This window comes from Stenotrophomonas sp. 22385, from assembly GCF_052045085.1.
In the GTDB taxonomy this organism is placed as follows: Bacteria; Pseudomonadota; Gammaproteobacteria; order Xanthomonadales; family Xanthomonadaceae; genus Stenotrophomonas.
The window spans coordinates 581,250-638,920 of the sequence record NZ_JBQEOG010000001.1; the positions used below are offsets into that span (position 1 = coordinate 581,250).

45 protein-coding genes (2 of these 45 cut by a window edge) are annotated in these 57,671 nt (G+C 67.0%); 34 read left to right on the forward strand and 11 right to left on the reverse strand.

From position 1 onward, the window contains the following. The 5 genes from mrdA to ACTJI4_RS02520 all read left to right on the forward strand — a co-directional run. Positions 1-598: the end of a penicillin-binding protein 2 gene (gene mrdA / locus ACTJI4_RS02500; RefSeq protein WP_392918378.1), read on the forward strand. 1,466 nt of this gene lie to the left of the window's left edge; 598 of the gene's 2,064 nt are visible here — the last part of the coding sequence; the start codon falls outside the window, past its left edge; it ends in the stop codon at positions 596-598. Beyond that, positions 595-1,707, forward strand: coding sequence for a rod shape-determining protein RodA (gene rodA, locus ACTJI4_RS02505; RefSeq protein WP_392918374.1), 1,113 nt, complete (start codon positions 595-597; stop codon positions 1,705-1,707). Before mrdA ends, rodA begins: the two co-directional genes overlap by 4 nt. Before the next feature lie 610 nt (positions 1,708-2,317). After that, positions 2,318-3,463 (forward strand): lytic murein transglycosylase B, encoded by a 1,146-nt coding sequence (gene mltB / locus ACTJI4_RS02510; RefSeq protein ID WP_440868415.1) that lies wholly within the window; start codon positions 2,318-2,320, stop codon positions 3,461-3,463. Beyond that, on the forward strand, positions 3,460-4,704 hold the full coding sequence (locus ACTJI4_RS02515; protein ID WP_440868416.1) for a septal ring lytic transglycosylase RlpA family protein: 1,245 nt from the start codon (positions 3,460-3,462) through the stop codon (positions 4,702-4,704). Before mltB ends, ACTJI4_RS02515 begins: the two co-directional genes overlap by 4 nt. A 97-nt stretch (positions 4,705-4,801) precedes the next feature. Further along, complete coding sequence (locus ACTJI4_RS02520) at positions 4,802-6,019, forward strand: D-alanyl-D-alanine carboxypeptidase family protein (RefSeq protein WP_392918365.1); 1,218 nt, start codon at positions 4,802-4,804, stop codon at positions 6,017-6,019. A 103-nt stretch (positions 6,020-6,122) separates the two neighbouring features. Here the strand turns inward: ACTJI4_RS02520 and ACTJI4_RS02525 are convergent, their stop codons facing one another. Continuing rightward, a complete protein-coding gene (locus ACTJI4_RS02525; RefSeq protein WP_392918362.1) occupies positions 6,123-7,184 on the reverse strand; it encodes a lipid A deacylase LpxR family protein in 1,062 nt (353 codons plus the stop codon). A gap of 192 nt (positions 7,185-7,376) precedes the next feature. Between ACTJI4_RS02525 and ACTJI4_RS02530 the strand changes: the two genes are divergently transcribed. The 8 genes from ACTJI4_RS02530 to gnd all read left to right on the forward strand — a co-directional run bounded on the left by ACTJI4_RS02530 (position 7,377) and on the right by gnd (position 15,213). Then, entirely contained in the window at positions 7,377-7,655 is a 279-nt protein-coding gene (locus tag ACTJI4_RS02530; protein ID WP_392918359.1) for a DUF493 family protein, read from the forward strand. Next, positions 7,643-8,350, forward strand: a complete 708-nt coding sequence (gene lipB, locus ACTJI4_RS02535; RefSeq protein ID WP_392918356.1) for a lipoyl(octanoyl) transferase LipB — start codon at positions 7,643-7,645, stop codon at positions 8,348-8,350. Before ACTJI4_RS02530 ends, lipB begins: the two co-directional genes overlap by 13 nt. 18 nt (positions 8,351-8,368) lie before the next feature. Further along, entirely contained in the window at positions 8,369-9,379 is a 1,011-nt protein-coding gene (lipA, locus tag ACTJI4_RS02540) for a lipoyl synthase (RefSeq protein WP_392918353.1), read from the forward strand. 249 nt (positions 9,380-9,628) lie between these two features. Beyond that, a complete protein-coding gene (locus tag ACTJI4_RS02545) occupies positions 9,629-9,778 on the forward strand; it encodes a hypothetical protein (protein WP_440868417.1) in 150 nt (49 codons plus the stop codon). A 113-nt stretch (positions 9,779-9,891) separates the two neighbouring features. Continuing rightward, positions 9,892-12,069 carry a carboxy terminal-processing peptidase gene (locus ACTJI4_RS02550; protein ID WP_392918345.1) on the forward strand — a complete coding sequence of 726 codons (2,178 nt, stop codon included), beginning with the start codon at positions 9,892-9,894 and terminating at the stop codon, positions 12,067-12,069. A 248-nt stretch (positions 12,070-12,317) separates the two neighbouring features. Next, positions 12,318-13,004, forward strand: a complete 687-nt coding sequence (locus ACTJI4_RS02555; RefSeq protein ID WP_392918342.1) for a DUF2242 domain-containing protein — start codon at positions 12,318-12,320, stop codon at positions 13,002-13,004. A 79-nt stretch (positions 13,005-13,083) separates the two neighbouring features. Continuing rightward, entirely contained in the window at positions 13,084-14,304 is a 1,221-nt protein-coding gene (locus ACTJI4_RS02560; protein WP_440868623.1) for a hypothetical protein, read from the forward strand. Between the two features lie 3 nt (positions 14,305-14,307). Then, positions 14,308-15,213: a phosphogluconate dehydrogenase (NAD(+)-dependent, decarboxylating) gene (gene gnd / locus ACTJI4_RS02565; RefSeq protein WP_440868418.1), complete on the forward strand. Its 906-nt coding sequence runs from the start codon at positions 14,308-14,310 to the stop codon at positions 15,211-15,213. 2 nt (positions 15,214-15,215) lie between these two features. Here gnd and ACTJI4_RS02570 read toward each other — a convergent pair whose 3' ends face one another. Beyond that, entirely contained in the window at positions 15,216-16,259 is a 1,044-nt protein-coding gene (locus tag ACTJI4_RS02570) for an oxidoreductase (protein ID WP_392918333.1), read from the reverse strand. Positions 16,260-16,432: 173 nt separating this feature from the next. Here ACTJI4_RS02570 and ACTJI4_RS02575 point away from each other — a divergent pair, with 173 nt between their 5' ends. From ACTJI4_RS02575 to ACTJI4_RS02590, 4 genes are all read left to right on the forward strand, one after another. Then, positions 16,433-16,810 (forward strand): BON domain-containing protein, encoded by a 378-nt coding sequence (locus ACTJI4_RS02575; protein WP_392918330.1) that lies wholly within the window; start codon positions 16,433-16,435, stop codon positions 16,808-16,810. Between the two features lie 189 nt (positions 16,811-16,999). Further along, positions 17,000-18,820 carry a sensor histidine kinase gene (locus ACTJI4_RS02580; RefSeq protein WP_440868419.1) on the forward strand — a complete coding sequence of 607 codons (1,821 nt, stop codon included), beginning with the start codon at positions 17,000-17,002 and terminating at the stop codon, positions 18,818-18,820. Continuing rightward, complete coding sequence (locus tag ACTJI4_RS02585) at positions 18,817-19,257, forward strand: response regulator (protein ID WP_392918323.1); 441 nt, start codon at positions 18,817-18,819, stop codon at positions 19,255-19,257. Before ACTJI4_RS02580 ends, ACTJI4_RS02585 begins: the two co-directional genes overlap by 4 nt. A gap of 3 nt (positions 19,258-19,260) precedes the next feature. Then, positions 19,261-20,781 (forward strand): ATP-binding protein, encoded by a 1,521-nt coding sequence (locus ACTJI4_RS02590; RefSeq protein ID WP_440868420.1) that lies wholly within the window; start codon positions 19,261-19,263, stop codon positions 20,779-20,781. Between the two features lie 50 nt (positions 20,782-20,831). On the opposite strand, the gene ACTJI4_RS02595 is transcribed toward ACTJI4_RS02590, so the two are convergent. Then, complete coding sequence (locus ACTJI4_RS02595; RefSeq protein WP_392918317.1) at positions 20,832-21,569, reverse strand: 20S proteasome subunit A/B; 738 nt, start codon at positions 21,567-21,569, stop codon at positions 20,832-20,834. An 84-nt stretch (positions 21,570-21,653) separates the two neighbouring features. Here ACTJI4_RS02595 and folK point away from each other — a divergent pair, with 84 nt between their 5' ends. Continuing rightward, the gene (folK, locus tag ACTJI4_RS02600) at positions 21,654-22,136 is read left to right on the forward strand and encodes a 2-amino-4-hydroxy-6-hydroxymethyldihydropteridine diphosphokinase (RefSeq protein WP_440868421.1); all 483 of its coding nucleotides are present in this window, start codon (positions 21,654-21,656) and stop codon (positions 22,134-22,136) included. 102 nt (positions 22,137-22,238) lie between these two features. On the opposite strand, the gene ACTJI4_RS02605 is transcribed toward folK, so the two are convergent. Next, a complete protein-coding gene (locus ACTJI4_RS02605) occupies positions 22,239-22,976 on the reverse strand; it encodes a pteridine reductase (protein WP_392918311.1) in 738 nt (245 codons plus the stop codon). 55 nt (positions 22,977-23,031) lie between these two features. Between ACTJI4_RS02605 and ACTJI4_RS02610 the strand changes: the two genes are divergently transcribed. Together ACTJI4_RS02610 and ACTJI4_RS02615 are read left to right on the forward strand one after the other, a co-directional pair. After that, entirely contained in the window at positions 23,032-24,216 is a 1,185-nt protein-coding gene (locus ACTJI4_RS02610) for a class I SAM-dependent methyltransferase (RefSeq protein WP_392918308.1), read from the forward strand. 1 nt (position 24,217) lies between these two features. Next, positions 24,218-24,607 (forward strand): VanZ family protein, encoded by a 390-nt coding sequence (locus ACTJI4_RS02615; protein ID WP_440868422.1) that lies wholly within the window; start codon positions 24,218-24,220, stop codon positions 24,605-24,607. 200 nt (positions 24,608-24,807) lie between these two features. Here ACTJI4_RS02615 and ACTJI4_RS02620 read toward each other — a convergent pair whose 3' ends face one another. From ACTJI4_RS02620 to ACTJI4_RS02630, 3 genes are all read right to left on the reverse strand, one after another. Beyond that, positions 24,808-27,144: a family 20 glycosylhydrolase gene (locus ACTJI4_RS02620; RefSeq protein WP_440868423.1), complete on the reverse strand. Its 2,337-nt coding sequence runs from the start codon at positions 27,142-27,144 to the stop codon at positions 24,808-24,810. A gap of 90 nt (positions 27,145-27,234) precedes the next feature. After that, entirely contained in the window at positions 27,235-29,898 is a 2,664-nt protein-coding gene (locus ACTJI4_RS02625; protein WP_392918300.1) for a TonB-dependent receptor, read from the reverse strand. Positions 29,899-29,960: 62 nt separating this feature from the next. Continuing rightward, complete coding sequence (locus ACTJI4_RS02630) at positions 29,961-30,932, reverse strand: glucokinase family protein (RefSeq protein WP_440868624.1); 972 nt, start codon at positions 30,930-30,932, stop codon at positions 29,961-29,963. A gap of 414 nt (positions 30,933-31,346) precedes the next feature. Between ACTJI4_RS02630 and ACTJI4_RS02635 the strand changes: the two genes are divergently transcribed. The 8 genes from ACTJI4_RS02635 (at position 31,347) to ACTJI4_RS02670 (ending at position 42,295) form a co-directional block, all read left to right on the forward strand. Then, on the forward strand, positions 31,347-32,639 hold the full coding sequence (locus ACTJI4_RS02635) for a sugar MFS transporter (protein WP_392918298.1): 1,293 nt from the start codon (positions 31,347-31,349) through the stop codon (positions 32,637-32,639). A gap of 42 nt (positions 32,640-32,681) precedes the next feature. Further along, positions 32,682-33,749, forward strand: a complete 1,068-nt coding sequence (locus ACTJI4_RS02640) for a LacI family DNA-binding transcriptional regulator (protein WP_392918296.1) — start codon at positions 32,682-32,684, stop codon at positions 33,747-33,749. A 7-nt stretch (positions 33,750-33,756) separates the two neighbouring features. Continuing rightward, a complete protein-coding gene (locus ACTJI4_RS02645; protein ID WP_440868424.1) occupies positions 33,757-34,785 on the forward strand; it encodes an SIS domain-containing protein in 1,029 nt (342 codons plus the stop codon). After that, entirely contained in the window at positions 34,785-35,933 is a 1,149-nt protein-coding gene (gene nagA, locus ACTJI4_RS02650) for an N-acetylglucosamine-6-phosphate deacetylase (protein WP_392918291.1), read from the forward strand. Before ACTJI4_RS02645 ends, nagA begins: the two co-directional genes overlap by 1 nt. Next, positions 35,930-36,997 carry an acyltransferase family protein gene (locus tag ACTJI4_RS02655; RefSeq protein ID WP_440868425.1) on the forward strand — a complete coding sequence of 356 codons (1,068 nt, stop codon included), beginning with the start codon at positions 35,930-35,932 and terminating at the stop codon, positions 36,995-36,997. The genes nagA and ACTJI4_RS02655 overlap by 4 nt, the downstream gene beginning before the upstream one ends. 131 nt (positions 36,998-37,128) lie before the next feature. Beyond that, entirely contained in the window at positions 37,129-40,101 is a 2,973-nt protein-coding gene (locus ACTJI4_RS02660) for an autotransporter family protein (RefSeq protein WP_440868426.1), read from the forward strand. A gap of 63 nt (positions 40,102-40,164) precedes the next feature. Further along, entirely contained in the window at positions 40,165-40,884 is a 720-nt protein-coding gene (locus ACTJI4_RS02665) for an IclR family transcriptional regulator (protein WP_392918281.1), read from the forward strand. Between the two features lie 97 nt (positions 40,885-40,981). Continuing rightward, positions 40,982-42,295 carry an MFS transporter gene (locus ACTJI4_RS02670; protein WP_392918278.1) on the forward strand — a complete coding sequence of 438 codons (1,314 nt, stop codon included), beginning with the start codon at positions 40,982-40,984 and terminating at the stop codon, positions 42,293-42,295. 242 nt (positions 42,296-42,537) lie between these two features. Here the strand turns inward: ACTJI4_RS02670 and ACTJI4_RS02675 are convergent, their stop codons facing one another. Both ACTJI4_RS02675 and ACTJI4_RS02680 read right to left on the reverse strand, forming a co-directional pair. Next, complete coding sequence (locus ACTJI4_RS02675) at positions 42,538-43,707, reverse strand: mandelate racemase/muconate lactonizing enzyme family protein (protein WP_440868427.1); 1,170 nt, start codon at positions 43,705-43,707, stop codon at positions 42,538-42,540. Beyond that, on the reverse strand, positions 43,704-44,636 hold the full coding sequence (locus tag ACTJI4_RS02680) for a dihydrodipicolinate synthase family protein (RefSeq protein ID WP_440868428.1): 933 nt from the start codon (positions 44,634-44,636) through the stop codon (positions 43,704-43,706). Before ACTJI4_RS02680 ends, ACTJI4_RS02675 begins: the two co-directional genes overlap by 4 nt. A 245-nt stretch (positions 44,637-44,881) precedes the next feature. On the opposite strand from ACTJI4_RS02680, the gene ACTJI4_RS02685 reads away from it, so the two are divergent. Genes ACTJI4_RS02685 through ACTJI4_RS02700 form a run of 4 tightly spaced genes read left to right on the forward strand, consistent with a single transcriptional unit; the run spans position 44,882 to position 50,712 of the window. Then, the gene (locus tag ACTJI4_RS02685) at positions 44,882-47,554 is read left to right on the forward strand and encodes a TonB-dependent receptor (RefSeq protein WP_392918269.1); all 2,673 of its coding nucleotides are present in this window, start codon (positions 44,882-44,884) and stop codon (positions 47,552-47,554) included. Between the two features lie 31 nt (positions 47,555-47,585). Further along, on the forward strand, positions 47,586-48,323 hold the full coding sequence (locus ACTJI4_RS02690; RefSeq protein WP_440868429.1) for an SDR family NAD(P)-dependent oxidoreductase: 738 nt from the start codon (positions 47,586-47,588) through the stop codon (positions 48,321-48,323). Then, positions 48,320-49,240 (forward strand): 2-dehydro-3-deoxygalactonokinase, encoded by a 921-nt coding sequence (locus ACTJI4_RS02695; protein ID WP_392918263.1) that lies wholly within the window; start codon positions 48,320-48,322, stop codon positions 49,238-49,240. The genes ACTJI4_RS02690 and ACTJI4_RS02695 overlap by 4 nt, the downstream gene beginning before the upstream one ends. Beyond that, positions 49,237-50,712, forward strand: a complete 1,476-nt coding sequence (locus ACTJI4_RS02700) for a 2-dehydro-3-deoxy-6-phosphogalactonate aldolase (protein ID WP_392918260.1) — start codon at positions 49,237-49,239, stop codon at positions 50,710-50,712. The genes ACTJI4_RS02695 and ACTJI4_RS02700 overlap by 4 nt, the downstream gene beginning before the upstream one ends. 192 nt (positions 50,713-50,904) lie before the next feature. Here the strand turns inward: ACTJI4_RS02700 and ACTJI4_RS02705 are convergent, their stop codons facing one another. Together ACTJI4_RS02705 and ACTJI4_RS02710 are read right to left on the reverse strand one after the other, a co-directional pair. After that, on the reverse strand, positions 50,905-52,125 hold the full coding sequence (locus ACTJI4_RS02705; protein ID WP_440868430.1) for a multifunctional CCA addition/repair protein: 1,221 nt from the start codon (positions 52,123-52,125) through the stop codon (positions 50,905-50,907). 3 nt (positions 52,126-52,128) lie between these two features. Further along, positions 52,129-54,108: a transglycosylase SLT domain-containing protein gene (locus tag ACTJI4_RS02710; RefSeq protein ID WP_440868431.1), complete on the reverse strand. Its 1,980-nt coding sequence runs from the start codon at positions 54,106-54,108 to the stop codon at positions 52,129-52,131. 247 nt (positions 54,109-54,355) lie between these two features. Here ACTJI4_RS02710 and ACTJI4_RS02715 point away from each other — a divergent pair, with 247 nt between their 5' ends. Further along, entirely contained in the window at positions 54,356-54,763 is a 408-nt protein-coding gene (locus ACTJI4_RS02715) for an ExbD/TolR family protein (RefSeq protein ID WP_068854013.1), read from the forward strand. A gap of 376 nt (positions 54,764-55,139) precedes the next feature. Beyond that, on the forward strand, positions 55,140-57,671 hold the 5' portion of the coding sequence (locus tag ACTJI4_RS02720) for an RHS repeat-associated core domain-containing protein (protein WP_440868432.1). 2,256 nt of this gene lie beyond the right edge of the window; 2,532 of the gene's 4,788 nt are visible here — the first part of the coding sequence; its start codon is at positions 55,140-55,142; its stop codon lies off the right edge, out of view.

The window sequence follows — 57,671 nt, forward strand, 5'->3', positions numbered from 1 at the left end:
GGTGTCCACCCCTGTCGGCAAGAGCAAGCCGGTGAGCCCCAGTCCCGGCAACCTGCAGGCCGTGCGCGAAGGCATGATGGGCACCATGCGCCCGGGCGGCAGTGGCGCGCGGGCGGCGGCCGGCGCGCCGTACACCATCGCCGGCAAGACCGGCACCGCGCAGGTGATCAGCCGGCGCGGCACCGCGGCGGTGAACCCCAAGAGCCTGCCGATGCACCTGCGCCACCGCTCGCTGTTCGTGGGCTTTGCCCCGGCCGAAAACCCGGTGATCGTGCTGGCCATTGCCGTCGAAGGCGGTGGCTACGGTGGCTCGGCGGCGGCGCCGATCGCGCGCAAGCTGTTCGATGCCTGGCTGCTGGGCAAGATGCCCGAGGGCATGGAGCCGCTGGACAGCCTGCGCGGCACCACCGCGATCGGCATCACCGCCGTTGAGGGCGACAGCGCCGCGCGCGAGGCCGGCGACGCCGCTGCCGCTGCGCTGGAGTCGTTGCCGGTGCTGGTGGGCCTGCCCGAACCCGCCCCCGTGCCTGTCCCCATGCCCGGCACGCCCCTGGTGCCCGCCGCCCAGCCACCCGCCCCGCCGGAGCGCACGCGATGAAGGACTTTCTGCGCTGGGCACGCGACATGGTCGTGCGCTTCTGCAGCACCCTGGACTGGGTCCTGTGCCTGGCACTGGGCGCGCTGATGCTGATCGGCCTGGCCGTACTCAAGAGCGCCGGCGGGGATGGCCTGGTGTTCGCCCAGGGCGCGCGCTTCGTGGTTGGCCTGGGCGCGATGTGGGCGATTTCGCGGATGCCGATCCTGCGCATCCGCTCGGCCACTCCGCTGATCTACGCAATATCCATGATCCCGCTGCTGGCCGTGTTCGTGCTCGGCACCGGCAAGTACGGCCGGCAGTGGCTGGATCTGAAGCTGTTCTACCTGCAGCCGGCCGAGCTGCTCAAGGTGAGCCTGCCGATGATGGTGGCGTGGTACCTGCACCGCATGCCGCTGCCGCCGCGCTTCTCCACGGTGATGGTCAGCGCGGTGATCATCGGGGTGCCGACCGGGCTGGTGATGCTGCAACCGGACTTCGGTACCGGCGTGCTGATCGCCGCCAGCGGCGCGTTCGTGCTGCTGCTGGCCGGACTGCCGTGGTGGTGGGTGGGCGTGGCGGTGGGCGGTGTTGCTGCGGCGGCCCCGGTTGCCTGGATCTGGCTGCTGCGGCCTTACCAGAAGGATCGCATCATGATGTTCCTGGACCCGGAAATGGACGCGCTGGGCGCCGGCTGGAACATCATCCAGTCCAAGATCGCCATCGGTTCCGGTGGTTTCGACGGCAAGGGCTGGGGGCAGGGTTCGCAGTCGCACCTGAATTTCATTCCCGAACAGACCACCGACTTCGCCTTTTCCGTGCTCAGCGAGGAATTCGGCTGGATCGGCGTGGCGCTGGTGCTGTTCCTGTATCTGGTGGTGATCGGGCGCTGCCTCTGGATCGCCTCACAGTCGCGCGATTCCTACTCGCGGCTGTTGGCCGGCGCCACCGGCCTGGCCTTCTTCGTCTACGTACTGGTCAACGGCGGGATGATCTCGGGCCTGCTGCCCGTGGTGGGCGTGCCGATGCCGCTGATCAGCTACGGCGGCACGTCGGCGGTCTCGCTGCTGGCCGGATTCGGGTTGGTCATGGCCGCACGAAGCCACAACCCGGTGCACGGCGGCTATAGCTGAGCGGGGCTCCCCCTGGCGGCATTCTGTCGCGCGGCCGGGAAAACGGATATGTCTAGTCAAAACTTCGGCGGCTGAGCGGCGTAATTCTGCGCAGATTCGTTATTGCAGTGTGATGGATATGCCGAAACCGGCACTCAGGCTGCAGTAAGCGTCAAGTTGCCGTCAAGAAAGTGGGATGAAGCGCACAAATATGAATGCGCTTGATTACGATCAATGGACTTGTCGCAATCGGCCTGCACAATGGCGGCCCGCAAGCAGCTGCGCATCGAGCCAAGCGACGCGCCAGGCACTGCGGGACGTAGTTGACCTAACGGGTACAGGGGGTGCGGCGTTGCGCTGGGGAGTAGCGCGCCGTGCCAGTATCGACCGGGTCGGTAGCCCGGTTGCGCCCATGGGGATGGGGGCGCAACCGGACGACCTTATCCGCCTTAGGCAGATTAGGTCCGGGCATTCTTCCTTCCTGGCCACCCGATCCGGAAGCGCCGGGCGTCCGCCCCCGGGCACGGTAGGTTTACACGTGGTCTTAACGAACTCGCCGTACTTCAGGCAAATCGTTGGGATTCATGGTGTTAGGGGTTTTATTTCATCTTTGACCTGCTAACCTGCGGCGATGATTCGACGCACTTTGGCTTGCATGCTTACGCTCGGTTTGGTTGCCTGCGCGACCCAGCCGCACTCCCCGTCACCGCCGCCACAGGCGTCGGGTGCGCCCAACAAGCCGGGGGTTGCCCACAAGGGGCCCGCCGAAGCCGCGCCGGAAAGCGCCGCCGCCACCGCGCCGCCGGTCGACCTGACCCCGGTACCGTTTGAAGTGGCACGCGCCAATTTCGTGCGCGAGACCGCCGCGCGCTACGGCATCCCTGCTGGACAGATCGAGGCCACGCTGGCCCAGGCGCAGGTGCGTGATCCGATCATTGCCGCCATGTCGCGCCCGGCTGAACGGGTCAAGCCGTGGAACGAATACCGGCCGATGTTCATCAGCCAGGCGCGGATCGAGGGCGGCAGGAAATTCCTTGCCCAGCACCGTGATGAACTGATGCGCGTGCAGGAGCGCACCGGCGTACCGGCCGAAGTGATCGTGGCAATCATCGGCGTTGAAACCAGTTACGGCGCCAACACCGGCAGCTACCGCGTGCTCGATGCGCTGTATACGCTGGCCTTCAACTACCCGCGCAGTGGCGACCCGGCCAAGCTGGAACGCGAAGTGCGCCGCGAGCTGTTCTTCCGCGATGAGCTGGCGCGTCTGTTCGCGCTGAGCCGCGACGAGAAGCTCGACATCCTGTCCATCAAGGGCAGCTATGCCGGCGCGATGGGCATGGGCCAGTTCATGCCGTCCAGCTACCTGGACTTCGCCGTGGACGGCAACGGCGATGGTCGCCGCGACCTGTTCACCAGCTACGACGATGTGTTCTCGTCGATCGCCAATTACTTCGTCAAGAAGGGCGGCTGGGTGCGCGGCGGCCCGGTTGCGGTGCCGGCCACGCTTGCCTCCGGCCGCGCGCCGTTTGACCCCACCGACTGGACCCCGAGCTGGACCCTGCCTGATCTGGCCCAGCGTGGTTATCAGCCCACCGCAGCGGTACCGGCTGGGCTGACCGCCACCCCGATCACGCTGGAAGGCAGCACGGGCAAGCAGTACTGGCTGGGCTTCCAGAACTATTACGCGATCACGCGCTACAACCTGTCCAAGATGTACGCGATGGCCGTGTATCAGTTGTCACAGGCAATCGCCGGCCAGGAGCTGCCGCCGGCATGAACGTACGCGCACGCTGCAGATGGACGCTGCCCGGCCTGCTGATACTGGCATTGGCGGCCTGCAGCAGCGCGCCCAAAAAACCGGCCACTGCCGGCGGCACGACCGGCAAGCCCGGCGGCACGCTGGTACAGGGGCAGGGCAAGGGCAAGGGTGGGCGTCCGGCGCACTGCCCTGAAGGCTCCCCGTACAAGGCCGCCGCCGAGGATCCCAGTACGCGGGGTGATTACCGCGCGGGCGGGCTGTACAAGCCGGGCGTCAATGACAGCACGCCCACCTACATCCCCAACGTGGCCTGCATTCCGGAACCGGACGTGGTGGACCTGCCGCGCTCGGCGATCGGCAACAAATCGCCCTATGTGGTGTTGGGCAAGAGCTATCAGGTGCTGGACCGGCCAAAAGGCTACGCGGAGAAGGGCACCGCGTCCTACTACGGGGCCAAGTTCCATGGGCGGCTCACCTCCAACCGCGAGGTGTATGACATGTACGCCTTCACCGCCGCGCACAAGACGCTGCCGCTGCCGAGCTTCGCGCGGGTGACCAACCTGGACAACGGTGAGTCGGTGATCGTGCGCGTCAACGATCGCGGCCCGTTCCATGATGGCCGGGTGATCGATCTCAGCTACGCCGCCGCCGTGCGCCTGGGCATCACCCAGCGCGGCACCGGCAACGTGGAAGTGCGCGCGCTGACCCCGGGCGAAGACAACCTGCTGGCCGACAAGCCTTCGCGCCGTGAGCGGCGCACGGCTGAAGCGGCCCCGACCGTGGCCGCCACAACGCCACCGGCCGCGGTGCGCCGCGCCAGCGAAATGGACAGACTGGTTGGCGCATTGCCGGCCCCTGCCGCACATCCGGTGGCCGCTGCCCAGCCGGCCACGACCCAGGCGGCGACGCTGGATACGGGCTCCGTCGCGGTGAGCACACTGCCAGCGGCCGCACCCGGGGTAGCCGCTGCGCGCCCCACCGCCGTGCCGGTCCCGCCCGCACCCCGCCCCTCGCTGCAGCAGCAGGTGGGCAATGTGCTGCTGCAGGTGGCCAGCTTCGCCAGCCGCGAAAACGCCACCAAGGCCTTGGGCCAGCTGTCCTCCGCCGGCATCGTCGGCGCCAGCATCAGCGACATCGTCAGCGGTGGCCGTACGCTGTGGCGCCTGCGTGTGCCGGCGGCCGACCATGCCAGCGCCTCGGAACTCGCCGGCCGCATTGTCGGTCTGGGATTCGGGTCGCCGCAGATCGTGAAAGAGTGAATGCGTCCTCCCGGGCGCGTCTGCGTCCCGGCACCCCGTGGGCCTACAATGGCCGTCCCTGTAACCCCCTTGGCGCCCTTCTGGAGCTTGCTGTCCGATGAAATTCCGCTTTGCCGCTGCTGCCATGGCCACGACCCTGTTCGTGGGCATGGTCTCCGCCCAGACCCCCTTGCCGACGCCGGCCCCGGCACCCGCTCCTGCCGCCGCCGCCCCCGTCACCGTGGCCACTCCGCCGGCGCCCAAGCCCAGCGTGGCCAAGGCCTGGATCCTGATGGATTACGCCACCGGGCAGGTGCTGGCCGGCGAGAACGTCCATGAACCGCTGGCGCCGGCCAGCATCACCAAGGTGATGACGTCGTACGTGGTCGCCGCCGAAGTGAAGAACGGCAAAGTCCGCACCGACGATCAGGTGATGATGAGCGAGCGCGCCTGGCGCGAAGGTGGCGCCGGCACTGACGGCAGCTACAGCGGGTTCCCGGTCAACCAGACCGCGCGTCTGGAAGACATGGAAAAGGGCATGGCGATCCAGTCGGGCAACGACGCCGCCATCGCGCTGGCCGAACACGTGGCCGGCAGCGAAGAAGCCTTCGCCTCGCTGATGAACAGCTACGCCGCCAGGATCGGCATGAAGGACTCGCACTTCGTCAACGCCCACGGCCTGAGCGCCGAAGGCCACCGCACCACCGCCTACGACCTGGCGCTGCTGGGCCGTGCGTTCGTGCGCGACTACCCGGAAACCTACGCGTACAACAAGGTGAAGGAATTCACCGTGGGCAATATCACCCAGCCCAACCGCAACCTGCTGCTGTGGCGCGACCAGAGCGTGGACGGCATCAAGACCGGGCACACCTCCGAAGCCGGTTACTGCCTGATGAGCTCGGCCCAGCGCGGCGACCAGCGCCTGATCGCGGTGGTGCTGGGCGGTGCGTCGGAGAAGCAGCGCGCCGATGACAGCCTGGCGCTGCTCAACTGGGGCTTCCGCTTCTTCGAAACGCACCGCATGTACGAGCCGGGCAAGGCCGTGGCCGAACACAAGGTGTGGAAGGGCAAGGCCGATACGCTGCAGCTGGGCGTGGCCCAGCCGCTGCTGGTGAGCGTGCCGCGCGGTCGTTACAACGATCTGAAGCCGAGCATCGACGTGCCCAAGACCCTGGAAGCGCCGTTTACCGCGGGCCAGGCAGTGGGCACGCTGAAGGTGACCCTGGACGGCAAGGTGGTGGCGCAGGCCCCGCTGGTGGCGGTGGCCGCCGTGGAAGAAGCCGGCTTCTTCAAGCGCCTGTGGGACAGCTTCTGGATGTGGTGGGAATCGGAATAACGGTTTCCTGGTTCGTGCTGGAAATGCAGAAAAAAGACCGGCTCGCGCCGGTCTTTTTTCTTTTCGGTGTGCCCGCCAACGGTGGGCACCTACCCGCAGATCGCTATAGCGATCTGCTGATCGTGAAGGACCCGTAGATCGGCGACTGGTCCTGCAGGTCGAACTCGCGGGTGCTGTGGTAGCGGGCGAGGGCGAACTTCCAGCGGTTGTACATCACCGCCAGGCCGTAACCGCCCTGGGCGACCCAGTTGCGCTTGTCCACGCTGTGGCTGTTGCGGAAGGTGTTGCCGTCCAGGGTGATGTCCCGGATCACCCAGGCCGCATCGGTGGTGGCGAACAGGTGGAACGACCAGCCCGTGGGCTTGCCGCCGCGGGTAGGCGCGGTGTTTTCGCCGGCCGGGCGCAGCGGTGTGCTGCCGAAATCATCCGGCAGCTTCCAGCCGAAGCGGACTTCGCCACCGGCGTTAAGGTGGGTGGCGAGGTTGCCGACCGCGCCGCCGTAGTGGCTGATCGCATCCCAGCCCCAGCCGGCCAGGTTGTCCTCGGCATCGCCCCAGCGGTGCATGCGCTCATGGGTCAGCATGAACACCGGCTCGTTGCGCAGCTGGTTGTCCCAGCCCTGGAATTTCTCATCGCCGAGCGCGTCATGCACCGCGTCCTGCACTTCCTTGCCCAGTGCCCACGGCCCGACCACGCCAAGCGCCAGCTGGGTGGTCTGCAGGCGGTCGCCCCTTCGGGCGTTGTATCCGAAGCTGCCGATCAGCACGCCGGCATAGGGCCGGTCGTCCTCGATCACGTCGCGGCGGGTGAAGTCCTTGGGTGTGTAGATCTGCTGCGCGAAGCTGAAGATCATGTTCTGCTGTTCGAACTCGCCGGGGGCGAGGCGTTCGAGATGGCGGTTCACCCAGCGGGCAAGCCGAGGCAGGCAGGGATCGTCGGTGTAATCAACCAGATTGGGCGAAACAAAGGTGATCTGCGCCCCGTTGGTGTAGCCCTGGTCCTGGTCCGCGCCGCCGAAGAGATCGTTGTCGACGCGGAAGTTGACCTGTGGCGGGTGCTCGCGCATGGCGTCGGGCCCGCATTGTTCGGCTGCCTGTACCGCAGGCGCGGCTGCTGCAAGAACACCGGCAAGTGCGGCCGGTACCGCGTATCGCTTCAGAAGCATAAGATCCCCGCTGATGGTTTATTCATTTTTAAGCGGGAGCAGGGTATTCAGGGCGTGATGCCCTGACCAGCGCCGCGCGCGCACTGGTGCGTCTTGTTCGTGAAGACCGATCTTCACGTAATGTTCGGCGCAGCTGTGGGCACGATCGTGCAGCGCTTGGGTTCAGGCGTTTCCATCCCCATAATCGGGGGCATGGAAATCAAGTCTGACAATCCCGAACACGGCTTCCAGTTCCCCGGTCAATTCGAGCTCAGCGCGATGGGCGCTGCGAACATCGGTCTGGAGCACGAACTCCCGCAGCTGCTGCATGTGGCGGGTATCCAGGTGCTCAAAGAGCGCATCACCTGGAAGACCTCGTCCAATGGCAAATACGTTGCCGTGAAGCTGGTCTTCAAGGCCGAAAACCGCGAACAGCTGGACCTGGCCCATGAGGCGCTGCGCAGCCATCCGGAAGTGAAGTGGACGCTGTAACCGGCGGCGATTCGAACGCTGCACCGGGCCAGCGCCCGGCGCAGCCGGCCATCGTGCGCGACCTGGGGCGCCAGCCCTATGCGCCGGTCTGGCATGCAATGCAGCGTTTCACGGATGCGCGCAACGACGACAGCCTGGATGAGCTGTGGGTGGTTGAGCACGACCCGGTATTCACCCTGGGCCAGGCCGGCAAGGACGAACACGTGCTGGCCCCGGGCGATATTCCGGTGCTGCATGTGGACCGTGGTGGCCAGGTGACCTATCACGGTCCGGGCCAGATCGTGGTCTATCCGCTGCTGCAGCTGCGCCGGCTGGGAATCGGGGTGCGCGATTACGTGTGCCGGATCGAGCAGGCGATCATCGATACGCTGGATGAATGGAATATCGGCGCTGAACGGCTGGATGGCGCGCCGGGGGTGTACGTGGGCGGGGCCAAGGTGGCCGCGCTGGGCATCCGGGTCCGCCGCGGCAGCACGTTCCATGGCCTGGCCTTCAATGTGGCCATGGACCTGGAGCCGTTCCACCGCATCAATCCCTGTGGCTACCAAGGGCTGCAGGTAACCTCGGTGGTAGACTTGGGGGGACCGTCCGGCATGGCGGCCGTCAAGCCGGTACTGCTGGGCCATCTGGCCCGGCAGTTTGGGTTGGACCTCCAGCCTGCCACGGACCTGCCCGATCTGACTGACGCGGCCTGAGCGCCGCCGACCAAGGCCATGACTGAAACCACCGCTCGCATCATTCCCCTGCAGGTCGTGCAGGGCGACACGCCGTCCGCCGCGCCGTTGCAGGCCGGGGTCAAACAGCTGGGCGGTGACAAGATCGGCCGCTCGCCGGTGCAGTTCGCCGACGCACCGGTGCTGCGCAAGCCCTCGTGGATCCGGGTCCGGATTCCATCGGGCAACGCGGTACAGACGCTGAAGGCCAAGCTGCGCGAGAACCGCCTGGTGACGGTCTGCGAAGAAGCCAGCTGCCCCAACATCCATGAGTGCTTCAGCCATGGCACCGCGACATTCATGATCCTCGGCGAGGTCTGCACGCGGCGCTGCTCGTTCTGCGACGTGGCCCACGGCCGACCGAAGCCGCCGGACGCGAATGAGCCGGCCAGCCTGGCGCAGACCGTGGCGGACATGGGCCTGAAGTACGTGGTGGTGACCAGCGTGGACCGCGACGACCTGCGCGACGGCGGTGCCCAGCACTTCGCCGACTGCATCGGGGCGATCCGGGCCAGGTCGCCGAACACGCGCATCGAGGTGCTCACGCCGGACTTCCGCGGCAAGGGCCGCATGGAGCGGGCGCTGGACATCCTGGCGACCAACCCGCCGGATGTGTTCAACCACAACATCGAAACCGTGCCGGACCTGTACCGCAACGTACGCCCGGGCGCGGATTACCAGTGGTCGCTGACGCTGCTGAAGAACTTCAAGGCACAGCACCCGTCGATCGCGACCAAGTCCGGCATCATGCTGGGCCTGGGCGAGGACATGGACCAGGTGCGGGCGACCATGCGCGACCTGCGTGCCCACGACGTGGACATGATCACCATCGGCCAGTACCTGCAGCCGACGGCGCACCACCACCCGGTGCTGCGTTACTGGACGCCCGAGGAATACAAGGAACTGGAGGTCTACGGCTACGAGCTGGGCTTCAGCCACGTAGCCTCCGGCCCGATGGTGCGCTCTTCGTACCACGCGGATGTGCAGGCCAAGGGCGCTGGCGTCGCCTGAGTCCCCCGGCGTCGGCCAGAGGCCGACACCTCCTCCTTTACTTCGCCTCCAAGGGTATGCCGCCCCGGCACTCGACCCACCGGCGTTGCACCCCGCCTTCTGCTTTTCCATCGCTAACCGCAAGCCTTGCCCCGTCGCGGCCGGCAGGGTCCTGGCAAAGTAAAGGAGGAGGCCGTCGCCGCAGGGCGACCGCCGGGGGACATTTGCACAGGGGCCTGCCGGCTGCGGCGGGGGCCCTGAACGCTCGCGATGAACCTGATCGAAGACCGTCAAAGCTTCCCGGCGCCTGAATGCCTGCCGACCGCCGAATGGTTCAGGCCGCCGCGCGGTTTCGCCCCTGAACCCCTTTCCACGCGGCAATTCCGCGTCATTCACAATTTGATACAGGCCGCCGTTTAGGCTGGAAATCCGCGTTCTGGCGCGGTGGATGACAAACCCCGCAACTTTCGGCACTGTCGTGTGGTCTGATCCGCACGCAGTCTCCCCGTTGGCAAGGTGCCATGAGCAAGTCGATGAAATTCAAAGCCCCCGCATTCCTGATGGCCCTGGCGCTGACCGCGCCGCTGGCGCTGGCTGCCTATGCCGATTCGCCGGCGCTGCCGTCGGCGGCCACGGCCGACCAGGTGACGACCTCCAAGCTGGTGTACGGGCTGCTCTCGGACAGCCGCTATGCGTACCGGCCGCGCGCGCTGGATGCGGCGACCTCCAAGGACGTGTTCAAGCGTTACCTGGAATCGCTGGACGGCAGCAAGCAGTTCTTCACCCAGGCCGACATCACCAAGTTCGCACCGTTCGAGTCGAACATTTCGTCGGCCATCCGCGGCGGTGAGCTGGAGCCGGCGTTCCAGGTGTTCGCGGTGTACAAGCAGCGGGTTGGCGAGCGCGTGGGTTACGCGCGCAAGCTGCTCAAGCAGGATTTCGATTTCAGCAGCGATGAGCGCTTCGAGTACGACCGCAAGGACGTGCCGTGGGCGGCCAGCAGCGCCGAGCTCGACGACCTGTGGCGCAAGTCGGTCAAGAACGATTGGCTGCGCCTGAAGCTGGCCGGCAAGCAGCCGGCCGAGATCCGCAAGACGCTGGACAAGCGCTACGCGCAGCTGGAGAAGTCAGTCAACGAACTGAAGGGGGAGGACGTGTTCCAGTTCTTCCTCAATGCCTATACCAGCGCGGTCGATCCGCACACCGATTACTTCACCCCGCGCACGGCCGAGAATTTCAACCAGGCCATGTCGCTGTCGCTGGAAGGGATCGGCGCGCAGCTGCAGCGCCAGGATGACATGGTGGTGATCCGCGAGGTCATCGCCGGTGGTCCGGCCGCCGTGAACGGCACGCTCAAGCCGGGTGATCGCATCGTGGGGGTGGGCCAGGGCAAGTCGGGTCCGGTCGAGGATGTGATCGGCTGGCGCATCGACGACGTGGTGGCCAAGATCCGCGGCAAGAAGGACACGCAGGTGCGGCTGGAATTCATTCCGGCCGAGGAAGGCGTGGACGGCAAGCCGCACATGCTGGTGCTGACCCGGCAGAAGGTGCGCCTGGCCGAGCAGGCAGCGAAGGGCGAAACGCTGACCATCCCGGCCAAGGATGGGGCACCGGCGCGCAAGGTCGGCGTGATCAAGCTGCCCACGTTCTACCAGGACTTCGAAGGCCGCCGCCGTAATGCGGCCGATTACGCCTCGGCCACGCGTGATGTGGCCAAGCTGTTGGCTGGCTTCAAGAACGACAAGCTCGATGGCGTGGTCCTTGACCTGCGCAATAACGGTGGCGGTTCGCTGGACGAGGCGATCGAGCTCACCGGCCTGTTCATCGAACAGGGCCCGGTGGTACAGGTGCGCGAATCCGGTGGCCGGGTCACGGTCAACAACGATCGCAGCGAAGCAGTGGCGTGGGACGGCCCGCTGGCCGTGCTGATCAACCGCGGTTCGGCTTCGGCTTCGGAAATTTTCGCCGGCGCCATCCAGGATTACGGCCGTGGGCTGGTGATCGGTGAAACGACCTTTGGCAAGGGCACCGTGCAGAACATCGTCGACCTGGACCGTTGGCCCAGCGGTGAGGCCCAGCGCTTCGGCCAGGTCAAGCTGACCATCGCGCAGTTCTTCCGCGTCAGCGGCAGCAGCACACAGCACAAGGGCGTGGTGCCGGACCTGGCCTTCCCGGCCAGCGTGGACGCCACCGAGTACGGTGAAAGCACCTACGACAACGCGCTGCCGTGGACCCGCATCGCCGCCGTGCCGCACACCCAGTACGGCAACTTCGGCCCGCTGCTGCCCAAGCTGGAAACCCTGCATGCCTCGCGCATCGCGTCGGACAAAGAATTCCAGTGGTGGAATGAGGACGTGGAGCAGTTCCGCACCGAAGCGGCCAAGAAGTACATCTCGCTCAACGAGGCCGAGCGCCGGACCGAGCGCGAGCGCCAGGAAACCCAGCGCAAGCAGCGTCAGGCAACCCGCAAGGAGCTGGGCCTGGACCTGGATCCGCTGGCCGATGACAGCAACGACGATGGCCTGACCGGCAACGAGCGCGACATCGTCAAGGATGCCGCCCGCGAGAAGGCCGCCGAAAAGCGTCCGGACCCGCTGCTGCGCGAGTCGGCCGCGATCCTGGCCGACGCGGTGAACCTGTTGGCGGAGGACCGCCCGTTGTCGGCGCAGGTGCTGCCGCAGTCGACCGCGGCCGGCCGCTGGGCTGACTGACGGGAGCGCACGACCAACGGTCGTGCGCTACCTGATATCGACCAACGGTCGTGCGCTACCTGGTATCGGCCAACGGTCGTGCGCTACCGGGTGTCGGCGCACCGGGCCGGTAGGTCACGACCGTTGGTCGTGACCGCGTGAACCAACGGAAAACGAAGGGCCGGCGGAAACGCCGGCCCTTCGTGTTTAGACCCCACGCATACGCCGCCGGGCCTATGCTCAGGCGATCCCCTCCTGCAGGAGCGCCCATGCGGCCTTCCCATGCACTGGCGGCCAGCCTCCTGGCCGTGACCCTCAGCGCCTGCGGTGGCCGTGCCGCCGACAGCACCCTGCTGCGTGAATCCTTCGATTCCGGCGACATGTACTCGCGCACCGTGCCGGGCACCCCGGCGCAGGCCTGCGAGGCGGCCCGGCGTACCTTGCTGAGCCAGGGCTACGCGATTGCCCGCGCCGATCCGGACGCGGTCGAAGGCAACAAGAATTTCCAGCCGCGCGAAGACGAGCATGAGCAGCTGGTGCTGCGCATTTCCTGCGCCGCGCGCGGCGACGAGGCGCTGGTGTTCATCAGTGCGGTGCAGGACCGCTATGCGTTGAAGAAGAGCCCGACCTCGGCCAGCGTAGGCGTGGGCGCGCTGGGGTCGGTGTCGCTGCCGTTCGGCAGCAACGACGATTCGCTGGTGAAAGTGGCCAGCAGCACCGTGCAGGACGGCGACTTCTACCGCCGTTTCTTCACCCGCCTGCAGCAGTACCTGCCAGCGGCCAAGGCCAGCACGCCCGAGCCGGCACCCGCGACGGTTCCGCCGGCCCCCGTGCCGCCGGTGACGCCGGTTCCCGAGCCTGCGCAGGCGCCGGTTCCTGCATCGGTCCCGGCACCGCCTGCCACGCCCACGCCGCCCCCGGTGCCCGCCAGCGATACGCCAGACGCCGTGCACTGAGCGGGCGCGAAGCATGCCGGGCAGGGGCCGTCATCCCTCGCGCAGACTGCGCGCCGTGGGCGTACTGCTGACCGCGACAATGGGCGTGCTTGCGGTCGCGGAAGGGCGCGCCGAGCCGGGCGCCTGCGTGCAACGGCTGGTCGAACGCCTTGGTTGGCAGCTCCAGGAAGCTGACATCGCCGCGCCCAGCGTGCACGGTGGCCCCGTCTGCGAGCGCGCCGACCTGCGCGAGGCGCAGGCTGCCGGCGATCTGCAGGTGCAGCTGCCGCGTGCGTGGCCCGGCCCACAGCGCGAGCGTTTCCTGCGCGCCCTGCTGGACGATCCGGCGACCGTATGCGCCTATGCGTTTGAACTGGGCAAGGCCACGCGTCGTGCCGCCACCCGCCTGCAGGACAACCCCGGTTACCGTTTTTCGGGTCTGCAGCTTGGCTGGATCGGCTTTGGGCCGGCCGGTGCACGTGCACAGGGCTGGCAAGGCTTCCGCAGCCTGGGGCGCGGCTACCAGCCACACGGATCCAACAGCGCGGCCGTGCAGGCCTTCTATGAGGGCCGGGTGCGCAGCGAATGCGGGGTAGGCCGGCAGGTGGCGCAGTTGGCCACCCAGCGCGAGCTCTATGGCGATACCGCGTTCGATAAGGCGTTTACCCCCGGCGAACTGTCCATCGGCACCTTCCTGACCCTGCACGACACCGACAGCATCCTGCTCGGCCACCATGCTGGCGGGTTCTTCGCCGATGGCAAGGCGGTGCGCACCTCGCAGCGCGGGCGCCAGGCGTTCGTCGGGGCGCCGGGCTTCATCGAGCACGTGTTCGATCCGGTGTACCTGGATGACATCAACAACCAGGCCGAGAACTTCGTCATCGTCGACGTGGGCGCGGCGGCCGCCGAGGCGCTGCGCATCCACGGAGGCTTTGCCTACTACGACCGCATCAACCGCCGGATCTGGGAGGTGGCCGGGCGCATGCCGGGGCCTGGGCTGCGTCGCTTCGAGCGGCTGCTGGCCGAGCGCGACCCGGCGCTGCGCGCTGCGTTGCCGGCCGACCAGCAGCCGCTGCTGGCTGAACTGGACGCGCTGCTGGACGATCCGTTCTATCGGGAGTTCGTGATTTATGTGCACCCGCGCGGTATACGTCCGGTGGGCTATCACATCGCACGCCTGCTCGACCGCAATCCGCGTACGCCGTTCGCGTTCGAGCTGGGCCTGCACAACCTGCATACCACGCTGTACCACCGCTGGATCCAGACGCAGCTCCAGCAGTGCACGGCAGCGTCAACCTATTCGCAACCCGAGCAAAGGTGAGTCATGGAAATTGCAATGATTGGACTGGGGCGCATGGGCGCCAACATGGCCGAACGGCTGCATCGCGGCGGCCACCGCGTGATCGGCGTGGACCCCGGTGAAGCGGCGCGCACCAGCGCTGCCGGGCGCGGCTTCGAAGTGAGCGCGACGGCGGCCGAGGCGCTGGCGAAGCTGTCGGTACCGCGCGTGGTGTGGCTGATGGTGCCGGCAGGCGAGGTGGTCGACCAGACCCTTGCCGCGCTGTCGCCGCATCTTTCCGAAGGTGACGTGGTGATCGACGGCGGCAACTCGTATTACAAGGATTCCATGCGCCGCGCCACGCAGCTGATCGAGGAGGACGTGACCTTCCTTGACTGCGGCACCAGTGGCGGCGTGTGGGGCCTGCAGGAAGGCTACAGCCTGATGATTGGTGGCGACGCGGCCGCCGTCGAGCGCGTCGGTGCGATCTTCCGCACCCTGGCCCCGGCCGAGGATCGCGGCTGGGTCCACGCGGGACCAAGCGGGGCCGGCCACTACTGCAAGATGGTCCACAACGGCATCGAGTACGGAATGATGCAGGCCTATGCCGAAGGCTTCGCGCTGATGCAGCGCAAGACGGAGTTCAACCTCGACCTGGGCCAGGTCGCGGCGGCCTGGCAGCACGGCAGCGTGGTGCGGTCCTGGCTGCTGGACCTGAGTGCCGACGCCTTGGCCCGCAACCCCCAACTGGACGGTATCGCGCCGTTCGTGCCCGATTCCGGCGAAGGCCGCTGGACGGTGGCCGAAGCGATCGACCTGGATGTCTCCGCCCCGGTGATCACCCTGTCGCTGCTGGAGCGGCTGCGCTCACGCGAAAAGAATTCCTTCAGCGACCGCATGCTTTCCGCGCTGCGCAACCAGTTCGGCGGCCACGCGATGGTCAAGGAATAGCCTTACCGAAGATCCACGCGCCGGCCGCTGTCGGCGCTTTCACGGCCGGCCTCCAGCAGCCGCATCAGTTGCAATGCTTCTCCGGTGCTTACTGGCGCTTCGCCTTCGCCGAGAATCGCATCGCGGAACGCCGCGTAGAACCGGCGATAGTCGCCAATGGCATTGTCCACGGTCTGCCGATGGACCTTTCCTTCGGCATCCACCTGCACCCGTTGCCCATGCTGCGGGTCCAGGCCCCAGCCCGGGGCGCCCGGGGCGATGCCCTGGCGCAGCTGGTCTTCCTGCACATCCAGGCCTTCCTTGAGATAACTGCCGGCGCTGCCATGCACGGCGAACCGTGGCGCCGACGCGGCCACCAGCGAACCGGCATGCACGATGGCGCGCATCGCCGGGTAGTGCAGCACCGCGTGGAAGTAGTCGTCGCTGCGCGCGCCGTCGCGCTGCGCGGTGATGTCGGCGCTGATCGCCTCGGGCCAGCCGAACAGCTGCAGCATCTGGTCCAGCAGGTGCGGGCCCAGGTCCATCCACAATCCGCTGCCCGGCACATCGCTCTCGCGCCAGCGATCGCGCACCTGCGGGCGGAAGCGGTCGAAGTGCGAATGGCATTCGGCAACGCGGCCCAGCGTGCCGGACGCCAGCACAGTGCGCAGGCTCAGGAAGTCGGCGTCGTAGCGCCGGTTCTGGAACACGCACACCACGCGTTCGGCGTCGCGCGCCGCATCCACCACCGCCACTGCTTCGGCCGTGCTCAAGGCGAATGGTTTGTCGACCAGTACGTGCTTGCCCGCGCGCAACGCCGCCAGGGCCAGCGGTGCATGCTGTGCATTGGGCGTGGCAATCACCACGGCGTCTACTGCCGGGTCCGCCAGCAGCGGTGCCACGTCCGCATGGATGTGCACATCGGTGAAGCTGCGCAGCAGCCGCTCGCGCTGCGAACTGACGATGCTGTGCAGGGCAATACCCGGCGTGTGCTGGATCAGCGGTGCATGGAAAACGCTTCCAGCCAGTCCGTATCCGATCAAGCCGACCTGCGCGATCGTGGTCATGTCTGCAGCTTCCAGGTTTGCGTAAGGTAGGAATGATTGCAAATGATGCAGTGCGGAAACATGAACCGTCAGCGGGGTGAACCTGAGCGGTTCACGGCAGCGTGATCCTGCAGCGACGTGTTGTCCACGCCCCGGCGCCGACACTGGACCCACTAACCAGGGAGACACCGCACATGACCAACACTACCCGTAATCTGCTTGCTGCTTCGCTCGCTTTCGGCATGCTGCTGGGCACCTCGGCGGCCATGGCCAAGGACCCGCCGAAGACCACCGACAAAGCCGCCATGACCCACGCGGACATGCACGACTCGTCCGAGCCGGTGACCGATACCTGGATCACCACCAAGGTCAAGAGCGAGCTGATCGCCACCAAGAACGTGTCCGGTACCGAAGTAAAGGTTGAGACCGTCAACGGCGTGGTTTCGCTGTCGGGCACGGTGGATTCCAAGGCCGAGCATGACAAGGCCATTGCCAAGGCCAAGGCCATCAAGGGCGTGAAGAGCGTCGACGCGAGTGCGCTGATGGTTGCTTCGGCCGCCGCCAAGCGCTGATCCGATGCACCAGATGAACACGGGGCGCGCCGTCAGGCGCGCCCTTTTTCGTGGCTGGCGGTGCTGTCCGGTCCCGTCCCGTATTCACGTTGGTGTGGAGTATATTCAGGACGTCGCCGCTGTCGGCATCGTCGCTGGTCATGGATGACGCAGGCGGGGGAAGGGGAACATGCACGCCAACGAGGGTCTATGGCACTGGTTTTCAGTGATGAACTCTGGGACCGCTGGCGGTTGCCGGCCCTCGGCCTGGCGGCCGTGGCCATCATCGTGGTGCCATGGCTGACGTTGCGCCGCCTGTCCGACGAGAACCTCGACGCGATGCGCTGGGTCACCCACACCCAGGACGTGGGCGTTGCCGTGTACCAGTTGCAGGCCGACGTGCGCGACGTGGAATCGGCGGCACTGACCCTGTCCAAGGGCATCGACGCGCCAGGACTGCGCGAGCGGCTTGACCAGGCCCGCCACATCCCGGCGCGGCTGGCGCGGCTGACCGAGCTGACCCGCGACAATCCCGAACAACTGGTGCGCATCGGCCGCATCCAGTCACTGCTCGACCGGCGCATGGAGCTGGCCGCCGAGCTGGCGCGTTCCAGCCCCGACGACGACCAGCGCCAGCTGGTGCGGGACCTCACCACCCGCTACCCGATCCGTGGTCTGATCGAGGAGCTGCAGGACCGCGAGGAAGAACTGCTGGCCCAGCGTTCGGCGGTGTTCGCCCAGCAGCAGCGCCAGAGCGAGCTGGTCTCGTGGACCGCGCTGGTGGTCCAGTTGCTGTTGCTGGGCCTGGTGCTGTGGCTCCTGCATCGGCAGATGCTGCACCGCGCTACCGCCGAACGCGCCACGCGGCGTGCCTCGGCACGTGCGGCATCGGTGCTCAATACGGTGCGGGAGCCGATTGTGCTGCTTGACCGCGAACTGAGGGTCCAGCTGCACAACCCGGCGTTTTCCGAGCTGTATGGCCTGCATGACGACGCGGTCACCGACGGGCGTGCCCTGGAGACGCTGGGTGATGGCGCCTGGAGCGATCCGGCGGTGCGCCAGCGGCTGATGGACGTGCTGCTGCGCGGCCGTGAACTATGGGACTTCGAGCACGAACAGCGCACCGATGATGGCCAGGTACGCACCCTGCTGATCAACGCCAGGCGCATGCCCCTGCCGGATCGCGACGACGAAGTGGTGCTGATGACGATCACCGACGTGACCGTGCAGCGGGCCGTACAGCAACGCGTGGAGGAACTGAACCGCCAGCTCGAAGGCAAGGTGGAACAGGTGTCGGAGGTCAATCGCGAGCTGGAAGCCTTCAGCTATTCGGTGTCGCACGACCTGCGCGCGCCGCTGCGCCACGTCGCCGGGTTTTCGGACAAGCTGACGCGGCATCTGGGGGAGGGTGTGGACGAAAGATCCCGCCACTACCTCGACGTGATTGCCGGCTCGGCGCGGCGCATGGCCGCACTGATCGACGACCTGCTGGTGTATTCGCGGCTGGGCCGTGCGGCGATGCGCCTGCAGGCGGTGGACATGCAGTCGCTGGTGGCGGATACCCGCGCGCTGCTCGACGCCAACGCCCGGAGTGACGCCGAGCAGGCCGGGGTGACGCGGCGCATTGAATGGAAGATCGCGCCGCTGCCGGTCCTGGTCGCCGACGACAACATGATGCGCCAGCTGTGGTTGAACCTGCTCGGCAATGCCGTGAAATACTCGGCCCACGCCGAACCGGCGCGCATCGAGGTGGCGTACGCGCGCCAGCCCGATGGGAGCCACCTGTTCAGCGTGCGCGACAATGGTGCCGGTTTCGACATGGCCTACGCCGACAAGTTGTTCGGGGTGTTCCAGCGCCTGCACAAGGCCAGCGAATACCCCGGTACCGGCATCGGCCTGGCCAGCGTTCGCCGCGTGCTCGCCCGCCACGGTGGCCGCATCTGGGCCGAATCGGCGGTGGACCAGGGTGCTGCGTTCCACTTCCTGCTGCCTTCCTCTCTCGACGCACTCAACAAAGGCCCCGTCGCATGACCGCTCTTCGCACCATCCTGCTTGCCGAGGACAGCCCCGCCGATGCTGAAATGGCCATTGACGCCCTGAAGGAAGCGCGCCTGGCCAACCCCATCGTCCACGTCGAGGACGGCGTCGAGGCGATGGACTACCTCCTGCGCCGTGGTGCCTTCGCCAACCGTGACGAAGGCCTGCCTGCGGTGCTGCTGCTGGATATCAAGATGCCGCGCATGGATGGGCTGGAGGTGCTGCGACAGATCCGCAGCGCCGAGGAGCTCAAGCGCCTGCCGGTGGTGATCCTGTCCTCCTCGCGCGAAGAGAGCGACCTGGCCCGCAGCTGGGACCTGGGTGTCAATGCCTATGTGGTGAAGCCAGTGGACGTGGACCAGTTCTTCGGTGCCGTGCAGACGCTGGGAAAATTCTGGGCGGTGATCAACCAGGCCCCGGAGGTCGAATAACCCATGCCGCTCACTGGCCCCCCGCTGGGACACCTGCGCATCCTGCTGGTGGAGGATTCGCCCGAAGATGCCGAGTTGATGTGCGGGCAGATGCTCGACGCCGGGCTCGAGGCCAGCTTCGAGCGGGTCGAGACCGCTGCCGAACTGCGCGATGCGCTGCTGAGGTTTGCGCCTGACATCGTCCTCTCCGACCTGGCCATGCCGGGTTTTTCGGGGAACCAGGCATTGGAAATCGTGCGTGGCTGGCACCCGGATGTCCCCTTCATCTTCGTCTCGGGCACCATCGGCGAAGAGAACGCCGTGGCCGCCCTGCACCAGGGCGCCAACGATTACATCATCAAGCACCAGCCGGCGCGGCTGCCCTCGGCGGTCGCGCGCGCCGTGCGCGAGGCGCGCGGCACCATCGACCGCCAGCGGGTGGAAGCGGAGCTGATGCGCGCGCAGCGGCTGGAAAGCCTGTCGCTGCTGGCCGCTGGACTCAGCCACGACCTGCGCAACATCCTGCAGCCGCTGCTGATCATGCCCGAGCTGCTCAAGGCGCGTACCGACGATCCGCAGCTCCACCACCTGGCCGACGTGATTGCCGAATGTGGCCGACGCGGGCATGAAATGGCCGAATCGATGCTGTCGTTCGTGCGCGGCTCGCGCAGCCCGAGCGAGCGGATCCAGATCACCCACCTGTTCGAAGCGATCGAGCTGCTGTTGCGCAGCACCCTGCCGGCGCGGGTCAGCCTGCACCTGGACGTGGACGGCGCTGACCTGGCCGTGGATGCCAACTACACCGAGCTGCAGCAGGTGCTGTTGAACCTGGCGCTGAACGCGATCCAGGCCATGCCCAATGGCGGCCGGTTGACCCTGCGCGCGGCGGCCGATCCGGATGCGGACGGCCGGGACTGGCTGCGCATCTCGGTGTCGGACGAGGGCGTGGGCATGAGTGCCGAGGTGCTGGCGCACCTGTTCAATCCGTTCTTCACCACCAAGGTCAATGGCACGGGACTCGGGCTGATTTCCTGCAAGCGCATCATCGAGGGCGCCCAGGGCAGCATCCGGGTGGAAAGCACGCCGGGTGTGGGCAGCTGCTTCGAATTGCGGCTGCCAATGCACCAGGAGACGGTAGACGCTGAACCGCAGGCACAACCGGTGGCGGCAGGCGCGGGCCAGTCAATCCTGGTGGTGGATGGTGAAGCCACCCGCCTGTCGCTGCTGGGCAATGCCTTGTCCAGCCAGGGCTACCACCTGCAGCTGGCCTCGGATGGCGGCGCTGCGCTGCGCTGGATGCAGCAGGAGGCGATGCCGGCACTGGTGATCGCCGATGCCGGGGCCAAGCTGCTTTCAGCCAGCCATCTGCTCGATGAGATGGCCGCGCTGGGCTATCGCGGCCCGGCGCTGGTGCTGGAGGACGCCGAGGTTCCGGTACCGCTGGAAACCTTCCCGGAGGGTGTCGAAGTGCACGTGCTGCGCAAACCGCTGGAAATGCAGCAGGTGTTCCGCTCGGTGGCCGAGGCGCTGGCGTTCACGCGGTAGGTCACGACCGTTGGTCGTGACCCTGGGGAATGCCGACCAACGGGCGGTGTCTACGCGTCTTCCCAAGGGAAGCTGGGCAGGCTGGCCACGGCGTGTTCCAGCCGGCGCGACCAGTTGCCATGGATCTCCGCATACAGCGGGCTGTCGCCGGCCAGGCGCATGCGGTGGCTGACGCGCAGGTCACCGGCGCGCAGCAGCACCAGGTCGATCGGCAGGCCCACTGAAAGGTTGGAACGGATGGTGGAATCCAGGGACACGATCGCCGTGCGCGCCGCATCATCCAGTCGGGTCTGCGGGCGGATGATCCGGTCCAGGATCGGCTTGCCGTACTTGGATTCACCGATCTGGAGGTAGGGCGTTTCCGGTGAGGCGGCAATCGCATTGCCCAGTGGATAGATCATGTACATGCCCGGGTGTTCGCCGCCGACCTGGCCACCCAGGATCAGGGTCGCCTGGGTGTTGACCCCATCATGGCCGTGTTCGGGACTGCTGCATTTGACCTGGCTGTCCACGAGCACCCGACCCACATACTCGGCTACCTCGAACAGGTGCCGGTAGGCGCGCAGGTTCTCCGGCCGCTGCTCCTCGATGTCGCGGTGCAGCCGGGAGATCAGCAGCTGGGTGGTGGCCAGGTTGCCGGCGGCCATGATCACGAACGCGGCCTCGCCGGGAAACTCGAATTCGTGCAGCTTGCGGTGCACGCGTACGTCGTCCAGCGACGCGTTGGTACGGGTATCGGCGGCGAAGACCAGGCCCTCGTCCACCACAATGCCGACGCAATAGGTCATGTCGGTGTCCTATGATGTGCACCCCGATTCTACGCGGAGCACCTGTTGGCCCTGCGTGGATTCGCCTCACCTACGCTGAATACCATGACCACTGTGCTCCTCAGCCTGGGCAGCAACCTGCAACCGCAGCAGCACCTTCACGCTGCGGTGGCCGCGCTGCGCGGGCGTTTCGGCGATATCCGGGTGTCCCCGGCGTACCGCACCGCCGCCGTGGGCTTCGACGGCCCGGCCTTCCTCAACAATGCGGTCGCGATCGAGACCGATGCGCCGCTGGAGGAGCTGGACCGGTGGCTGCATGCGCTGGAGGACGCGCACGGGCGGGACCGCAGCGGGCCGCGTTTCAGCGACCGTACGCTGGATATCGACGTGGTGTTCTACGGCGACCTGATCGTGGAGGGACCGGGGCACCTGCGGATTCCGCGCCCGGAGCTGAAGCACGCGTTCGTGCTCAAGCCGCTGGCCGATATCGTGCCGGACTTCATCGACCCGGTCAGTGGCCTGGACCTGGCCACGTTGTGGCGGGCGCATCGGCAGTTCGGCGACCAATTCGAGGTGGTCGAGGTGTGACGACCAACGGTCGTCACCTACCGGTGATCGGGTAGGTATCGACCGTTGGTCGATACGGTTGATCGGGTAGGTATCGACCGTTGGTCGATACGATGCCGGCAATCAGGTCAACTGCCGACCGCCATCCACCCGCAACGTGTGCCCGGTCACGAACGGGGCATCGCTGACCAGCCAGTAGACCGCCTCGGCGATCTCCTCCACCGTTCCGGTGCGGCCCAGCGGAGTCCGCGCCAGCAGCGCCTGCTGGGCGAAATCGTCCTTGCCCTGTTCGGGCCACAGGATCGCCCCTGGCGCCACCGCATTGACCCGCACCTTCGGCGCCAGCTCCAGCGCCAGCGAGCGGGTGATCATTTCCAGCGCCGCCTTGGCCGCGGCGTACACCGGGTGGTCGCGCATCGGCTGGGTGCCGTGCAGGTCGGTGAGGTTGACGATGCAGCCCTGGTGCCGGCGCAACTGCGGGGCGGCGGCCTGCGCCAGCAGCAGCGGCGCACGGGCATTCACCGCGAACAGGTCGTCCCACTGCGCGGCGGTGATCTGGCCAAGCAGGGTGGGGTAGAAGTTGGAGGCATTGTTGACCAGCGCATCCAGCCGCCCGAACTGGGCCACGGTCTGTTCCACCAGATCCGGCAGGGCGTCGGCGTCGCGCAGGTCGGCCTGCAGGGCCAGCACGCTGCCCGGACGCAGCATGTCCAGGTCAAAGGCCATCTGCTGCAGTTCGGCCGTGGAGGTGTGTGCGTGCAGCACCACCGACCAGCCACAGGAATGGAACTGGCGGGCAATGGCCGCGCCGATCCGGCGCGCACTGCCGGTGATCAGCACGACGGGTGTGGTGGCGGTCATCGGGGCTCCTTCCTGCTCGGCTATGCTGTGCATTGTCACCGCAATCGCCCGCACCATGCATTCTTCCCTGCCCACGCCCGATGCCGACGCCCTGGCCCACAGCGACGAACTGGCCGCCGCGCTGCGCGCCGAAATCCTCGCCAACGGCGGCGCCATGCCCTTTGCCCGGTTCATGGAACTGAGCCTGTATGCGCCGGGCTGGGGCTATTACAGCGCCGGCGCCAGCAAGTTCGGTGCGGATGGCGATTTCACCACCGCGCCGGAACTGGGGCCGCTGTTCACCGCGACCGTGGCCAACGCCGTTGCCCCGGTGATGCAGCAGCTCGGCCCGCAGGCGCGCTTCCTGGAGCTGGGCGGCGGCAGTGGCGCATTCGCCGAGATTCTGCTCAAGCGCATGCTGGAACTGGATGCGCTGCCGGAGCGCTACGCGATCCTGGAGCCCAGTGCGGACCTGCGCGAACGTCAGCGCGAGCGCCTCGAGAAGGCGCTGGTGCCACCGCTGTTCGCCTTGGTCGAATGGCTGGACCGCCCGTTCGATGATGACTGGGACGGCGTGGTGTTCGCCAACGAGGTGATCGACGCCCTGCCAACCCCGCGCTTCCTTGCCCGTGACGGCATGGTCTATGAGGAAACCGTAGAGCTGGATGCCGACGGGCGCTTCATCCGCGGCGCGCAGCCGGCCGATGCCATGCTGACCTCGGCCGTGCGGCACCTGGAGCGCTACCGGGAAAAGCCGTTCGCCGATGGCTACCGTTCCGAACTGCTGCCGCACCTGCCGTACTGGATCCAGGCGGTGGCCGGCGGTCTGAAGCGCGGCGCGATGCTGTTCGTTGATTATGGCTACCCGCGCAACGAGTACTACCGCGATGACCGCGACGATGGCACCGTGCGCGCCTTCTACCGCCACCACGTGCACAACGACGTGTTCCTCTGGCCGGGCCTGCAGGACCTGACCGCGTCGGTGGATTTCACCGCGCTGGCCGAAGCCGGTACCCATGCCGGTTTCGAGCTCGCCGGCTACTGCACCCAGTCCAGCTTCCTCCTTGGCAATGGCCTGGATGGATTGCTGGCACTGGCCGAGGAGCGTGCCGACGAGATCGGCAAGCTGCGCCTGCGTGACCAGGTGAAGAAACTCACCCTCCCCAGCGAAATGGGCGAGCGCTTCCAGGTGATGGGCTTCCAGCGCGACGTGGATTTCGACCCGGCGTTCCTGCTCGGCGACCTGACCTGGCGGCTCTGAGATGACCGAAACCGGAATGCTGAAGCCGCTGCGCTTCCCGCGCGTGTGGCTGGGCCTGTGGTGGCTGGCGATCGCGGTCACGATCGTGGTCTGCCTGATCCCGCCGCCACCACTGGCATTGCCGCAGAACAGCGACAAGGTCGAGCACTTCCTGGCGTACTTCCTGCTGGCCTCGGCGGCGGTGCAGATCTACCGCACGCGCGCGGCGCTGCTGTGGGCGGGTGCCGGGCTGGTGCTGCTGGGCGTGGGCATTGAATTCCTGCAGGGGGCACTGACCACCGACCGCATGGCCGACCCGATGGATGCGCTGGCCAACAGCGTCGGCGTGGTCGCCGGCATGGCGGTGGCCTTCACGCCGTTCCGTGACCTGCTCATTCGGATGAAAGGCTGATCGGGGTAGGGTCGGTTCCCAAACGACCGCCGATAACGGTTGTAACCCCGGTAACGCATTGCAATCAACGACAACGGCATTTGCTTCGGTGCAGGTCATGCGTTACCGGGCGTTGACTTGTTCACTGCGGTCGTTCGGGAACCGACCCTACCCCATTCCCCCGACAGCGGTGTCGGCCAGCGGCTGGTACCGCTGGTTGATCAACACAGTACCAACTCCCACGTGTCCAGCACCCACATGGTGGGGCGGGTGTCGCCGGTGAAGCGCACGCACAGGTCCTGGCGGCCCTTCAGTGAACGCGGCAGCGCCGCTTCCAGCGTGATGAAGCCATCGGCACCGGGCTTGGCCGGCAGCGCCACGCTGGCCAGCGGCTTGCCATCGCACTGTGCGTTGAGGATGTCCATCTCGCCGTGTGCGCTGCGCGCCGGCACGAAGCGCCGCTGTGGCTCGTCGTGGGCCAGCTGGAAGTAGTACGGAATCTGCCCTGCGCGCACCCGCAGTTTCGCAATGCCCTCCACATCCGCGCCTTGCCACAGCCAGCACGGGTTGAAGATGTTGACGTTGAAGATGGCGCGTTCGCCGTCGGCCGGGCCATCGTCCTCCAGCCGCAGCAGCAGCTTGCCTTCGCCGGGGCACATCGCCAGATGCTCGTCGTTGCGGATCAGCAGCGACTGCGCGGTGATGTCGAAGCGGCTCGCCGATTTGGCCAGCGCCTGCCCGTTGAAGAAGGCAGCGGCCTGTACGCCCACCGGAAGCGGCTGGGTCAGCGGCGCGACGTAGCGCGGCGACTGCGCCGTGACCGCGCTGCCATCCACGCTGTAGCGGATGTCATAGTTGAGCGGGGTGCGCAGGGCCAGGGTGGCGGTGCCGGCCTTGCGGTCGTCGGTGACATCCGCTTCCACTTCGAACGGCGTCTGCGCATACGCGATGCCCATCGCCTGCCAGCGCTGCAGCTGCGAGGGCAGCCGCGCCAGGAAGTCGGCGAAGTTGCGGCGGTCACGCGGCGTCCAGCCGGTTTCGGCGACCGCGGCCAGACGCGGGAACACGTTGTGGTGCAGCCGCGCCACGCTCCGCGTGTGCTCGGTGAACATGTTGGCCTGCAGGCCCAGGATGTGCTGCTCCTTGTCCCTGGCCAAGGCATCCGGCACCGGCTCGAAGCCATATACGCGGGCCAGCGGGGTGGTCAGCGGTCGGCCCGGCGGCTCGTTCTCCGAGTTGGTCTGCAGGTAGTCCATGTACATGTCGGTCACCGGCGACATCACCACGTCGTGGCCTTCGCTGGCGGCCTTGAGGCCACCCTCTGTGCCGCGCCAGGACATCACCGTGGCTTCCGGTGGCAGGCCGCCTTCGAGGATTTCATCCCACCCGATCAGGCGGCGATCGTGCTGCTCCAGGAATTTCTCCAGGCGCTTGATCAGGTGCGCCTGCATTTCATTTTCAGTGCCCGCGCCCACCGCGCGCATGCGTTCCTGCACGCGTGGGCTGGCCTCCCACTGGTCCTTGACCGCTTCGTCGCCGCCCACGTGGACGTACTTGGCGGGGAACAGTTCGATGACCTCTTCAAGCACGTTCTCCAGGAACTGGAACGTGCTCTCCTCGGTGTTGAACAGGTTCGGGAACACGCCCCATTCGCTGAGCGGCTGCAGCGGGGTATTGAGGGTGCCCAATTCCGGATACGCGGCAATCGCTGCAGTGGCATGGCCCGGAACGTCAATTTCCGGAATGACCTGGATGTGCAGCGCGGCCGCATACGCGATCACCTCGCGGATCTGCGCCTGGGTGTAGAAGCCGCAATATGGGCGCGGCGCGCCGGTGGCCGGATCGCGGCCGCCATCGCCGGCCGGGATGCGGCAGCTGCCCACCCCGGTCAGCTTCGGGTAGCGCTTGATCTCCATGCGCCAGCCCTGGTCATCGGTGAGATGCCAGTGGAAGGTGTTGAGCTTCTGTTCGGCCATCGCGTCGAGCACGCGCTTGATCTCGTCCAGGCTCTGGAAATGGCGGGCCGAATCGAGCATCAGCCCGCGCCAGCTGAAGCGCGGCGCATCGTCGATGCGCAGCGCTGGTACGGCGCCGCTGCTGCTACCGGTGAGCAGCTGTGACAGGGTAGCCGCGCCATAGAACAGGCCGGCTTCGGTGGCGGCCTGCACGGTCACGCCACGCGCGTCGCTGCGCAGCTGGTAGCCCTCTGCGCCGGTTTTCAGCGTTCCGTCGAGCACGAAGCGGATGCCATCGGTGCCCCGGGTGGTGGACGGCTGCAGGGCGGGCCCGCCACTCTGGCGCAGCATCGAGGCGAACTGGCTGGCCACGCGCGCGGCTGCGGCGCCCTGCGCGCGCAGCGCGGTGGTGGCGGTCACGGTGTAATCGGCACCGTCCAGGCGTTCGACCTGGGCGGGGGCGGGAATCAGGGGGAGCGAGCCGGGCAGGGCGCGCGGGCCATCGGGGGCCTGGGCATCGGTGGCATGTGCCAGCGGGGCCAGCGAGAGCGCCAGGGCCAGCGGCAGCAGCGAAAGCGAGGTACGACGGGTGCGGGTGTGCATCGGGTCATTCCTTTGGTGCGGGTTAAAAAAACGGGCCCGGATGTCCGGGCCCGTTTCTGGTGTACAGCTTTACCACATGGCGCGGAGCTGTCAGTACTTGAAGCGGAAGTTCAGGTAGTACTGGCGCCCGTTGGAGTAGAACGAGGTCGGAATGGACGCGCTCTGGTAGTACTTGTAGGTTGGGTTGTTGAGGTTCAGGCCGTCCAGGGTGATGCTCATCCACTTGGTCGGCGCGTAGCTCAGCGAGGCCGAGAGCGTGCCGAAATCATCCTGGTAGTACGGGTTTGCACCGGACAGGCTGATCAGGAACGACGAACGGCGGGTGTAGCTGACGCGTGCACCGAAGGTTTCGTTCTCGAAGAAGGCGCCCACGTTGTAGGTGTTCTTCGAGGTACCCAGCAGGTTGTGGCTGCCGTCGGCCCAGGTGTGCGCCGAGCTGCCGTTGGCGTAGGTGTAGTTGGCGTTGAAACCGAAGTTCTCGCCGATCGGCTGCTCGTACGCCACTTCCACGCCGGTGACCTTGCCGTCGGCATTGATCGGGGTGGAGACGGCGTAGGTTTCAAGCTGGTTGGTCAGTTCGCTGAAGAGCTGCTTGTTGATCACGTCGAACGCAACGTAGTCCTTCAGGTCGATGTGGTAAGCACCGACCGACAGCAGGCCGCGCGGCATGAAGTACCACTCCAGGTTGGCATCCAGGTTGCTGCCGATGGTCGGCTTCAGTTCCGGGTTGCCGCCACCGCCGGTCTTGTTCAGGTCCGAACCCCAGGCAGACGCACCCAGTGCCGAGTAATCGGGCAGGGTCTGGGTCTGCGATGCGGCTACGCGCAGTACCAGGTTGTCGTCCAGGTCGAACTTGATGTTGGCGCTCGGCAGCACGCGGCTGTGCTTGTTCTGGAAGGCCTGGCGCTGCCACATGCCAAACAGGCTGCTCACGTCGGCGCGCGAGGCATCGGCGACCGCCAGGTAGGTGTCGATGTCCTGCTTGATGTCTACGTAACGCAGGCCGACATTACCGCTCCACCAGTCACCGGTGAAGTTGGCCTGCACGTAGCCGGCGAAGTTCTTTTCCTTCACCTTCCACTCGGCGCCATAGTTGTGGCGGCCGGTCGGGCCGTCATTGTTGGACAGCCAGGTGGAGTTGTTGAGAATCGCCGTCTTCAGCGCGTCCGGCGTGTAATACCAGATGTCGCGCGGGAAGTTGCCGCCGATGCCGCTGGCGAAGTTCCCCGGGTAATTGCCGGTAGCGCTGCCCTGCAGGGCCGACCAGATGTCGCCCGGGCTGGCGCCTTCCGGCGACAGTGCCTCACGCTCGTGGTCGGCGAAGCGCAGGCCGAAGTCGATCGAGCTCAGCGCGCCCCCATTGGTGAAGTACTGGTTGAAGTCCAGCGACGCCCAGTCTTCCTTGTCTTCCGCCTTGACCTGCTGGTTGCCCCAGGTGCCGAAGCTGCTTACGCCGCTCGGGCTGGTGTCGCCGCCCACGGCCCAATCCACCGGCGAGCCTGCGCCGTGGGTGGCCCAGCTGGCGCCGCCGCCCTGGCCCAGGGTGACTTCGGCGATGAACTGACGCGGCGTCTCGCCGGTGCCCTTGGTGGTACCGGCCTGGAACTTGGCGGTCAGGTTGTCGTTGATCGCCCAATCGGCATCGAAGGTGACATAGCTGGTCTTGGCCGTCGCTTCACGGTAAATCATGTCGTACACGGCGTAGTTGGTGCCCGGTACGCCCGCGTAGGTGGCGTTGCTGAGCACGCCATCGGTGATGGTGTAACCGGGGTTCGGCGCCTGCGACGCGGCGAAGTTGCCACCCCACATCATGTAGTTGCGGTTGTAGTTGTTTGCTTCCAGCTCGGACGTGAAGCCGCTCAGGCCGAGGGTCAGGTCGTCGATCGGCTTCCACTGCAGGGTGACCAGGCCACCCTTGCGCTCACGGGTCTGCTCGAACAGGGTCGAACCCAGCAGGCCGGGCACGTTGACGCCGACCAGGTCCGGGTTGGTTGCCGCTACCGGGTCGGTGGCCTTGATCTTGAAGAAGCCGCCCGGGATTTCCTGCGCCTCGCGGCGCAGCTCGCGCTTCTGGTAGAAGCCCTGCACCATCACGCCGAAGGTGCTGTCGGCGTTCTTGTAGTTGAACAGGCCCGAGAACTGCGGATCGGTGGAGTCGGCCTGGTCTGAACGCACCGCGCCCAACGACGCTTCAGCGCTCAGCTGCTTGGAGAATGCCAGTGGCTTGCGGGTGATGATGTTGACGGTACCCGTGGTGCCGCCGTCCTGCAGCTTGGCCTGCGAGGACTTGTTCACTTCCACCGAGCTGACCAGTTCGGACGGCAGCAGCGAGTAGCTGACGCTGCGGCCAACGTTGTTGCCCTGGCTGAGCACGAACCAGTCGGCCGAGCCGACGCTGTGGCCGTCGATCAGGGTCTGGGTGAGGCTGGGGCTGGTGCCGCGCAGGCTGACGCGGTCGGCCTCGTCGAAGCCACCTTCGTCGGCGCTGGCAGAGCTGATGTTCACGCCCGGCAGGCGCTGCAGGGTATCGGCCACGTTGTGCGCCGGCAGCTTGCCGACGTCTTCGGCGGTCACCACTTCCAGGCGCGCATTGGCTTCACGCTTGGTGTCGAGCGATTTCTCCATCGAACCGCGGATACCGGTGACGGTCACGGTGTCCAGGTCGGTTGCGGTGGGCTGTGCTTCCTGCGCCTGGGCGCCGAAGACGATACAGCTGAAAATGGCTGCCGAAAGCAGGCTCTTGCGGTGGTTCATGATGTCTCTCCTCATCAATCGTTGGTGCGCCAGCGACGGCGTGCGGTTTGCGAAGCGTGCGTTCAAGCGTCCGTGCGGCCGAGGTACCAGCTGGCGGCGCCGATGACGCCCAGCTGCCCGTGCTCGACCACCTTCACGGGTATGCGTTCCAGCGCCTCGCGCATCGGCCCCTTGTTGAGGTACCGGGACACGAAGGTGCTGTTCAACAGGTATTCGCGGATCTGCGGCAGGATCCCGCCGGCCAGGTACACGCCACCATGGGCGCCGTACTGCAGCGCCATGTCACCGATGGTGCTGCCGAGGAGGCCGCAGAACACGTCCAGGCTCTGGCGGGCCAGCGCGTGCTGGTTGCTCACGGCCGCCGCGGTGATCGCATCGGGCGTGGCCAGCACGGCGGGCTGGCCTTCGATGGCGCACAGGGCGCGGTAGAGGTTCATCAGGCCCGGGCCGGACAGCGCATGTTCGACCGAGACGTGGGCAAGCTCGCGCTGCATCTGCCGGACGATCGCCATTTCCAGTTCGGTGCTCACCGCCAGCGTCGGCTGGCCGGCTTCGGTGGCCAGCACCACTGCGCCATGCGCGGTCGGGATCCACAGCGCCGCACCCAGTCCGGTGCCCGGGCCGACCACCAGGGTCGGGCCGCGCGGGGCGGTGGCCGGGCCGGTCAGCTGCAGCACGCCGCTGGCATCGACCTGCGCGGCGGCGTAGGCCACGGCCTCGAAGTCATTGACGATGTACACCGTTTCCAGGCCCAGGTCGGCCTCGATCTGCCGTGCCGACAGCGGCCACGGCACGTTGGCGGTGATTACCGTGCCGTCTTCGCGGGCATAACCGGCGGTGGCCACCACGCAGTGTGCGGGCCGCTCGCCATCGGCGATGAAGGCTTCCAGGATCGCGCTCAGGCCGGCGTAGTCGGCGTTGCGGAACTTGCGGTACTCGAGCAGCTGGACCGGATGGGCCGGATCATGGCTGGCCTGCACGCGGCCCACGCGGACATGCGTGCCGCCCACGTCGGCCGCCAGGAACGGCGGCATCGAGAGGAGGGCATTGGCCGATACGGCGTGGGCGGCTGCGGTCACACGGGCTCCCTTGGGATACGTACGGCCAGGTCTGGACCCCGGCGATTGAGCGGAGTCTGTAATCGTTCTGACAACGATGTCAACGACAACCTCACACTTTCGATGCTGCGCCGCAGCGACCTACGTCACAAGAAAACGTTTTCAGTGTACTCCCGTCAAGATTTCGTAAAGCCGTTGCAAACAGAGGCTGTGTGAAGGCGTGGCGGGGCGTTGCGAGGATTCTGTGCACCTGCAGCATGGGGTTTTCCGCGATCTGCGCGGAAACCAATTGTTGACAAAGCCGGGTGGCCCATCGAATAAATGTGACAACGTTGTTCCCAGCCACTCTTCCGACGCCGCCCGCGCGCCGTCGACGCAGGAGCCTTCAAGATGTCTGCCGTGCCTGCTGCTACCGCGCGTTCGAGCGTGGCCACTTCGATCCTCATCATCGGCGTGCTGTTCTTCCTGATCGGCTTCTTCACCTGGCTCAATGGCCCGCTGATCACCTTCGTCAAACTGGCCTTCGAGCTGGACGAAGTCGGCGCCTTCCTGGTGCTGATGGTGTTCTACCTGTCCTACTTCTTCCTGGCGCTGCCGGCCTCGTGGATCCTCAAGCGCACCGGCATGAAGAAGGGCCTGAGCCTGAGCCTGCTGGTGATGGCCGCCGGTGCAGTGGTGTTCGCGCACTTCGCCCAGCAGCGCTGGTATCCCGGTGCGCTCAGCGGCCTGTTCATCATCGGCAGCGGCCTGGCCCTGCTGCAGACGGCGGTGAACCCGTACATCAGCATCCTGGGCCCGATCGAAACCGCCGCGCGCCGCATCGCGCTGATGGGCATCTGCAACAAGATCGCCGGCATGATCGCCCCGTTCCTGATCGGCACCCTGGTGCTGCACGGCATCGGCGACCTGTCCGAGCAGGTGGCCAGCGCCGACCCGGTGACCCGCAACGCACTGCTGGATACCTTCGCGGCGAAGATCCAGATGCCTTACATGGCCATGGCCGGCCTGCTGGTGGTGCTTGCGGTGGGCGTGCTGTTCTCGCCGCTGCCGGAAATCAAGACCGCCGAAGCCAACGCCACCCCGGCGCGCGCGCCCGGCCTGGCCGAACGCAGCAGCATCTTCCAGTTCCCGCACCTGTGGCTGGGCGTGCTGTGCCTGTTCGTGTATGTGGGCGTGGAAGTGATGGCCGGTGATGCCATCGGCACCTACGGGCACGGTTTCGGCCTGCCGCTGGACCAGACCAAGCTGTTCACCTCCATCACCCTGTTCGCCATGCTGGTGGGCTACCTGGCCGGCCTGGCGCTGATTCCGCACCTGGTCTCGCAGTCGCGCTACCTGAGCATTTCGGCCAGCCTGGGCGTGCTGTTCTGCATCGGCGCGCTGTTCACCCACGGCTATGTGTCGGTGGGCTTCGTGGCCGCGCTGGGTTTTGCCAACGCGATGATGTGGCCGGCGATCTTCCCGCTTGCGATCCGCGGGCTCGGTCGGTTCACCGAAACCGGCTCGGCACTGCTGGTGATGGCCATCGCCGGGGGCGCGATCATCCCGCAGGCGTTTGCCGTGCTGAAGCAGCATTTCGACTTCCAGTGGGTGTTCGCGGGCCTGATGGTGCCGTGCTACCTGTACATCCTGTTCTACTCCCTGCGCGGCCACCGGGTCGGGCTGCCCCGCGACGGGCAGTGATCGGCGATCATGGACGCCCAACCGGTGACCCAGGAAAAGAGCATGCGCAGAGCGACCATCAAGGATGTCGCCGAACGGGCCAAGGTGTCGTTGAAGACCGTTTCGCGGGTCATCAACAACGAACCGTCGGTCATGCAGGCCACGCGCGCGCGCGTGCTGCGCGCCATTGCTGAACTCGATTACGAGCCCGATCCCGCCGCGCGCAACCTGCGCACCGGTACGACGCTGGTGATCGGGCTGGTCTACGACAACCCCAACCCGTACCACATCATCGGCGTGCAGAACGGCGTGCTCGCCGCGTGCCGCGAGACGGGCTTCGGGCTGCAGATCCACCCCTGCGATTCCAGTTCGCCGATGCTGGCCGAAGAGCTTGCCGACTGGGTGCAGCGTTCGCGCCTGGCCGGGCTGGTGCTGACAGCGCCGATGTCCGAACGTGCCGACCTGGTCGCCGCGCTGACCGCGCGTGGCATCAAGCTCGTGCGCATCATCGCTGCCACCGCCGATCCGCAGGATGGCGCGTGCGTGTTCGTGGACGACCGCGAGGCCGCCTACGAAATCACCGAACACCTGATCCAGCTTGGCCACCAGCGCATCGGTTTCCTGTGGGGCGGTTCCTCGCACCGGTCCAGCGGCGAACGCCACGCCGGTTACGAAGCGGCGCTGCGCGACTACGGCATGACCGTGGACAAGCACCTGGTGGTGCAGGGCGATTACACCTTCGACGACGGCTTCCGTGGCGCGCGCCGCCTGTTGGCGCTGCGGGAACCTCCCACCGCGATCTTCGGTTCCAACGATGAAATCGCCGCCGGCGTGCTCGCGGCGGCCAAGTCGGCCGGCATGAACGTGCCCTACGACCTGTCCATCGCCGGCTTCGAGGACAGCCCGTTCTCGCGCCAGTCGTGGCCGCCGCTGACTACCGCCAAGCAGGCCACCGAAGACATCGCGCGGCACGCCGCGCGCCTGTTGATCGCGCAGCTGCGCAGCGATGCGTACGACGATGCGCCGCTGCAGCTGCAGAACCAGGGCTTCGTCCCGCAGCTGGTCGTGCGCGGTTCGACCGCGCCGATGCGGCCGGTCGGCACGCGGCCCCCCACCCCCGAAACCACCTGAGTCCCGCATGTCCCTGCCAGCCCCGCACGACACCCTGATGTTCCGCGAAGCCGCCGAAGCGGCCGACGTGATCGCCGCGCAGTTCGCGCGCAACGAAGCGACGGTGCAGACGCTGGCCGCGACCCTGCGCGCGGCGCCGCCGCCGTTCGTGGTGACCTGCGCGCGTGGCAGTTCCGACCACGCCGCCACGTATGCCAAGTACCTGCTGGAAACCAAGCTCGGCCTGGTGACGGCCTCGGCCTCGCCGTCGGTGGGGTCGGTGTACGAATCCCCGCTGCAGCTGCGTGGTGCGCTGTACATCGTCATTTCGCAGTCCGGCAAGAGCCCGGACCTGCTGCGCAACGCCGAGGCCGCGCGCGCCGCCGGTGCGCGCGTGGTGGCACTGGTCAACGTGGAAGATTCGCCGCTGGCGCAGCTGGCCGAAACCGTGATTCCGCTGGGCGCGGGCGCCGAGCGCAGCGTGGCAGCCACCAAGAGCTACCTCGCCTCGCTGTCGGCGATCCTGCAGCTGGTCGCGTACTGGAGCCAGGATGCCGGGCTGATCGCCTCGCTGCGCACGTTGCCCGACGCACTGCGCCAGGCCTGGAACAGCGACTGGTCCGCACTGACCGACGGCCTGGTGCCGGCGCACAACCTGTTCGTGGTCGGCCGTGGCCTGGGCCTGGGGGCAGCGCAGGAAGCGGCGCTGAAGTTCAAGGAAACCTGCGGCCTGCACGCCGAAGCCTACAGCTCGGCCGAGGTCAAGCACGGGCCGATGGCGCTGGTGGGCCCGGGCTTCCCGGTGCTGGCCTTCGCCCAGCCCGATGAAACCGGCGCGGGTACCCGCGCGGTGGCCGCCGAGTTCGCCGCGCGCGATGCGCAGGTCTGGCTGGCCGCCCCGGATGGCGACCTCCCGCTTCCGCCAGCGCCACACCCGGCGTGTGCGCCGCTGCTCACCGTGCAGGCGTTCTACAAGGCCATCAACGCGCTGGCACTGCGCCGCGGGCACAACCCGGACCTGCCGCCGCACCTGAACAAGGTTACGGAGACCGTCTGATGAAGACCGTCCTGCGCAATGCCCGCATCCTCACCGCCGACGGCTTCCGCGATGACCTGGCGGTGGTGATCGAAGCCGGGCGCATCACCGCGCTGGTCTCCGATGCCGCGCCGCAGCTGGGCAGTGCGGCCGAGCAGGTGGACCTGGGCGGTGGCTGGCTGCTGCCCGGGTTCATCGATGCGCAGGTCAATGGCGGTGGCGGCGTGCTGTTCAACAACACGCCCGACGTGGAAAGCCTGCGCGCGCTGGCCGCCGCGCACCGCCGCTTCGGCACCACCGCGCTGCTGCCAACGCTGATCAGCGATGACGTGCAGGTGATGCGCAAGGCGATCGACGCTACCCGCCAGGCGATTGTCGACGGCGTACCCGGGGTGATCGGCATCCACCTGGAAGGACCGTATATCGCACCGGCACGCAAGGGCACGCATGACGCGAACAAGTTCCGCGTACCCGATGCCGACGAAATCGCCATGGCGGCTTCGCTCGACAATGGCGTGACCCTGCTGACCCTGGCGCCGGAGCGGGTGCCGCTGGACAGCATCCGTGCGCTGGTCGAACGTGGCGTGATCGTGGCCGCCGGGCACACCGCGGCGACGTATGAGGAAGCGCGCGCAGGGCTGGATGCCGGCATCCGCGGTTTCACCCACCTGTACAACGCGATGTCACCACTGACCGGGCGCGAACCCGGCGCGGTGGGCGCGGCGCTGGAAGACCGCGGCAGCTGGGTCGGCATCATCGCCGACGGCGTGCACGTGCACCCGGCCAGCCTGCGCGTGGCGCTGGCGACCAAACCGCAGGGCAAGGTCATGCTGGTCACCGATGCGATGCCGCCGGTGGGTGCCGACAACCCCAGCTACGAACTGTATGGCGAAGTGATCACCGCCGTGGACGGGGTGGTGCGCAATGCGGCCGGTTCGCTGGCCGGTTCGGCGCTGGACATGGCCACGGCCGTGCGCAATGCGGTGCAGCTGCTGGGCCTGTCGCTGGAGGAGGCCGCGCGGATGGCGTCGCGCTATCCGGCGCAGTTCCTCAACGTGGATGACCGCCTGGGCGAAATTGCCGAGGGCTACCAGGCCGACCTGGTGCTGCTCGACGAGGCGCTGCAGGTGCGCGCCACCTGGATTGCCGGCCAGCGCGAGGACGCATGAACACTGCCGCATCATCGCGCATGGGCTCCATCGATGCCCTGCGCGGACTGACCGTGGCCGCCATGCTGCTGGTCAACGACCCGGGCGACTGGAGTCACGTGTATCCGCCGCTGCTGCATGCGGACTGGCACGGCTTCACCCCGACCGACCTGATCTTCCCGCTGTTCCTGTTCATTGCCGGCGTCTCGATGGCCTTCAGTCTCGTGCCGCGCGCCGTGGACCCGAGCGCACGCGCCGCGCTGGGCCGCACGCTGCTGCAACGCGCGCTGCGCATTCTCGTCGCGGGCGCGTTGCTGCATGTGCTGGCGTGGTGGTTGTTCGAGCTGCCGGCCTATCGACTGTGGGGCGTGCTGCAGCGGATCGCGCTGTGCGTGGCGGTGGTCGGGCTGCTGGCCATCCACACCCGGCAACGCACGCAGTGGGCGGTATTGGGGGGGCTGTTGCTGGGCTATGCATCGCTGCTGCTGGGGGCCGACACGCTGGAGCCGTGGCTCAACCCGGTCAGCCGCGCCGATACCGCGCTGTTCGCACCGTTCCTCTACAAGTACGACGCCATCACCAGGCTCGGGCATGACCCGGAAGGCCTGCTCAGCAGCGCCGGTGCCATCGCCACCACGTTGCTGGGGTTGATTGCAGGGCGCTGGCTGCGTGCCGGCAGCCTGGGCGCACTGGCCGGACTCGCGCTGGTGCTGCTGGGCGGCGGCCTGCTGCTGGCCCCGGTGCTGCCGTTCAACAAGAACCTGTGGACGCCCAGCTACGTGCTGTGGACCGGTGGCCTGTCGATCATGGCGCTGCTGCTGGCGCATTTGCTGGTCGACCGTTACCGCTGGCCGGCGCTGGGCCGCCGTTTTGGTGTCAACGCGATTGCCGCCTACCTCGGTTCGTCGGTCATGGCGCTGGTGCTGACTGCCAGCGGTGCTTGGGCGGCGTGTTGTGCCTCGCTGCTGCAGCTGTTGCCTTCCATGCCGGAACTCGCGTCGCTGATGTGCGCGGTGGGCTTCGTCCTGGTCTGGTGGGCCGTCGCCTGGGTGCTGGATGCGCGACGGATCTACCTCAAGATCTGACTCCTCACGGTTCCTATACCCGGCCATCACATCTCGGCCAGTAAGACTACGCGCACGGGGGCAGTAGTTTTACTGGAAAAAGCACGCTCAGTCGTACAACCGTATTCCTTCCTATGGAAAAGGATCGGGTCATGCTCCCCAGGATCGCGTTGTCGAGGCACCCCTTGGCCGACTGCATTGGCCGTATCACCCGCCTGGCCTGTGGCGCCGCGCTGCTGGCAGCCGCCAGTCCCGCTTGGGCGGGTTGCGATAACACCGCACCGGCTACGGGCCAGACAGTCACCTGTACGACCAGTCCGCCCAGCCCCCAGACCACGGCCATCACCAGTGTCGTCGGCTCCAGCAACGTCACCATCAACGTGCAGAGCGGTGCGCAGCTGGTGGTCGCTGGAGGCGCATCGATCGGGCTGAATGGCGGGGCGGGGCATCTGATCGACAACCGCGGCACGATCAGCAACACCGGTGGTGGCGCCATCGTGACCAATGCCGCCACGACCGTCATCAACCGTGGCGTCATCAGTGGGTCCAGCGGCATCATTTTCGGGACCGGCGCCGACCGCTTCGAGATGCTGGGCGGTACGCTCAGTGGCGGGGTTCTCCAAGGCGTGGGGAGCGACTCGATCGTCATCCGCGACGGAACGATGGACCGCATCGATCAGGGTGACGGCGAGGACAGCCTGGAGGTCAGCGGCGGGACCGTGACCGGCACGGTCCAGCAGGGATCGGGCATCGATACGTTCCTGATGACCGGAGGTACCATCGGTGCGTTGCTGCAGGGCGATGGGCTTGATCGCTTCCGCATGACCGACGGGCGCATCGTCGGCGCGTTCGATGATGGTGATTATGGCGAGATGACCGGCGGCCGCATCGGCCGGGTCAACATGAAGCTGGAAGACAATACCTTCCTGATGTCCGGCGGCACCATCGACGGCAATCTTGTCACAGGCTTCGGCAACGACACCATCGTGCTGTCCGATGGCTACATCGGTGGCAACATCAGCGTCAGCGGTGGCAACGATTCAGTCACGATCACCGGGGGCACCGTTCGCGGTGAGATCCGTCTCAGCTTCGGCAATGACCGCGTCGACTGGAATGGCGGTGGCGTGGTGCATGGCCTGGTCGATCTGGGCGAAGGCGATGACACGGCGACGTTGGGAAACCTCAATGTTTCCCACTTGGGTGCACTGCCTGCCTTCACCGGAGGCCTGGGCAACGACACCTTGAGCATGGGCAACGTCAAGACCAGCGGCGTGGCGCGCTTCACTGGTTGGGAAGCGGTGGCGCTGCGCAATGACACCCAGCTCACCTTCGATGGCGACCTGGTCCTTGGCGACAGCGCCAGCGGCACCGGCACGCTGGACGTGGATGCCACCAGCACGCTGTTCGCCGGCGGCGTCACTGCCGGCATCGTTGGCTTCAATGCGGCGTTGCCGGTGAGCGTGACCAATGCCGGGTGGATCGATCTGACCAACGGCACCAATGGCGCAGGCGACGTGTTCACCATTGCCGGCAACTACACCGGCAACGGCGGCGCACTGTACCTGGACACGGTGCTGGGCGCGGACGATTCCGTATCGGACCGGCTGGTGATCTCCAACGGGGTTGCCGGCGGCACCACCGGCGTGGGCATCCTCAATGCGGGCGGAGCGGGGGCCGAGACGGTAGCGGACGGCATCATGGTCGTGCAGGCCATCAATGGCGCCAGCACCAGCGCTACCGCTTTCGCGCTTTACAGTCCGGTGGCGGCCGGCGCGTTCGAGTACTTCCTCTTCAAGGGTGGCGTCAGCGCAGGGAGTGGCGAGAACTGGTATCTGCGTTCGACCCTGGTCAACGGCGTGGCCGCCGCAGCGGCTGCGCCTCCCACGGGTCTGGGCTCGGTCACGCCTGAGCCACCGCCGCCGGAGGCGCAGGGGGCGCTGCCGCCTGCGCTGCCGCCGCCCCCCTCACCGGATGTACCGGAGAACCCAGATCCGGTGGCCGCAGAACCCGCGCCGCCGCCGGAGCCGGCCCCGCCGCCGCCGGTGCCGGAACCGCAGGTGGAGGCGCCGCCACCGGTGCCAACCGAGGTGGCTGCTGTTCCCGGCCCATTGGCGGTGCCGCCGACGCCGGATGCACGTCCGTCGGAAGCGGCCATCGTGCCCCTGTACCGGCTGGAGACCAGTGTGTATTCGGTGGTGCCGCCGCTGCTGCGCGAGGCCAGCCTGGCCAGCCTGGGCACCTTCCACGAACGTCAGGGCGAGCAGCGCATCCTGGCCGGGCAGGGCGGCGTGCCTGCTGCCTGGGCGCGGCTGGTCGGGCAAAGCCACGACCAGCACTGGGAAGGCGATGCCCAACCCGGATTCGACGGAGATATCCAGGGCGTGCAGGCCGGGTTGGATCTGTACGCCAACGCTGAGGGCGGCCACCGCGATCAGTTCGGTGTCTTTGTCGGGCGCACCCGCGCGCAGGGCAACGTCAACGGCTTTGCGATCGGGTGGGAGAACGTCGCGGTGGGCAGTACCCGCCTGGACGACAAGCACGTGGGGCTGTACTGGACGCGCGCGGGCAGCGCCGGCGGCTACCTGGACGTGGTGGTCATGCAGAGCCGTTACGACGGAGAAGCCACATCCGCGCGTGGCATCGGGATCGACGTGGATGGCGACGGCACCACGGCGTCGGTGGAGCTCGGCAAGCCGCTGCTGCGCTTCGGCCAGTCGGCCTGGTGGCTGGAACCGCAGGTGCAGGTGATCTGGCAGCGCACCTCGGTGGACGATGCCGCCGACCGCATCGCGCAGCTGCGCTTCAATGCCGACAATGCCTGGACCGGCCGGGTCGGCCTGCGCCTGGCTGCCGACTACGACATTGCCGGCAACGGGTGGCAGCCGTACTTCAAGCTCAACTACTGGCAGACGCTCGACGGCGAAGACCGCATCGACTTCGACAGCAACCGCATCACCAACCAGCAGGATTCGCGCGCGCTGGAAGTCGGCTTCGGGGTGGTGGCGCGCTTCAACGCCAATGTCAGCGCGTTTGCGGTCGCCGACTACACGCGCGACCTGGAAAGCAGCCGTCAGAAGGAACGCAAGGTGATCGAAGGCACGGTCGGGATGCGGTTCGATTTCTAGCGGGAACCGGGCATTGTGTTGCTATTGGTGGCATTACCTCCGGCGGGGAAGTACGCTTTCCGGATGCGAACCAAGCCAAATGCCCAGCCCAACCAGAGCCTGATCGACGGTATTGCGACCCTGCAGGCGCTGGCGTCCTCGCCCGAGCCGGTGGGCTGCCGCGAACTGGCCCGGCAGCTGGATGCCAACCCCACCCGGGTCAACCGGCTGCTCAAGACGCTGGCCTACCTGGGCATTGCCCGGCAGACCGCCGACCGCAAATACACCGCCGGGCCGGGCATGCACGTGCTGGCCGCGCAGAGCCTGTTCGCCTCCGGGCTGATCCGCCGCGCGCTGCCCGTGCTGGAGCACCTGCGCCGGTTCGGCCATACCGTGGCGCTGGGCGTGCTGTGGAACGACAGCGTCAGCTACCTGTTCCATGCGCCGCCGGGCATCGAGGCGGCGCGGGGCCTGGGCCGCATCGGCCTGCTGCCAGCGACCACCAGTGGCATCGGCATCGTGCTGCTGGCCCAGCTGTCCGATGATGAAGTGCGCGAGCTGTACGCCGACCGCCCCATCCCGATGTTCCCGGAAGGCATCGAGCAGCTGCTGGCCACCCTGGAACAGACAAGGCGGCAGGGGCATGCACGCGTGCACGTGGCCGACGAACGCGACCACCACATCGTGGCCATTGCCATGGGCGATCCTGTGCATGCCGGCATTGCGATGTCCGGCTGGATCCCTGAATCGGCCACCGAAGAACTGGTCGCGGCACTGCGCACGGCGGCCGCCGAGATCGGCTGAAGGCTTTGCCGCAGTGCGGTTTGACATGTTGCTACAATAGCAATACGTTGCAGCCTTCCGAAGGGGAGGCATCGGCAATGTCCAAGCGTGCGGGCGCATGACCGGCGGCAGGAACACCAAGTGGGTGCTGCTGGCCCTGCTGTTCTTTTCCACGGTGATCAACTACCTGGACCGGCAGGCGCTGTCGATCCTGGCCACGACCATCCAGGCCGACCTCGGCATGAGCGACCTGGAATATGCCCGCGTGGTGCAGGTGTTCCTGTTCGCCTACGCAGCGGCCTACGTGATGGCCGGGCGGGTTACCGACTGGCTGGGCGCGCGCGTGGCGCTGCTGCTGTTCGTGGGCTGGTGGTCACTGGCCAATATCGCCACCGGCTTCGTGCGCAGTGCGTTCGAACTGGGCGCGGCGCGTTTCGCGCTGGGGCTGGGGGAGCCGGGCAATTACACCGTGGGCACCAAGGTAGTGTCGGAGCAGTTTCCGGCGCCGCAGCGCGGCCTGGCGCTGGGCCTGTACACCGCCGGCGCGATGATCGGCGCGACACTGGCGCCGCCGTTGATTGGTGGCATTGCATTGACGTATGGATGGCGCAGCGCGTTCTGGATCACTGGCGTGGCCGGGCTGTTGTGGATGATTGCGTGGTACCTGGTCTACCCGCGCCCGGCGCGGCAGACGGCCACGGCGGTGCCTGCGGCTGCGACGGCCGAAGCAGTTGCCACACCTGCACTCGAAACGCCCGCAGCAACCGCACCGGCGGTGTCGATGAAAGGGGTCTGGGGCCGGCTGGCGCGCGACCGCACGGTGTGGGCGCTGGTCGCCTCGCGCGCGGTGGCCGACCCGGTCTGGTACTTCTACCTGTTCTGGTTCCCCAAATACCTGGGCGATGCGCGCGGCATGAGTCTGGCCGCAATCGCCTCGCTGGCGTGGATCGTCTACGTTGCTGCGGACATTGGCAGCGTCGGTGGTGGCTTGATTTCAGGGCGGCTGGTCAAGCGCGGCATGAGCCCGGTGCGGGCCCGCCTGACCACCATGATCGGCGCGGCCTGCCTGGCGCCGATCGGCATGCTGGTGGCGCTTCATCCGCCGATCCCGCTGCTGCTCGCGCTGGCCTGCGTGGTGACGTTCGCGCACCTGACCTACCAGATCAACCTCACTGCGATGACGGTCGATCTGTTCCCCTCGCGCTACATCGCGTCAGTCGCCGGGTTGGTGGGCTGCGGCAGCGCGCTGGGTGGCATGGTCTCGGCGCAGGTGGTGGGCCACCTGGTCGCCGACGGCAACTTCGACCGCGCCTTCGTGCTGATGGCGTTCCTGCACCCCATTGCAGTGCTGCTGGCGTGGACCGCGCTGAGAAAAGCCAAGCGCTCCAGGATGACGTTGATCGGTCCAGACGCGCAGGTCGTGGCGGGCTGAGCGGGGAACGGCATGCGGTGATCGTCGCAGCGAACGCATGGCGTCGCCGGTAGGGTCGCATCCCTATCGAGCGCCGATGGACCATCCACGCCCGGTGATGGCATGACCATCATCGGGACGGCCTTTTCTCCGGCGAAGGTCATGCCCTTACCGAATGCGGACGATTCAATGGCGGTCGATTGGGATGCGACCCTACCGGCATCCCTGCGACGAGTGAGGCCGGAAACGCTCCGGCTTCAGTTTCAGGGGACGAACTCTGCGTGTTCCCAGAAACGTGCGTTGGGCTGCGCGCCCAGGCCATGACCGGAGGGCAGCGTGTAGCCCTCGCGCGCATACGCCATGTCGGTGTCCAGCATCTCCACCGAGCGCGAGAAGATCGAGTGCTGCCACTCGTGCCGCCACAGGCCCGCGATGACCGCCGACGCATGCAGGCTGGCCGCCATGAAGATGCCGCCGCCGATGGTGGCGTGCGGTGCGATCTGCACCCCGTGCGCTGCCGCCAGGCGTGCAATGCGCAGGAACTGGGTGATGCCGGTGTGGCCCATCTCCGGCTGCACATAGGCAAGCGTGTCGCCCACCAGCCGTAGCTGCGCGACGTACTCGGTAGGCCACTCTTCGCCGGCCGCGACCGGAATGGGGCTGTCGCGGCCCAAGGCAATCAGTCCGGCCACATCTTCAGGCTTGAGCGGCGCTTCAATGAAAGCCAGTTTTGCGGGCGCCAGCTGCCCTGCCAGGGCCAACGCCTGCGCGTGATCGAACTTCCAGTGCAGGTCCACCATCAGGTGCACCGCATCGCCCAGCTCGGTGCGCAGCGCCTGCATTTCTTCGACGATGCCCTCATGGCTCACCACCGCGTGCACCTTGAAGGCATCGTGGCCCTGCGCCGCAAACGCGCGCGCCATCGCCACCTTCTCCGCGACCGTTGCCGCCGGCAGGCCGGACACATAGCCGGGAATGGTGTCGCGTTGCCGCTCACCCAGCAGCGCCCACAGCGGCTGGCCGGCCGCACGCGCGCGCAGGTCCCATAGGGCGATGTCCAGCGCCGCCAGCGCATCGGTGTGGAACCCGCTGCCGCAGCCACGCACGCGCATCAGGCCGTAAAGGTCGTCCCAGATCTGCTCCACGTCGTCCGGCTCGCGCCCGATCAGTTCCGGCGCAAGCAGGTCGTTGATGATCTCGCAGGTCGCGCGCGGCGCGCAGATGCCATAGGTTTCGCCCCAGCCCACCGCGCCATCGGCGGTGGTGACGCGCACCAGCACCGAGCGGTCCACGGTGGGGTAGAGCGTCCCGTTGCCCTTGCGCACCAGGTAGCCGCGCGCGTTGACCCGCTCGCCCGGCCCCAGCGGCCCCAGGTAGGGCGTGGTGCGCGGAACGGTGAGGATGAAGGTTTCAACCTGGGTGACCTGGCTCACGCGTGGCTTCTCCGTGCCTGCCCGGGGACGGTGTCCAACGGCAGCAGGTCGCTGATGCGATCCAGCAGGATATCCAGTTCGCGTTCGTCGAAGCGGTCCAGTGCCGGTCCCGGTGCACGCACATGGTCGCTGCCGATCAGGCCGCGGCGCAGCAGGATGGCCTTGGTCAGGCGCCAGCGGAACACCGCCTGCATGCTGAGCAGCGGCAGGGTGCGCTCGAACAACGTTCGCGCACGCGACTGATCGCCTGCCGCCCAGGCCGCCAGCATCGCCACGTGCACCTCGGTGATTTCGCAGGCCGGCATCGTACCGACCGCCCCGCGCGTGAGTTCATCCAGTACATAGCGGGCGCCGGCACCGCCGAACACCGCGCGCACGCTGCTGCCGGCGCGTTCGGACAGCGCGGTGATGCGGTGGCCCGAGGGCATCGTCTCTTCCTTGACGTATTCAATGGCGGGGACACGCGCGGTCAGTGCCACCACCTCGTCGACGCCCAACCCGACGCCCATCGGCGCCGGTGCGTTCTGCAGCATCACCGCCACGCCCGATTCGCTGGCCAGGCGGCTGAAGAACGCGGCCATGCCCTCGGCATCACCGGCCAGCGCGTGCGGGGTGAGCACCATCGCCGCACTCGCACCGGCGTGGCCACCGGCCTGGGCCAGCCGCACCGCGTCTTCCAGCGTGCGCGCGCTGGCGCCGACGATGAACGGCACGCGGCCGCGGTTCCAGCGGCCGATGCAGGCCGTCAGGTGCAGGCGCTCATCCAGCGTGAGCATGTCGTACTCGCTGGCCAGGCCCGGAAACACCACCCCGGCCGCGCCGGCGGCCAGGATGTACTCGAACACGGCTTCGGTCCCGGCCTCGTCGAGCGCGCCGTGCGCGTCGAAGATGCTGGGCAGGATCGGGAAGACACCTTGCAGAACGGCCATTGCGCCGGGTCCTTGTTGGAAAGCGTGTGCCATGGATAGCAACACTATGGAAGGAAAGTGGCCGCAGACGCTACAGGCAGATCTTGATTCTTCGCTGCATTGCAGCGTGCGCGGTCAAATCATATTGCTATATTAGCTACACGCTGCCAAGCCGCAGCGCAGCAGCAACGACGAAAAAGCGCTGGATCCAGCTGGGCAGGTCGGGGGCCTGCAGCGGGATCCCTACCTTGGGAGAGGGCCGATACATGCTTCGTTTTCGACGTTCCACCTTGTTCACCGCCTTGGGCACCTGCCTGCTGGCGCCGATGCTGGCCGCCGCACAGGATGCTCCGCCCGCCACCACCACCACCGCCGGCGACCAACAGGCGCAGACGCTCGACGCCGTGAGCGTGGTCGGCATCCGCGGCAGCCTGGAAGCCTCGCGCGACCTCAAACGCGATTCGCCGCAGATCGTCGACGCGATCGTGGCCGATGACATCGGCAAGCTGCCCGACACCAACGTCGCCGAATCGCTGGGCCGGGTGGCCGGCGTGCAGCTCGAGCGCGGCATGGGCGAGGGCAGCGACATCCTGGTGCGCGGCCTGAAAGAGAACGTGCTGCTGTACAACGGCCGCCAGATCGTCGATGCCACCGGGCGCGGCGGCAACGGCCTGGACCAGCTGGCCACCTCCACCTACGGACTGCTCTCGCTGGTGCCCTCCGAACTGATCTCGCGGCTGGAAGTCACCAAGCTGGCCGGCGCCGACCAGATGTCCGGTGGGCTGGGTGGCATCGTCGACATCCACACCCGGCAGCCGCTGTCGGGCGACAGCGACCAGAACGTGGTCAGCCTGGCCGGCACCTACGACGACATGGCCGATTCCTGGGGCCACAACGCGTTCGGGCTGATCTCGCGGCGCAATGAGGACCGCACCTTCGGTGCGTTGCTGTCGGCCACGTACGGCCGCCGCAACGTGGTGCAGCAGGGCCTGGATACGTTCTCCGGGTATGCCCGCTTCAACGACCCGACCGACCCCACCCGCACGCGCTTCGGCAGCACCGACATGCGTGCGCAGAACATCGACGATGACCGCACCAAAGTTGGCCTGAGCGCGGTGCTGCAGTGGCGCCCGGCCGATGGCGTGGAGCTGTCCTGGGACACGTTTTATTCCCGGCAGAAGGCCGAGCGCGACCGCTACTGGATCGCCTTCAACCCCTCCGCCGGCCTGAGCAACGCGGTCTATTCCGACCACGACATCCTGCTGGCCGGCCGGTCCACCGGCACCGTGCTGCTCAACACCGAAGTGGCCGACATCGATTCGGACACCCTGTCCAGCGCGCTGCGCGCCAGCTTCCAGGTCGGCGAACGCGTGACCGGTTCGGCTGAACTGGACTGGGGGCGTTCCACCGCCAGTTACAACCAGCGCTACATGCGGCTGGCGCCGATGGCCGGGCTGACCTCGGTCACCGACTTCGACCTGCGCAGCGGCAGCTTCGGCAGCTTCAATGTCAGTGGCGTCAACGTGGTTGATCCGGCGCAGTGGCGCATGACCATCCTGTTCGACAACGACTGGCGCGCGCAGACCGACTCGCGCGCGCTGCGCACCGACTGGAGCCTGGCCTTCGACAATGGCCCGCTGCGTTCGCTGGACGTCGGCGCGCGCTTCAGCCGGCTGGAAAGCCTGCAGGACCCGCGCCGCGCCGACATCCGCCCGGCCGGCGGCATTCCGGTCACGCAGATGGATCCGTACATCCGCGTGTACAGCAACAACGACTTCCTGCCGGGTGAGTTCGCCGGCCTGCCGCGCGATTACCTGGGGGCGTTCCGCGGCACCTTCGGCGGCTGCGACAGCTTCACCACGTTGCCGCAGATCTCCCAGAACCCGCAGTGCCTGGATCCGGCCACTACCGCGCTGGCCTATTCGGCCACCTTCAGCGTCGATGAAGACTTCCTCGAGGCCTACGCCAAGCTCAACTGGGACGCCGAGGTGGGCGGCATGGCGCTGGGCGGCAACGTCGGCCTGCGCTTCGTGGGCCGTGACCTGACCTCGCGCGGCAACCTGATCAGCGGCACCGGCGTGCTGACCCCGTCGAACTTCGAACGGGATGACCGCAACGTACTGCCCTCGGCGGTGGCCAAGCTGCAGATCACCGACAGCCTGGTGCTGCGCGGCGGCGCGGCCAAGGTGGTCGCCTTCCCCAACACCGAAGACCTCAACAACGGCGTGACCCTCAACAACAACGCCGTGTTCGATGCCAACGGCGTGCAGACCTCGCCGGGCACCGGCAGCGGCGGCGCACCGGACCTGGATCCGTTCAAGGCCACCCAGTACGACCTGTCGCTGGAGTGGTACTACGGCGGCCAGGGCCTGCTTTCGGCCGGCCTGTTCTACAAGGACGTGTCCACCTTCATCGTGCAGCGCCAGAGCGCGGAAACCTACAGCAACGTCAACTTCCTGGTGCTGCGCAAGATCAACGGCGACAAGGCCAAGGTGAAGGGCGCCGAGCTGCTGGCGCAGGTGCCCTTCAGTGGCATGTTCGATGGCTTCGGCGTGGTGGCCACCTACACCTGGATCGACTCGGAAACCCCGATCACCGACATCAACGGCAATGCGATGACCTTCCCGGGCCTGTCCAAGAACAACGCCAACCTGATCGGCTACTACGAGAACGGTCCGTTCGGCATCCGCCTGGCCTACAACTGGCGTGACGAGTACCTGGTGGGATTGTCGGCGGCATCCACGGGCATCTACAACGATACCTACAAGGACCTGTCGGCATCGATGAGCTACGATTTCAGCGAGCGCTTGTCGCTGAAGCTGGAAGGCAACAACCTGCTCGACAGCGAACAGCGCACCTTCGACGGCTATGCCGAAGGCCTGCGTACCAACGTGGTGTTCGGCCGGTCCTACAAGGCCAGCCTGACCTACCGGTTCTGAGCATGGTTCCTCTGGAAAGGATGGGCAGGGCATGAGCGAGGCGGGAATGCAGGGGCGAGCGGTGCTGGTGACCGGCGCGGCCAGCGGGATAGGCGCAGCGGTGGTGACGCGGCTGCGCGCCGATGGCGCCCGGGTGGCGGCGCTGGACCAGGGCGTGTCGAGCGGGGCGGACGCCAGTGCCGTGGCCGACCTGCGTTCGCCGGAGGCGGTCAGTGCTGCGATTGCCGAGGTGCGCACTGCGCTGGGGCCCTTTGATGCGCTGGTGCATTGCGCCGGCATCTGCCCGCCGGGCAGCACGCTCGACAGCACCGACGACCTTTGGCTGGACGTGTACTCGGTCAACGTGCTCGGTGCGCTGCGGGTGATGCGCGAGGTGGTGCCGGACATGCGCGGGCGCGGTGGCAGCATCGTGCTGGTGTCGTCGATCAACGCGCGTTTCGCCACCCCGGGGCTGGCGGCCTATGCCGCGTCCAAGGCCGCGCTGGAGGAGATGTCGCGCACCGCCGCGCTGGAGTTTGCCCCGGACCACATCCGGGTCAACACCATCGCGCCGGCGTCGGTGGACACACCGATGCTGCAGGCCTCGTTCGCGCGCGCCGCCGATCCAGCCGCTGCCCGGCGCAGCAACGAGCAGCGTCATCCGCTGGGTCGCCTAGGCACCCCGGAAGACGCCGCCGAGCTGGCGTTGTTCCTGGCCTCGCCGCGCAGCGGCTGGATCACCGGTTCGGTGTTTCCATTGGACGGTGGTGCAGGGGTGACCCGGCGATGAGTGTGCAGGACACGAACTACATCATCGGCATCAACTGGGGCAGTACCAACTTCCGTGCTTACCGGATCGACGAAGACGGAACCGTCAGCGCGACGATCGAACAGCCGCGCGGCATTGCCGGGCTGGAGCGGTCGCAGATGCAGGCGCTGCTGGAGGAGGTAACAACGGCATGGCCGCACGCCTCGCGGATCTACGCCAGCGGCATGATTGGTTCGAACATCGGCTGGAGTGATGCGGGATACGTGGAGTGCCCGGCGTCACCGGACGCCATTGCCGGGCGCCTGCATGAGGTCCAGATCGGTGCGCATGCGGTGGCGATCGTTCCGGGGCTGGCCTGCCGGCGCGGCGACGGTGCACCGGACATCATGCGCGGGGAGGAAACCGAGCTGCTGGGGATGGTCGCGCTCGGGACGATTCCGGCCACGGGACTGGTGGCCTTGCCCGGCACGCACAGCAAGTGGGTGCGGCTGGAACAGGGCGTGGTGGTGGAGTTCATGACCGCGATGTCGGGCGAGATCTTCGACCGGCTCACCGCAGCCGGATTGCTGGCATCCGTGGTGGATGGACCGGCCGAAGACGGCGCGGCGTTCATCGATGGCGTGCGGGCCGCGCAGGGCGGTGCGGGCTTGGCCACGCTGCTGTTCGGCGCGCGGGCGCAGGTAATCCGGGGGGATCTGGCCCGACGCGATGGCGCCTCGTATCTGCGTGGACTGCTGATCGGCGCGGAGCTCGCCGATGTGCGCCGCTACTGGGTAGACGTAATGAACGAGGTGCCGTTGATCGGCGCAGCGCCGGTGTGTGCGCTGTATGCGCGCGCACTGCAGGAGCTGGGTAGCTCCGGCAGGCCCATCGCCTCGCAGCAGGCCTCGACCCGCGGGTTCATGGCACTGCACCGGGCAGCGGGGGCGATGGCATGAGTGCGCATGATGCGGTGTTCGACCGTGCACTGGCCGATACGGGACTGATTGCGATCCTGCGCGGGCTGACTGGCGACGAAGCGATTGCAGTGGTGGAGGCGCTGTATGCCGCCGGCGTGCGGCTGGCGGAAGTGCCGCTCAATTCGCCGGACCCGTTCCCCACCATCGCCGCACTGGCAGCGCATTTTGAAGGGCGCATGCTGATCGGTGCCGGCACGGTGGTGACCACCGATGCGGTCGAGCAGCTCGCTACCACCGGTTGCGCGTTCTGCGTGTCGCCCAATACCGATCCGGCCGTGATCGCTGCCGCACTGGCGAAGGGCATGATCCCCTTGCCCGGGTTCGCCACTGCAACCGAAGCGTTCGCCGCCAACGCCGCCGGTGCCCGCCATCTCAAGGCATTCCCGGCCCATGGCGCGCGACCGCAGTTGTCCGCGCTGTCGGCGGTGCTACCGGCCGGCGTGACGCTCATTGCCGTGGGCGGCGTGAGCGTGGGCGACATCGGCGCATACCGCCAGGCAGGTGTTCGCGCCTTCGGCGTCGGCACCGATCTGTACCGTCCCGGCCGGGCCGCCGATGACGTCGGCCGGCGTGCTGCCGCATGGATCCAGGCCTTGCAGGCGCCCCCGACGCCGGTGGCCATGTTGGTGCATGCCGCGCAGACGATGGTGGGCGAGTCGCCCCTCTTCGATGCCGAAGGCGCCTTGTGCTGGGTCGACCCGACCGTGCCGTGCCTGCTGCGCTGGGATGGTAAGGCGTGCACGCGCGTGCCGCTGACCGAACCGGTGTGGGCGTTGGGACGGGTGGGGTCCGCGCTGGTCGGCAATGGCGAGACACACTTCCTGCGGCTCGGGCCGGAGGGAAGCATCACTGTCGGCCCTGAGATCGATGTCGGTGTGGGATGCCGGCTCAACGATATGGTGGTGGACAGCCGGGGCGGGCTGTGGGGCGGTTCCATGCATCGCGGCCTGTTGTCCGGCCGTGGCGCGCTGTTCCATGCAACCCGCCCGGAAGCACCCGCGCAGCGCGTGGCAGAGGGGCTGGGCGTGGCCAACGGCATGGCCTTCTCTTCCGACGAACGCACGTTGTTCGTGATCGACACGCTGGCGCGCACGCTGCTCGCCTATCCGGCCGATATCGACACCGGCACGCTGGGCGAACCGCGCGTGGTGACCGACTTCCTCGGCCTGCCCGGCAAACCCGACGGCATGGCGATGGGACCCGACGGCCACCTGTGGGTGGCGATGTGGGGCGGCCATGCGGTGGTGGAACTCGCCCCCAACGGTGCGGTCCTGCGCTCGATCCCGGTCCCTGCCGCACACGTAGGCAGCCTCGCATTTGCACACGACGGACGCCTTTTCATCACTACCGCGCGGGCGCGCCTGTCCGACGCCGATCTCGCCCGCTCACCCGGAGCAGGCGGCCTGTTCGTGGTGCATCCATTTGACAAAGCGTTCGCGATGCATCGGTAGGGTCGCATCCCAATCGACGATGTGCATGGATGCACGAGTGGTGCGGCCGCAGGATGCGGAGGAGCACCACCGCCGTGGGATGATCAACATCCGGTTGTGGCATGACCTCCGTCGAGACCGCGCTTGTGCTTCGGCGCAGGTCATGCGTTACCGAACGTGGGCACGCTGAGGGCGGTTGTTTGGGAACCAACCCTACCGGGCGGCGGCGATTGCCTTGATGCGGGCTTGAGCCAGCGCCTCGCCTACTGCTGGACCTTTCAGGTGGGCCAGATCCAGGTCGCGGGCCTGCACTGACAACGCCGCCTGGTGCAGGCGCTTGAGCGTTTCACCCTGCGGGTAAGGCCGATCCTCGAAGCTGAGACGGCCGCGCGCATCTGCCTCGCAGCACACCGCGATCCTGGCGATCCGTTCGGGCCGCCGGAACCCATCGCAGCGGCCGAGCAGCTCCAGCACCGTGCCATCGCGCAGTTCATCGATACGGTGCACGTTGAGATGGTCGCGGCACACCGCCTCGGCCAGTTGGCGATGGTCCAGCGGCACTTTCAGGCGATCACACAGCGCACGCAGCGGTTCCAGTCCGCGCTGCTCATGCATCACATGGCGCGGCCATTCCGCCTGCGGGGTCAGTGCCTTGCCCAGGTCGTGGGTGAGCGCGGCAAAGCCGACCATGTCATCGTCCGGCGCCAGCTGCGCGGCAATATCGCTGACCATTTCCTGGTGCACGCCAGTATCCACCTCCGGGTGGTGTTCGGCGCGCTGCGGCACCCCGTACAGCGCTTCCAGCTCGGGCAGCACCGCGCCCAGCGCCCCGGCATCGTGCAGCGTGCGCAGGAAGGCCGAGGGTTGGGCCGAACCGAGTACGCGGCGCAGCTCCTGCCAGACCCGTTCGGGCACCAACGCATCCAGCTCGCCGCTTTCGGCGATCTGCCGCATCAGCTGCATCGTTTCCGGCGCCACGCTGAAGCCCAGCGGTGCAAAGCGCGCCATGAAGCGCGCTGCACGCAGCACCCGAAGCGGATCTTCCACGAAGGCGGGGCCCACATGGCGCAGCACGCGCTGTTCAATGTCGCGCACGCCGCCGTAAGGGTCCACCAGCTCGCCGCTGGCCTCATCGCAGGCAATCGCATTGATGGTGAAATCGCGGCGCAGCAGGTCTTCTTCCAGCGTCACCGATGGATCGGCATCGACCACAAAGCCCCGGTAGCCGCGCCCGGATTTGCGCTCGGTCCGCGCCAGCGCGTATTCCTCGCCCGTGTCCGGGTGCAGGAATACCGGGAAATCCTTGCCCACGGCTTTGTAGCCCAGCGCTTCCATTTCCGGCTGGGTGGCACCGACCACCACCCAGTCGCGGTCGCCGGCAGGACGCTGCAGCAGGCGGTCGCGCACGGCGCCGCCAACGAGATAGATCTTCATGGGTCAGTCGCCGCCCTTCTCCGCATCGGTCGGGCAGGTGAACGCCTTCCGCTTCGCCTGCAGCCGCCCGTTCATGCGGTCGGTCACCGGCAGCGCATCGCCGTTCAAGCGCCAGTCGTAGATCACGCTGAAGGCCAGGATCCGCGCCACGTACTCGCGGGTTTCCTTGTAGCTGATGGTCTCGATCCAGATGTCCGGGTCGAAGCCCGGCCGCTGCGACTGCCAGCGTGCGGTCGGGGTCGGCCCGGCGTTGTAGGCGGCGATGGTCACGTACGGCAGGCCCTCGTACTTGTTCATCAGCTGGCGCAGGTAGGCGGTGCCGATGGCGATGTTGGTGTCGGCGTCATACAGGCTGGCCGCACCGCCGTAGTTGGTCAGGCCGATGGTCTTGGCCACGCTGGCACCGGTAGCCGGCAACACCTGCATCAGCCCCATCGCATTGGCTGGCGAACGCGCCTTCGGGTTGAAGATGCTCTCGGCGCGGATCTCGGCGGCCACCCAGGCCGGATCGATCGCGTTGCGGGCCGATTCGCGGCGGATCGCATCGTCGTGGTGCAGCGGGAAGCGCAGGCTGTACAGGCGCTGCTCTTCCGGTGTCTTGCCCAGCGAGAACACCGCGCGGTCGAACCAGCCGTTGTCGCGCGCCACTTCCACCGCGATGCGGCGCTGGGTGGTATCGAAGCGGGTCAGTGCATCGTTCCACTCGGCCACGGCCCAGCCGGAACGTTCGATCTTGAACAGCTCCATCGCGCGCACGATCGCCGGGTCACGTGCCACCGTGGCCTGTGCCTGCGCACTGTCCTTGGGTTCCACCGGGCACAGCGTGTAGGTGCTCTGGCCCAGCTGGTCGGCGGCCAGGAAGCCATGGAAGGTGGCCGCGCGCGCGGCTTCGCGGTACAGCGGCAATGCCTCGTTGCGCTTGCCGGTCTTGTCCAGCATGCGCGCCTCGAAGTAGCGCCAGCGCGAGTCATTGCGCTGGGTCGGGCCCATCTTGCGGATCGCGGCCAGCGTGGCCGGCCAATCGCCGCGCGACATCGCCTCGCGCGCCCGCCATTCGTGCAGGCGCTCGTCATAGGCCGAATCCGGCACCGCATTGAGCCGGCGTGCGGAATCGGGCCCATAGGACGCCACCGTCCACAGCGCGATCTGGTACTTCACCTCCGCCTGCTGGGCGGCGCTCAGCTGCAGTGCGTTGGCGTACTGCGGCAGCTGCTGTTCGGTCGCGTCCGGGTCGGCCTTGGCCAGCTTGGCCAGGCCGTCGGTCGCGATGCGCCGGCTGCGTTCGTTGCGCGGCCAGTTCAGTGCGCTGGCATTGGGCTTGTCCACGAACGCCGCATAGGTGTTGGCCAGCGCCAGATCGGCGGCCGGCAGCCCGCGGGCGGCGCTGCGCATCACCGCCGGCTGCTGCGCATCGGCAGCGGCATCGATGCGCTCCCAGCGCAGCTCCGCGCTCAGTCCGCCCTTGGCGTCCAGTACCGCAAAAACGGGATCGCAGGCATCGGGCAGGGACTTGCCGGTGCTGCGCCAGATCGCCTGGGCCTCGCTGACCCACTGCGCATCGGCCTTGCCGGTGGCCTGGCGCGCATTGAGCTGGGCGCAGCGCAGGCCGACATTCTCGGTGGGCGCCCAGTTCGCCAGCAGGGTGGGCCAGTCCTGGCGCCGGGCCACCGCCGGCAACCACACGCTGCGGAAGCTGCTGGCCACGGCCTGGCCGTTGTAGCGCTTGAGGAACTCCTGGGCCTGGGCCGTGGTGACCGTATCGATGTTGCGGCGCAGGGTGGCGTACTCCAGCCAGCCATACAGCGGGTGCTTTGCCAGCCCCGCCGCCTGGCCGGGATCGAACTGGCCGCGTTCGGCATTCTCGATGGCCGCCTTCATCTGCGCGCGCTGGGCGTCCAGGCTCTGGGCACCGGCATCGGCGCCAACGCCCGTGCAGGCGAGCAGGGTGGCGGAACTGAGGATCAGGAGGGGGAGTCGGTTCATGCCGAAAGGATAGCGGGCGGGGGTGAACGCCGGTGAGGGCAAGCCAACTCGATGATGAACGGCACCCGTCGCCCCCCTGAACAGGCGCCCCCGAGCGGCGTAGTGTCAAGGCTGCCAGCCAACCAGCAGGCAGCCCATCCACCACCCGGTAGAGCCAGCCCCTGGCTGGCTGCGCAGAAGGAACAGAACAACACGGTAGCGCCGGCCGTTGGCCGGCCCCCAGGAACCCAACAACAAGGACCACACCATGGCATTCAGTGCAGCAGGCAACTCTGGACCACTGGCCGACATCAACGTCACCCCGTTGGTGGATGTAATGCTGGTGCTGTTGATCATCTTCATCGTGACCGCCCCGATGGTGTCCATGCCCATCCCGGTCAACCTGCCGCAACCCACCACCGTGGTACCGCCCACCGCACCGCCACCGCCGATCGAGCTGCGCGTGGACGCCAGCAACCAGGTCAGCTGGAACGGCCAGATGGTTGCGGTCAGCTCGCTGCAGCAGCGCATGCAGGACGCCGCCCAGGCCAACACCGGCAACGTTCCCGAACTGCGCATCGCCACCGACCCCAACGCCGAGTACGACGTGATGGCCAAGGTGCTGGCGGCCGCCAATAACGCGCACATGGAAAAGATCGCGTTCGTGAACCCATAGCAGAAAGAGCGGCCCGCCCACCGGCGGGCCGCTTCCGCGTCACCAACAGCCGCCCGGTAGGTACCGACCGTTGGTCGGTACGCACGCAGATCACGCCGAAAGGGACCCCGTCCTCCATCACCAGCCACTGTCGTTGCGATGATTCCTTTGTAGGAAATCCCCGCGTAGGCGTGTAAGACAAGCCGAAAATCGCGGCAAGAGCAGCGCCAGTCACACCCTTGAGTGAGAGCGGTCACACTTTCCCGCCTTGCCCACAACGCCTTCCTCGCGCATAAACCTCCCTGTCACTCACCGCCCGCAAAGTCGGCACAGGCGGTGACGCCCGAATGATGTTTCCAGTCAAACGCGCCGTCTGCCTCCAGGAAGGAGTACAGGGATGTCCAGGTCAACCCCGCACCGCACGGGCCAACGCGTGCTCGTCACTCTCATCGCGCTTTCAACCGCTTCTTTTGCGCACGCGCAGGAAGTGGAGAAGAAGTGGGAAACCATGATTACCTTTGGTCAGCCCAAGAACACAGAGGGCGAAGTCCAGGGCGCAATCGAGAGTATCTACGCCTCCTACCAGTCCGGCGGCCCCTTCAGCTGGCACGTCGCCAAACAGACCGTCGCCAAGGACAAGGTCCTGTACGACTACCAGATCAAGCCGGAGGCGCTGCAGCGCACTGACTGGAATTACATTCTCAACTCGCAGGACTACGCGACGGAGGATGCGCTGATCGCGGCGATCAAGACCGCATACGTCTCGTCCCCACAATGTCCGGCGACGGAAGTCACTCCCGGCACCTGGACCGGGATCCCCGGCGGTGGCGCAGGTGCCGGCCCGGATGGCAGCAATACGGGCGAAGACGCAAACTACGCCGTGGTGGTGCAATCCCATGACCCGGCAACGGGCGCGTGCTCCGCCACGCCAGCCACGCAGTACGTGCAGCGCACGCGCACGGTCAAATGCCCAAACAACACGATCATGGCCTGGCGTCCTGATCTGGATGCCTGTGGCATGGATCCCATGCAGGAGCAGAGCAGCGCACAGATGCGCACCTATTCCAGCACGCCGCTGACGAACCAATGCCCGGTGGGCAACCCGTGCGAGCCTACAACCGGCAACAAGACCCAGCCGGAGCTGGATCTGGACTATGGCTGGATCCAGTTCACCCGCTACTTCCAGTCCATGACCTCCACGGCGGGTGGTGCGTTCGGACAAGGTTGGACGCACTCGCACAACCTGCGCCTGGCCATCGGCACCGATCCCACCACGTTCCCGCCGGGTACGGAACTCAACGTGGGATTGATCCAGGCCGACGGCACGCACGGCGCCTTCCAGAAAGTGGGCACTGCATACGAAGCCATCGACGGCAGTGGCGATCGCATCGTCCCTCACGGAACAGAGTGGCAGCTCTTCCGCGCTGACGAGGTGCTGACCTTCGATGCAGGTGGCCGGTTGAAGTCACGCGCCCGCGAGGATGGTACGACGTTGACCTACGCGTACGACCCGCACGCGCGTCTCGCTTCCATCACTCACACAAACGGTCGCACGCTGGGATTCCACTATGACACGCCCCAAGGTGCCGATCTGATCAGTGCGCTCTCGATGGCGGGTCAGATGGTGGCGTCCTACACCTATACCCCCACTGCACAGGTGGCCACCGTCACCTATGCCGGTGGGGCAACCCGTGTCTACCACTACGAAGACAGCCGCTTCCCGCGGTACCTAACCGGCGTCACCGCCGAGGACAACCAACGGTTCGGCTGGTACGCCTATGACGCCAAGGGGCGGGTGACCTGCAGCCGCCATTCGGGTGACTGCAGCCAAGCCGATGCCGGAATTGATGGGACGCAGCTGGTCTACACCGCCGCAGGCACCACCGTCGTTACCGATGCCCTTGGCCGTGTCACCACGTATGGCCTCACCGGTACCTCCAACGGCGGCTATCCGCGCAAGGTCACCGGGCTCACCGATACTCAAGGCGCTGTCAGCCGTACCTATTACCCCGCAGCGCAGGACTTCCGCCGCAGGTTGGACACGGTCACCGACCGTCGGGGGATACAGACCAAGTACGCCTACAGCACCGGAACAGACCCCGTGGGCGGCCACGCGGTCAACGTGCAGATCACGACCGAGGCCGTCGGCCTGCCAGAACAGCGAATCATCGAAACCCACACGGATGCGAGCAGCAACCGGGTGACACTCAGCAGGGTGGGTAATCGCGAGACGCGCATTACCCGCAACACCCGTCTGCAGCCAACCAGCATTGCGGTGAGGGATATCACCACCGACGAGCTTCGCACCACCACCTTGGGCTATTGCGAGGCAGCGGATGTGGCGGCCGGCGGCAGCTGCCCGGTGCTGGGCCTGCTCAAGCAGGTGGATGGTCCACGCACTGACGCAAATGACGTGGTCACCTACGCCTACTATGCGGCCGATGATGCCGGCTGCGCTCCCGGGGGCACCGGCACGTGCAACTTCCGCAAGGGCGACCTGCTGAGCGTGACCAACGCAGCGGGAAACAGCGCACAGACGTTGGCGTACGACGCCAACGGCCGGCCGCTCTCAGTGGTGGACAGCAACGGCGTGATCACTGATTTCACCTACCATCCGCGTGGCTGGCCAACCTCTGTCACCGTGCGGGGTGACTCTGCCGCCACCAACCGCACCACCCAGATCAGCTACTGGCCCACCGGCCAGGTGCAGGAAGTCGTCGAGCCCGATGGCAGCACCGTCACCTATGTCTACGACGCTGCCCAGCGGCTGACCGACATTGCCGACAATGCGGGCAATACCCTCCACTACACCTTGGACAACGCCGGCAACCGCCTCAAGGAAGACACGGTGGATGCCGCTGGCACGCTGCGCCGCACCCTGTCCCGCATCTACAACACGTTGGGCGAGCTGACCACGCTGAAGGACGCC

Excerpts from the sequence above, each read along its gene's own strand:
- rodA (WP_392918374.1), top strand. The coding sequence starts at position 595 with ATGAAGGACTTTCTGCGCTGGGCACGCGACATGGTCGTGCGCTTCTGC.
- mltB (WP_440868415.1), top strand. The coding sequence starts at position 2,318 with ATGATTCGACGCACTTTGGCTTGCATGCTTACGCTCGGTTTGGTTGCC.
- ACTJI4_RS02515 (WP_440868416.1), top strand. The coding sequence starts at position 3,460 with ATGAACGTACGCGCACGCTGCAGATGGACGCTGCCCGGCCTGCTGATA.
- ACTJI4_RS02520 (WP_392918365.1), top strand. The coding sequence starts at position 4,802 with ATGAAATTCCGCTTTGCCGCTGCTGCCATGGCCACGACCCTGTTCGTG.
- ACTJI4_RS02525 (WP_392918362.1), bottom strand. The coding sequence starts at position 7,184 with ATGCTTCTGAAGCGATACGCGGTACCGGCCGCACTTGCCGGTGTTCTT.
- ACTJI4_RS02530 (WP_392918359.1), top strand. The coding sequence starts at position 7,377 with ATGGAAATCAAGTCTGACAATCCCGAACACGGCTTCCAGTTCCCCGGT.
- lipA (WP_392918353.1), top strand. The coding sequence starts at position 8,369 with ATGACTGAAACCACCGCTCGCATCATTCCCCTGCAGGTCGTGCAGGGC.
- ACTJI4_RS02545 (WP_440868417.1), top strand. The coding sequence starts at position 9,629 with ATGAACCTGATCGAAGACCGTCAAAGCTTCCCGGCGCCTGAATGCCTG.
- ACTJI4_RS02550 (WP_392918345.1), top strand. The coding sequence starts at position 9,892 with ATGAAATTCAAAGCCCCCGCATTCCTGATGGCCCTGGCGCTGACCGCG.
- ACTJI4_RS02555 (WP_392918342.1), top strand. The coding sequence starts at position 12,318 with ATGCGGCCTTCCCATGCACTGGCGGCCAGCCTCCTGGCCGTGACCCTC.
- ACTJI4_RS02560 (WP_440868623.1), top strand. The coding sequence starts at position 13,084 with ATGGGCGTGCTTGCGGTCGCGGAAGGGCGCGCCGAGCCGGGCGCCTGC.
- gnd (WP_440868418.1), top strand. The coding sequence starts at position 14,308 with ATGGAAATTGCAATGATTGGACTGGGGCGCATGGGCGCCAACATGGCC.
- ACTJI4_RS02570 (WP_392918333.1), bottom strand. The coding sequence starts at position 16,259 with ATGACCACGATCGCGCAGGTCGGCTTGATCGGATACGGACTGGCTGGA.
- ACTJI4_RS02575 (WP_392918330.1), top strand. The coding sequence starts at position 16,433 with ATGACCAACACTACCCGTAATCTGCTTGCTGCTTCGCTCGCTTTCGGC.
- ACTJI4_RS02580 (WP_440868419.1), top strand. The coding sequence starts at position 17,000 with ATGGCACTGGTTTTCAGTGATGAACTCTGGGACCGCTGGCGGTTGCCG.
- ACTJI4_RS02585 (WP_392918323.1), top strand. The coding sequence starts at position 18,817 with ATGACCGCTCTTCGCACCATCCTGCTTGCCGAGGACAGCCCCGCCGAT.
- ACTJI4_RS02590 (WP_440868420.1), top strand. The coding sequence starts at position 19,261 with ATGCCGCTCACTGGCCCCCCGCTGGGACACCTGCGCATCCTGCTGGTG.
- ACTJI4_RS02595 (WP_392918317.1), bottom strand. The coding sequence starts at position 21,569 with ATGACCTATTGCGTCGGCATTGTGGTGGACGAGGGCCTGGTCTTCGCC.
- folK (WP_440868421.1), top strand. The coding sequence starts at position 21,654 with ATGACCACTGTGCTCCTCAGCCTGGGCAGCAACCTGCAACCGCAGCAG.
- ACTJI4_RS02605 (WP_392918311.1), bottom strand. The coding sequence starts at position 22,976 with ATGACCGCCACCACACCCGTCGTGCTGATCACCGGCAGTGCGCGCCGG.
- ACTJI4_RS02610 (WP_392918308.1), top strand. The coding sequence starts at position 23,032 with ATGCATTCTTCCCTGCCCACGCCCGATGCCGACGCCCTGGCCCACAGC.
- ACTJI4_RS02615 (WP_440868422.1), top strand. The coding sequence starts at position 24,218 with ATGACCGAAACCGGAATGCTGAAGCCGCTGCGCTTCCCGCGCGTGTGG.
- ACTJI4_RS02620 (WP_440868423.1), bottom strand. The coding sequence starts at position 27,144 with ATGCACACCCGCACCCGTCGTACCTCGCTTTCGCTGCTGCCGCTGGCC.
- ACTJI4_RS02625 (WP_392918300.1), bottom strand. The coding sequence starts at position 29,898 with ATGAACCACCGCAAGAGCCTGCTTTCGGCAGCCATTTTCAGCTGTATC.
- ACTJI4_RS02630 (WP_440868624.1), bottom strand. The coding sequence starts at position 30,932 with ATGCCGCCGTTCCTGGCGGCCGACGTGGGCGGCACGCATGTCCGCGTG.
- ACTJI4_RS02635 (WP_392918298.1), top strand. The coding sequence starts at position 31,347 with ATGTCTGCCGTGCCTGCTGCTACCGCGCGTTCGAGCGTGGCCACTTCG.
- ACTJI4_RS02640 (WP_392918296.1), top strand. The coding sequence starts at position 32,682 with ATGCGCAGAGCGACCATCAAGGATGTCGCCGAACGGGCCAAGGTGTCG.
- ACTJI4_RS02645 (WP_440868424.1), top strand. The coding sequence starts at position 33,757 with ATGTCCCTGCCAGCCCCGCACGACACCCTGATGTTCCGCGAAGCCGCC.
- nagA (WP_392918291.1), top strand. The coding sequence starts at position 34,785 with ATGAAGACCGTCCTGCGCAATGCCCGCATCCTCACCGCCGACGGCTTC.
- ACTJI4_RS02655 (WP_440868425.1), top strand. The coding sequence starts at position 35,930 with ATGAACACTGCCGCATCATCGCGCATGGGCTCCATCGATGCCCTGCGC.
- ACTJI4_RS02660 (WP_440868426.1), top strand. The coding sequence starts at position 37,129 with ATGCTCCCCAGGATCGCGTTGTCGAGGCACCCCTTGGCCGACTGCATT.
- ACTJI4_RS02665 (WP_392918281.1), top strand. The coding sequence starts at position 40,165 with ATGCGAACCAAGCCAAATGCCCAGCCCAACCAGAGCCTGATCGACGGT.
- ACTJI4_RS02670 (WP_392918278.1), top strand. The coding sequence starts at position 40,982 with ATGACCGGCGGCAGGAACACCAAGTGGGTGCTGCTGGCCCTGCTGTTC.
- ACTJI4_RS02680 (WP_440868428.1), bottom strand. The coding sequence starts at position 44,636 with ATGGCCGTTCTGCAAGGTGTCTTCCCGATCCTGCCCAGCATCTTCGAC.
- ACTJI4_RS02685 (WP_392918269.1), top strand. The coding sequence starts at position 44,882 with ATGCTTCGTTTTCGACGTTCCACCTTGTTCACCGCCTTGGGCACCTGC.
- ACTJI4_RS02690 (WP_440868429.1), top strand. The coding sequence starts at position 47,586 with ATGAGCGAGGCGGGAATGCAGGGGCGAGCGGTGCTGGTGACCGGCGCG.
- ACTJI4_RS02695 (WP_392918263.1), top strand. The coding sequence starts at position 48,320 with ATGAGTGTGCAGGACACGAACTACATCATCGGCATCAACTGGGGCAGT.
- ACTJI4_RS02700 (WP_392918260.1), top strand. The coding sequence starts at position 49,237 with ATGAGTGCGCATGATGCGGTGTTCGACCGTGCACTGGCCGATACGGGA.
- ACTJI4_RS02705 (WP_440868430.1), bottom strand. The coding sequence starts at position 52,125 with ATGAAGATCTATCTCGTTGGCGGCGCCGTGCGCGACCGCCTGCTGCAG.
- ACTJI4_RS02710 (WP_440868431.1), bottom strand. The coding sequence starts at position 54,108 with ATGAACCGACTCCCCCTCCTGATCCTCAGTTCCGCCACCCTGCTCGCC.
- ACTJI4_RS02715 (WP_068854013.1), top strand. The coding sequence starts at position 54,356 with ATGGCATTCAGTGCAGCAGGCAACTCTGGACCACTGGCCGACATCAAC.